Here is a 56455-nt window from a genome sequence, read left to right as displayed (position 1 = left end):
TCCCGGCGGAGGCGGTCGAGCTGTTCGCCCTCTACGACGAGCTCTTCGCGCTGACCGGGGGCGGCGTCACGCCGTTCGTCGGCGACGCCCTCGAGCAGCTCGGCTACGACCCGGCCTACTCTCTGGTGCCGCGCGGCCCCGTCGCGCCGGCTCCGTCCTGGGCCGCGGTCCGCGGCGGCGGGGGAGCGACGCTCCGCACCGCAGCCGGAGTCGTGCTCGACGTCGGCGCGGCCGGCAAGGGTCAGCTCGTCGACCTCGTCCTGCACGAGCTCGCGAGCGCGGGCGTCGAGCGCGCCGTCGTCGACGCGAGCGGCGACCTGCGCGCCCGCGGGGTCGGCGCCTACCGCGTCGGCCTCGAGCACCCCTTCGACGCGAGTCGCGCGATCGGCGTCGCCGAGCCGGGCGAGCGCGCGCTCTGCGCCTCGGCCGGCAACCGCCGGGCCTGGGGCGACGGGCTGCACCACGTCCTCGACGGCCGCACCGGCCGCCCGGTCGACACCGTCATCGCTACCTGGGTCGTCGCCGACAGCACCCTCGTCGCCGACGGTCTCGCGACCGCCCTCTTCGTCTGCCCGCCCGAGGTGCTCGCCGAGCGCTTCGACTTCGAGTTCGTCCGCGTGCTCAGCGCCGGCGGCCTGCACTACTCGCCCCGCTTCCCCGGAGAGGTCTTCTGATGATCGGCACCCTCGATCGCGCCCTCGGTCGCATCACCATGTACCGGCTGGTCTGGCTGACGCTCGCCGCGCTGCTCGTGGTCGCGCTCGGCTACTCCGCCGCCGGGCTGATCTTCTTCACGCCGATCGAGATCGCGGCGACCGCCGTCGTGGCGATCGTCTCGACGACCGGGGCGACCTGGCTGATCGCCCGGCTGGTCGGCTCGCCCGCCCACCTCGAGTCCTCGCTGGTGACCGGACTGCTGATCGCGTTCCTGCTCTTCCCGACCTCGGAGCCGCGCGCCCTGCTGGTCGTCGCGCTGATCGGCGTGATCGCGGCGGCGTCCAAGTACGTGCTGGTCTGGCGCGGACGCCACCTCTTCAACCCGGCCGCCGTCGCGGTGCTGATCGTCGGCATCGCGCAGGGCCTGCTGCAGGACACCCCGTTCGCGGGTTCGCTGACCGCCGCGGCCTGGGCGCTGCCCACCGGCGCGCTCTGGCCGTGGGTGCTGCTCGGCGCGCTCGTCGTCGTCGCACGGGTGCGCCGCTGGGCGATCGTCGTCGTCTTCATCGCGGTCGCCGGAACCGTCTCCGTGCTCAACTCGGTGATGAACGGACAGGAGCCCGGAGCCGCGCTGTCGCTGGTCCTGACCGCGTACCCGTTCGTCTTCGCCGGCGCCTTCATGCTGACCGAGCCGCTGACCCTCGCCCCGCGCCGCTCCCAGCAGCTGATCGTGGCCGTCGTCGCGGCTCTGCTCACGACGGTCCCGTTCTCGCTCGGACCGCTGCACGCCAGCCCGGAGCTCGGCCTCGTCGCGGGCAACGCGATCGCGTTCTTCTTCGGCCAGCGCCGGCGGCTGTCGCTGGAGCTGCGCTCCTCGAGCGTCATCGCTCCGGGCATCACGGAGTACCGCTTCGCTCCGCGGACGCCGGTGCGCTTCGAGGCGGGCCAGTGGCTCGAGCTCGACGTGCCGCACCGCTCCGACGGCCGGGGGAGCCGCCGCACCTTCTCCATCGCCTCCGCTCCCGCCGACGGCGAGATCGCCGTGGCCATGCGGCTGCCCGAGAAGGCGAGCAGCTTCAAGCGGGCGCTCGCCGGTCTCGAGCCCGGCGCCGTGGTCCGCGCCACGAGCGTCGGCGGCGACTTCGTGCTGCCCGCCGACCCGGCGACACCGCTGCTCCTGGTCGCGGGCGGCATCGGCATCACGCCGTTCGCGAGCCAGCTGACGGCGATCGCGGCCGGACCGGAGCGCGACGTGGTCGTCGTCTACGCGGCCGCCCGGCTGGAGGACGTGGCGTACCGCGAGCTCCTCCGCGCCTCCGGGGCCCGCGTCGTGCTGGTCTCGCCCGAGGTGCCGGATCGGCTGCCCGAGGGCTGGTCGCACGTCGCCGGACGGATCACGGCGGAGCGCCTCGCGGACGCCGTGCCCGACGCGCCCCGCCGCGTCGGCTTCGTCTCCGGCTCGCCCGCGTTCGTCGACTCCGTCCGCGGCGCCCTCCGCTCGGCCGGTGCGAAGAAGGTCCGCACCGACGCCTTCGCCGGGTACTGATGCGGCCGGTGGCCGCTCAGGGAGGAGTTCCCAGGGCTGTTCAGGGGTCCGATGAGGGCGCCGTCTACACTGACGCGGTGCCGACCCCTGCCGCCTCAGAGACCGCCGCCACCCGCGCCTCCCTCCGCCCCTCCGCCCGCCCGATCGCGTGGCTGCGCGAGAACCGCGACTCCGCCGCCGTGCTGTGGGGCGGCTTCGCCCTCGTGCACGTCCTGCTCTCCCTGCTGGCGCTCTACGCCCCGGGACTGCCGATGGGGGACGTCAGCATCGTCTACAAGGGCTGGATGCGGACCGCCGTCGAGGGCGGCGGGCTCGTCGGCTTCGACACCGGCTGGGTCTACCCGATCCTCGCCCTGGTGCCGATCAGCGCCGCCTGGCTCTTCGGAGAGGCGGGCTACGACCTGACCTGGCTCGTCGGCGTGATCGCCGTCGATGCGGCGGCCTTCGCCCTGCTCCTGCACCGCGGGATCCCCGCCCGGCTCGCTGCGGCGCGCTGGTGGCTGCTCTTCCTGGTGCTCCTCGGGCCGATCGCCGTCGGCCGGATCGACGCCTTCACCGTTCCGCTCGCCATCGCCGGACTGCTCTGGGCCTCCAGCCGACCGGTCGTCGCCGCGCTCGCGCTGACCGTCGCGACGTGGATCAAGGTCTGGCCCGCCGCCCTGCTCGGTGCCGCCGTCCTGGTGCTGCGCGGCCGCTGGCGGCTCGTCGCCGTCGGCGCCGGGCTCTCGGTCGCGATCATCGCCGGCGTGTATGCGCTCGGCGGCGGCGAGTACGTCTTCAGCTTCGTCACCGACCAGACCTCGCGCGGTCTGCAGATCGAGGCGCCCGTCAGCACGCTCTGGATGTGGCTCTCCATCGGCGGTTGGGCCGGCAGCTACGTCTGGTACGCCGCCGACATCAACACCTTCGAGATGCACGGCCCGTTCACCGATGTCGCCGCGGAGCTGATGAACCCGGCGCTCGCGCTCGCGGTGGTCGGCACGGTGCTGCTCGGTCTCCGGGCGCTGCGCGCGAAGGCGTCGCCGGTGCGGCTGCTGCCGCTACTGAGCCTCGGACTCGTCCTGGTGCTGATCGACATCAACAAGGTGCTCTCGCCGCAGTACATCGTCTGGCTGGCGCCGCCGGTGATCGTCGGGCTCGTCGTGGCCGGTCGCGACTTCGCGACGCCGGCGAAGCTGACCCTCGCGATCGCGGTGTTCACGCAGATCGTCTACCCGTACCTCTACCTCTTCCTGCTGTACTCGAACGCGGGCATGGTGCTGGCGCTGACCGTGCGCAACGTTCTGCTGCTCGTGCTGCTCGGCTGGGTGCTCCGCGAGCTGTGGCGGACGGGGAGCCGCGCTCGCGCTGCCGAGGGCGTGCGCGCCTAGGCTGGACGGCGGGTCCGGTGGTCGGATCCGCTGGGAGGTCCCTCGTGCTGGTCGCATTCTCCGTCGCTCCGTCCGGCGGTGAGGGTCCCGACGCCTCCGTCCACGACGCCGTCGCCGCCGCCGTCCGCATCGTCCGCGACTCCGGCCTGCCGAATCGCACGACCTCGATGTTCACAGAGATCGAGGGCGAGTGGGACGAGGTCTTCGACGTGATCAAGCGCGCGACCGAGGCGGTCGGCGCCTACGGGTCGCGGGTCTCGCTGGTGCTGAAGGCCGACATCCGGCCCGGCTACTCGGGCGAGATCGACGCCAAGATCGAGCGGCTCGGCCGCGCGCTCGAGGAGTGAGGCGCGCGGGAGCGCTCTCCGACTCGAATCGTTTCGATCCGCTTCCGATCCTCGCTATCGTGGTCCGGTGACCCTCTCCCCGGCCCGGACCCGCCTCGCCCTGCTCGCCCTCGCGATGGGGGGCTTCGCCATCGGCTCGACCGAGTTCGTCGCGATGGGGCTGCTGCCGCAGCTCGCCGCCGACCTGCTCCCGGACGTCTACGCCGCGAGCTCCGAGCAGGCGAACTCGCAGGCCGGACTGCTGATCTCCGCCTACGCGCTCGGCGTCGTCGTCGGTGCTCCGACGATCGCCGCGGCCGCCGCGCGCTGGCCGCGCAAGCGCCTGCTGCTGATCCTGCTGGCAGCGTTCACGATCGGGACCGTCGCCTCGGCCCTGCTGCCGACCTTCCCGCTCGTGCTGGCCGCTCGCTTCGTCGCGGCGCTGCCGCACGGCGCGTACTTCGGCATCGCCTCGCTCGTCGCCGCGGACCTGATGGGGCCGGGCAAGCGCGGCAAGGGCGTCGCCTTCGTGCTGTCCGGGCTCACCATCGCGAACGTCGTCGGGGTGCCCGCCATCACCTGGGTGGGGCAGAACGCGGGCTGGCGCAGCGCGTACCTCGTCGTCGCGGCGATCTTCGCGGCGACCGTGGTGGCCGTGTGGCTGCTCGTGCCGTTCCAGCGGGGGAACCCGGGCGCGACCATGCGCAACGAGCTGAAGGCCTTCGGCCGGCTGCAGGTCTGGATGACCCTGCTGATCGGTGCGATCGGCTTCGGCGGACTCTTCGCGATGTACAGCTACATCACGCCGCTGTCGACCGAGGTGACCGGGCTGCCGCTCGGCGCGGTGCCGTGGATCCTGGTGGTGATCGGCCTGGGCATGACGGTCGGCAACCTGGCGGGCGGCTGGGCGGCCGACCGGAACGTGCGGCTCGCACTCGTGGTGCTGTTCCTCGGGGTGCTCGTGTCGCTGACCGGCCTGGCACTGACCGCGACGTCGGTCGTGGGTCTGGTCGTGTTCACGTTCCTCGCGGCGGGCTTCTCCGCGGGGGCCTCGCCGGCCATCCAGACCCGGCTGATGGACGTCGCCCGTGACAGCCAGACCATCGCCGCGGCGCTCAACCACTCCGCGCTCAACATCGGCAACTCCGTCGGCGCCGCGCTCGGCGGGGTGACCATCGCCGCCGGCCTCGGCTACCTGTCGCCGATCTGGGTCGGCGTGGTCCTCACCGCGGCCGGCATCCTGCTCGCCTTCGCCAGCATCGCCATCGACCGCGCCCGCGGCACCGTCGACCCGCCGCGCGACCCCGCTCGCCCCGCCACGGGCAGCGTCCCGGTCAACGCCCTGTAGGGGCGCCGCGGCGGCGGCACATGCTGATCGAGTAGCCCGCGGAGCGGGCGTATCGAGATCCACCAGCACCGGACGGTGGCCTGCAGGCCGCCCTGTTGACGCCGGTGGGTCTCGATACGCCCCCGCGGGGCTACTCGACCAACATGGAAGCGGGCACGCATCTTCTGTGACTGAGGACCGCGCATGCTGATCGAGTAGCCCGCGGAGCGGGCGTATCGAGATCCGCCAGCACCGGACGGTGGCCTGCAGGCCGCCCTGTTGACGCCGGTGGGTCTCGATACGCCCCTGCGGGGCTACTCGACCAACATGGGGTGGGGCACTATTCGGTGGGTCTTGCCTGCAGACCAGCCAGCCACGGAGCGGTGCAGACGGAAATCCGCGTGTCAGCGGATTTCCGCAGCCGCCGCAGGACGCTCTACGGAACGCGCCCACTTCGTGAAGCCGACTGCGGCGGGGGCGGGCGGGGACCGCCCCCGCGAACGGATTGAATTCGTCGCGCCGCGCGGCGCGACGAATTCAATCCGTTTCGATCAAGATCCCGTCGTGGATGGCGCGCTTGCGCAGTGCGACCTTGGTGCCGACGTCGATGCCGACCACGCGGTACTTCTCGCGGATGCGCTTGAGGTAGGACTTCGCGGTCTCCTCGGAGATGCCGAGCTCGAAGGCCACGGACTTGACGGGCTCGCCGCCGCCGTAGAGCGCCATCACGCGGCGCTCCTGCGCGCTGAGCTTGGGGGCGCCGTCGGAGTCGCCGGTGGAGAGCGCCATGTCGAGCTCGTGCGAGATGTAGGAGTGGCCGTCCTTGGCCGCGCGGATCGCCTCGACGATCATGTCGGCGTCCTCCGTTTTGACGAGGTAGCCGAGCGCGCCCGAGGCGAGCGCCTCGCGGACCACGGCCGGCTCGGAGTAGGTGCTCATCAGCACCGTCTTCACGCCGGTGGTCTTCAGGGTGGAGAGCTTGACCGAGATCGGGATGTTGTCCTTGAGGTCCAGGTCGAGCAGCACGACGTCGACAGGGAACTCGGGGTGAGTGAGCAGCTCCGGCCAGGAGGCGACCGCGGCGACCAGCTGGATGTCCGACGCGGCGCCGCGGATCCACTCCGTGAGGGCACCGAGGAGCATCTTGTGATCGTCGACCACGGCGAGCGTGATCTTCGGTTCTGCGGTGGAGGTCATCGGTGTCCTTCGGCTCGGGCGGGAGGGCGGGGCGGTCGTCTCTGCTCAGCGATCGGCCGGATTCTCGACGTAGCAGTCGATCTCGATCCGGAGCGCGTCATCGTGCGACGTGTCGCGGAACGCACCGACCTGTGCGATAGCCTCCCACGTCGCGGGATCGACTCCGCGCACGGGCACGCCCTCGGACTGCAGAGTGAGCGGCACGAGCAGGGAGCGCGGCGGGGCGTCGGCCTCGGGTTCGCGCGGTGCTCCGGCTTCGACGTGCAGCACGACGGTGAGCCCGGAGGCGCCGTCGAGGATGAGCCAGATGGCGGAGAGCAGGCCGTCCCGCTGCTGGTGGCCGAGGAGGCCGGCAGTGCCGTCGGGGTCGTGCAGATCGACGAGCGGGGCCAGCAGCTCGGACTCCTGGATCGCGTGGTGCAGCCAGGTCTCGCGACGCCCCTCGATGAGGTGCAGGCGGAGGCTGGTCGCGAGCGCGGCGGCGTGCGCGGCGCGGTGCGGATCGAGCGGCAGAACGGTCGTGCCGTCGCCGACCTCGGCGAGCAGGCGCTCGGCCGCGAGGTCGAGGCGGGCGAGCTCCTCCGAGGCGAGCATGCCGACCGCGTAGCGCGGCCCGAGGGTGGTGCTCTGGACGAGGGCGCGGTCGATCTCGAGCTGGACCATCCGGCGGAAGCCGCGCATCATCACGACCGCGACGACGGCGGGCGCGAGGGTCACGGCCATCGCGCTGATCCTCACCGAGAACGAGGTCTCGTCGCCCGAGCCCATGGCGCTGTAGGCGACGAGCTCGGCGACCGCGATGGCGAAGGCGACGGCGAGGACCTCGATGCTGCGGCGGTGCACGATCATCGCGGCGTGGGCGACCGCGGCGGCCACCGCGGCGGTCGGGACGGCGGCGGACGGGCCGTGACCGGCGACGGCGATCAGGTCCAGCGCCACGGCCCCGGTGATCCCGACGAGCAGGCCGACGTAGGCGGCGGTGGGCAGCCGCTGTCCGCAGACGTGGATGGCGACCACGGTCGCCGTGAAGGAGGCGACGAGGAGGAGCCAGGCGACGACGACCAGCCCCGGCCGCGCGTAGTCGTCGACGGTGGCGAGGAAGACCAGGAGCTCGTAGGCCATCAGCGCCGCCGCGATGCCGGTGAGGCCGCTGCCGAGGTAGCTGGTGCCCAGGGTCTCCTGCTGTCCCTTCCGCGCGCGGGCGGAGCGGGGCGAGCCGTCGGGCCGGCGAGGAGCGGCGCCGGGTCCGCCGAGGAGGGGGGAGGCCCGCTCGGTGCCGGCGCTCACTTGGGCACCTCCAGCACGACGGTCGTGCCGGAGCCGGGCGAGCTGAAGAGCCGGGTGCGCCCGCCGACGTCCGCGAGCCTCGCGACGACCGACTCCTTGAAGCCGAGCTTCGTCGCGGGCACCGTGGCGATGTCGAAGCCGGCACCGGCGTCCGTCACCATCGCGCGGACGGTCTGCTCGTCCTCGGTGATGGTGACGTCGGCGGACTCGACACCGGAGTGCCGCCGCACGTTCTCGAGGCACTCGGCGAGGGCGAGCAGGAAGGAGTCGAGCGCGGCGCCCTCGAGGACGACCTCCCCGGAGCCGTGCAGGACGACCTCGAGGCCCAGGCGGCCGAACCGGTCCCGGACGTCCTCGAGCGAGGTCGCGGCGGGCGACGCGGTGACGCTGGTCAGCTGGTACGAGCCGGACGCGCTCGGCGTCGGCGTCCCGCCGAGGCGCAGCTGGCGCAGGAGCTGCGCGTCCTGCGCGGCCTGGCGGCGGAGCGCGTCCTCGGAGACGCCGCGGCCGGAGTGGGCGAGCAGGGTGAGCGTCGCGAGCACCGTGTCGTGCAGGAGCCGCGCTCCCTGACGGCGCTGCGCCTCCGTCTCGCTGGCCTGCCGCTCGACGCGGTGCGCGTTGCCGATGCTGTCGATGCGCCGGACGACCCGGGGGACCGCCGTGCTGATCCAGAGCGCGAAGCCGGCGAGCGTGCCCCAGGGCAGCAGGCTCTGCACGAGCGCGTTGGACAGCATCGCCTCCTCGGCGACCAGCACGGAGACGACGACGCTCGGCACCAGGACGGGCAGGAGCAGCAGCAGCCGACGGGCGGAGGTGGTCACCACGACGGCGACGGTGCTGGTGACGGCGTTGGCGGTGCCGACGAGCACGTAGCCCTCGAAGCCGCTGTCGCCGCCGAGGGCGCTCGCGAGGCCGATGCTCAGCACCAGGCCGCCGGCGGCGAGCAGGAGCACCCAGAGCGTTCGTCCGCTGCGGCCGAGCTGCAGGTGGAGGACGGCGAGTGCGAGGAGCAGCGCGACCGCGAACGGCACGGCGTCGGGCGCCACCGCCCCGGGGCCGAGGACCAGGGCGATCGCCGTGGCGTCGATCAGAAGGCCGATGCCGCACGCGGACTGGCGGAGGAGGCGGTCGCGCTCGCGAGCGCTGCGGACCAACGGCACGGGCACGCTCCTTCCGGTGGGCGGCGCGGGGCGGACCCCCCGTCTCACGATAGTCACAGACCGGCGGTCGGCCCGCGGGACGGCCGGGATCGGGTCAGACCGCCAGGAGCCTCGCGAGGTGGCCGCCGACCGCGTCGTCCTCGATGAGGAAGGCGTCGTGCCCGAAGGTCGAGCTGATAACCGCGACCTCGTCGCCGTCGATGGTGCCGCGGGCGTGGGCGGCGATGATCCGCTGCCCGTCCACCGGGAACAGCCGGTCGCTGTCGATCCCGAGCACGAGCGTCGGGCTGGTGATCCGCTCGAGCGCCTCGGCCTCGCCGCCGCGCCCGCGCCCCACGTCGTGCGAGTTCATCGCCTCGACGAGGGTGATGTAGCTGTTGGCGTCGAAGCGCCGGGTGAACTTGTTGCCGTGGAAGTCGAGGTACGACTCGACCGCGAACCGGCCGCCGCCGCCCAGTGGGCTGAGGCCGGACTGCCAGCTCCGCTCGAAGCGGTCGTTGAGCTCGGACGGGCTGCGGTAGTTGAGCAGCGCCATCCGGCGGGCCAGCGCGAGGCCGTGGTACGGGCCCTTGCCGTCACCGGCGTCGTAGTAGGCGCCGCCCGCGAAGGCGGCATCGTTCCGGATCGCCTCGAGCTGGACGAAGTTGAGCGCGATCTGGTCGGAGGTGGCGCGCGGGGGAGCGGCGAGGACCGCGAGCCGGGCGACCCGCTCGGGGTGGTCGATGCCCCATTCCAGCGCCTGCATCCCGCCCATCGAGCCGCCGATGACGGTGTGCCAGCGGTCGATGCCGAGCCGGTCGGTGAAGAGCGCCTGCACGGCGACCTGGTCGCGGATCGTCGTGTACGGGAAGCGCGCGCCCCACTCGTGCCCGTCCGGTGCGAGGGAGGCGGGGCCGGTCGAGCCCTGGCAGCCCCCGAGCATGTTCGGGGCGACCACGAAGTAGCGGTCGGTGTCGATCACGAGACCGGGCCCGACGAGTCCGGACCACCAGCCGTCGGTCGCGTGACCCGGGTCGCCGCGGCCGATCAGGTGCGAGTCGCCGGTCAGCGCGTGCAGGACGAGGATCGCGTTGTCGCGCGCGGGGGAGAGCTCGCCCCAGCTCTCGTAGGCCACCCGGACGTGGGGGAGGCGGCCGCCCGCCTCGAAGGCGAACGGGCCGATCTCGACGAAGCGCCGCCCGCCGGGGTGGTCGCCCTCGCGCCAGGCCCCGGTGGCGGGCGGCTTGCCGATCACCGAGCGGAGCTGGCGCTCGGTGACGAACGCCGAAGGGACGGTGTCCTCGAGTGTCTGCTGCCAGTCCATAGCGGTGTCCATCGTGGCAGAGCGCGGCGGGCACCCGGCCTTTGTTACGCGGGGGTGACGCTCGCCTTGCTGATCGAGTAGGCCGCGGAGCGGACCCCTGCTGATCGAGGAGGCCGCGCAACGGCCGCCCGCCCATGCTGATCGAGTAGGCCGCGCAGCGGCCGCCCGCCCATGCTGATCGAGTAGGCCGCGCAGCGGCCGTATCGAGATCCGCCGTTGTCAGCACGGTGGGTCTCGATACGCCGCTGCGCGGCTACTCGACCAGCATGACGGGGCCGTCAGGCGTTGGCGCGGGAGGCCTCGACGACGCTGCGGGCGGCCTGCAGGGCCTGGGCGAGGTCGGCGCGGAGGTCGTCGATGTTCTCGAGGCCGACGGAGAGGCGGACGAGCCCGGGGGTGACGCCGGCGGTGAGCTGCTGCTCCGGGGTGAGCTGCGAGTGCGTGGTCGACGCCGGGTGGATGACGAGCGAGCGGACGTCGCCGATGTTCGCCAGGTGCGAGAACAGCACGAGCGAGTCGACGAAGGCGCGTCCCGCGTCCACCCCGCCCTTGAGCTCGAAAGAGAGCACGGCGCCCACGCCCTTCGGCGCGTAGTGGTTCGCCGCCGCGTACCAGGGCGAGGTGGGCAGTCCTGAGTAGTTGACCGTCGCGATGTCGGAGTGGTTCTCCAGGTACTCCGCGATCTCCTGCGCGTTCTGCACGTGCCGCTCGATCCGCAGCGACAGCGTCTCGATGCCCTGGATCAGCTGCCAGGCGCTCGCCGGCGCGATCGAGGCACCGAGGTCGCGCAGCAGCTGCACGCGGGCCTTGATGATGTAGGCGAGGGCGTCGCCGACCGCGTCGGTGTAGACCGCGCCGTGGTACGAGTGATCGGGCGTGGTCAGCCCGGGGAACTTCGCCGCGTTCGCGGTCCAGGAGAAGGTGCCGCCGTCGACGATCGCGCCGCCGATCACGGTGCCGTGACCACCGAGGAACTTGGTCGCCGAGTGCACGATGATGTCCGCGCCGTGCTCGAACGGGCGGATCAGGTACGGCGTCGCGATCGTGTTGTCGACGATCAGCGGGACGCCCGCCGCGTGCGCGACATCGGCCACGGCGCGGATGTCGAGGATGTTGATCTTGGGGTTGCCGATGGTCTCGGCGAAGAAGAGCTTGGTGTTCGGGCGGACCGCGCGGCGCCACTCCTCCTGGTCGTCCTGGTTCTCGACGAAAGTCGTCTCGATGCCCAGCTTGGCCAGCGTGTACTTGAAGAGGTTGTAGGTGCCGCCGTAGATCGACGACGACGAGACGAGGTGGTCGCCCGCCTGCGCGATGTTGAGCACCGCCGCGGTCTCGGCCGCCTGGCCGGACGCGAGCAGGAGCGCGCCGGAGCCGCCCTCGAGCGCGGTGAGGCGCTCCTCGACGACCGCCTGGGTCGGGTTCTGGATGCGGGTGTAGATGTTGCCGAACTCGGCGAGCGAGAAGAGGTTCTTCGCATGCTCGGCGTTGTCGAAGACGTAGGAGGTGGTCTGGTAGATCGGGGTCGCGCGCGCCTTGGTGACGGGATCGGGCGCGGCTCCGGAGTGGATCTGCTTGGTCTCGAACTGCCACTTCTCGGAGTCGGTCATGGTGCATCCCATCGCATCGTCGGTTCGGAACGGAAGGCCGTTCCCCGTCGCGACGAGCCTAGGTGCGGGTCCCCGGTGCGGCCAGGGCGCCCGACACACGGGGTAACCGCGACGGATCAGCGGCCGGTGCGGATCCCGGACGTCGGATGCGGGTCGCGCTTGGACCCGGTCGGGTCGGCCCGGTTCGGGCGCTCGGGCCGCTCGTCGACGACCGGCGCGAAGAGCCAGGCCGCCCGCGGCTCGACGATCTTGTGGAAGACGGTGCGCGTCCAGCCCAGCGAGAGCGCGATCGCGACCGCGATGCAGAAGACGATCATCAGGATCAGCGCGACCGTGCTCTCGGTCGCGGACAGCAGCCCGGACTCGCGCAGCGGGTAGAGGACGAAGCTGTGCAGCAGGTAGACGTACATCGTCGACTGCCCCCAGGCCGTCATCGCGGTGCGTCGGCGCGGGATCAGGCTGAACAGCGCGAGCGAGAGCACGACCGCGGTCGCCATCAGCGCCAGGCGGACGAGCCCCGCCCACCAGGCGGTCTCGCCGAGCGCGTCGTACGGCCGGTCGTAGAAGAACCAGTAGCGCAGATCCGCCGCGCGGAAGGCGTCGATGTTGACGGTCATCACGACGACCGTCGCCGCGAAGAGGGCGACGGCGATCACCCGGGAGAGCAGGATCTGCCGCGGCGTCAGGTCGAGCCAGCGGTCCACCAGCAGCCGCGAGCCGGCCTTCCAGCCGCGCAGCCGCCAGCCGAAGACGAAGAACGGCAGGATCCCGATCGCCCGCGCCAGCGAGAAGGTCGAGTCGATGTTGTCGTAGTAGCTGACGCCGACGGCGAGGACCACGCTGATCAGCAGCGGCCAGCGCAGCAGCGCGAGGTAGGGGAGGACCAGCCGGAAGATCCCGAGCGCGAGCAGGAACCACAGCGTCCAGCTCGGCTTGGTCGGGTTGAACTCCTGCTTGCCCTCGACCGCGAACTGCACCAGCGTCCAGATCGTCTCCATGATGAGGTAGGGCAGCAGGATGTCGGTGAGCACCCGGCGCATCGCGCGGGCGTTCGGCGCTCCGCCCTTGGAGAAGTAGCCGGAGATGATCGCGAAGGCCGGCATGTGGAAGGCGTAGATCGTCAGGTAGACGACGAGCGACGTGTCCGAGTTCGCGGTCAGCCGCTGGATGCCGTGGCCGATCACCACGAGCGCGACGCAGACGAAGCGGGCGTTGTCCCAGAGGGGCACGCGGCGCTTGGGGGGAGTGGGCGACCCGGCGGTGGCGGGAGCCGGGTCGGCGGGCTGCATGCGGCCAGGCTAGCGTTGGCTCCGACGACGGAGTCGATGGTGTCCGAGGCTTGACGGAAAGAGGACGAGCGTGGTTCGACGCGTCGTGGTGACAGGAGCGAGTTCGGGGATCGGTGCGGCGACGGTCCGCCTGTTCCGCGAGCACGGCTGGGACGTGGTGGCGGTCGCCCGCCGCCGGGAGCAGCTGGAGGCGCTCGCCGCGGAGACCGGGGCGAGCCTGTTCGTCGCCGATCTCACCGACGCGGCGCAGGTCGACGCGCTGCGCGACCACCTCGCGGAGACCGGCCCCGTGCACGCCCTCGTCAACAACGCCGGCGGCGCGCTCGGCCTCGACTCGGTCGAGGCGTCCGACCCCGCCGACTGGACCCGGATGTTCGAGATCAACGTGCTCTCGGTCAAGCTCGTCACGAGCGCGCTGCTCCCGCTGCTGCGTTCGGGCATCGCCGACGAGGGCTCCGAGGGCTCGGCCGACATCGTCACCGTCACCTCGATCGCCGGCCACGTCGCCTACGAGGGCGGTGGCGGCTACAACGCCGCGAAGTTCGCCGCGCACGCGCTCGTCGCGGTCCTCCGCCTCGAGCTCGCCGGTGAGCCGATCCGCGTGATCGAGATCGCGCCCGGGATGGTGCACACCGAGGAGTTCTCCCTGGTCCGCTTCGGCGGCGACAAGGAGCGCGCCGACAAGGTCTACGCCGAGGTCCCCGCCCCGCTGGTGGCCGAGGACGTCGCCGCGGCGATCGTCTCCTCCGTCGAGCTGCCGCCGCACGTCAACCTCGATCTGGTGACGATCAAGCCGGTGGCGCAGGCCGCCCCGCACAAGGTGATCAAGGGCGCGCTCACCCCGAAGGCGTGACAGGCGCCCGTCGCGGGGCCCCGTGATGTGACGCGGGGCCTGGCGACGCTCTAGCCTGTCCCTCATGGTTTCCGACGCCGACGACTCCGCCGCCCTCCTCGCCGCCACGGAGAAGGAGGTCCTCGGCTGGCTCGAGTTCGGTGACGCCGCTCGCCACCTCGCCGACGACGTCGTCGCCTCCGGCTACCGCCCGGAGCTGGTCGTGGCCATCGCGCGCGGCGGTCTGCTGCTCGCGGGCGCGGTCGCCTACGCGCTGGGCATCAAGAGCTGCGGTGCGCTGAACGTCGAGTTCTACACCGGCGTCGAGGCGCGACTGGCCGCTCCCGTCGTCCTGCCGCCCCTGCTGGACGAGGCGTCCGTGCGCGGGAAGCGCATCCTCCTGGTCGACGACGTCTCCGACTCCGGCCACACCCTCGCCCTCTCGGTCGACCTGATCCGCGCGATGGGCGCCGAGGTGCAGACCGTCACGCTCTACACGAAGCCCCGCACGGTGCTCGAGCCCGACTTCTTCTGGCGGCGCACGCCGCGCTGGATCGTCTTCCCCTGGTCGGCGCTGCCCCCGGTGGCGGGCGCCCTCGCGGAGGACGACGAGTGAGCGTCCACCTGATCGGCGGCGGCGGCGGCGCCGAGCACGACCCGCAGCTCTACGGAGCCTTCCTGGCGGAGGCGCACGACCGCGCCGTCGACGCCGGCCGCATCGAGGGTCCGCGGATCGCGATCGTCGTCGTGCACGACGGCCTCGGCCCCGAGGTCTACGCGGGCTGGGCCGCGACGCTCGCGACGGTCGGCAAGCTCCTCCCGTTCGCGGTCATGAAGCCCGAGGGCGGCCGGATCGACCCCGCGGTCTTCGACGACGTCGACGGGATCTTCGTCGGCGGCGGCCTCACACCCGCCTACCGCGACGCGCTCGAGGCGTCCTTCCCGCGCCTGCGCGACCTCGTCTCCTCCGGAGTGCCGTACGCCGGCTACTCCGCGGGCGCCGCGGTCGCCGCCGACCGCGCGATCGTCGGCGGCGACCGCATCGGCGGCGTCGCCGTCGCGCCCGAGCACGCGGCCGAGGAGCTGGACGAGGTGACGGTGCTCGAGGGCATCGGCCTGGTCGACGTCTCGATCGACGTGCACGCCGCGCAGTGGGGCACGCTCGGCCGCCTGGTCGCGGCCGTCGAGGCCGGACTGGTCGACGGCGGCGTCGCGATCGACGAGTCGACCGTCCTCACCGTCGGCACGGGCGCGCTGCGCGTCCGCGGCGCCGGCTCGGTCTGGCGCGCGAGCGCGGGCGAGGCCGGAGTGTCGGTCGCCACCCTCGCCGCGAGCTGAGCGTGGATCTGCAGGAGCTGGCCGGTGCCGGCCTGATCGACCGCGGCTGGGCCGAGGCGCTCGCCCCGGTCGCCGGCGACATCGCGGCGATGGGCGACTTCCTCCGCGCGGAGACCGCGGCCGGGCGCCCCTACCTCCCGGCAGGCGCGCAGGTGCTCCGCGCGTTCGCCGCGCCGCTGGAGGACGTCCGCGTCCTGATCGTCGGGCAGGACCCGTATCCGACGCCCGGGCATCCGATCGGGCTGTCCTTCGCCGTGGACCGGCACGTCCGGCCGCTGCCGCGCAGTCTGCAGAACATCTACCGGGAGCTGCGGGACGACCTCGGCGTCGCGCCGCCCGAGCACGGCGATCTCAGCGGCTGGACGCGCAGCGGCGTGCTGCTGCTCAACCGCGTCCTCACCGTCGCACCCGGCGCGCCCGCCTCGCACCGCGGCAAGGGCTGGGAGCGGGTCACCGAGCACGCGATCCGCACGCTCGTCGCCCGCGAGCAGCCGCTCGTCGCGATCCTCTGGGGGCGCGACGCGGCGAACCTCCGGCCGCTGCTGGGCGACTCCGGGATCGTCGAGAGCGTCCACCCCAGCCCGCTGTCCGCCTCCCGCGGCTTCTTCGGCTCGCGCCCGTTCAGCCGCGCGAACGAGCTGCTCGCCGAGCGCGGGGCCGAGCCCGTCGACTGGGCGCTCCTGCCCTGAGCCTCGGGGCCCGACAGCGCGGCCCGCCGCGCGTGCGGTGCTCCGCCACCCCGGCTACGCTGGCCCGGATCGCGGCCGCCGCCCGGGATCAGCGACGCCGACCACCACCGCCGAGAAGGAGCGAGATGCTCGAGGAAGAGTACGAGCAGCGCCGGGTCCTCCCGCCGCACCTGCGCCGGGCGCCCGCCCCCGAGCCGGAGTTCTCCTTCGAGATCCGCGAGGCGCGCAGCGCGGACCTGCCGGACATCCAGGAGATCTACAACCACTACGTCCGGAACACCGTGGTGACCTTCGACGAGGACGACTCGACGCTGAAGGAGTGGCGCTCGAAGTTCGCGCGCAACCAGAAGCTGGGGCTGCCGTTCATCGTGGCCGTGTCGCCGTCAGGGCAGATCCTGGGCTACGCGATGGTGTCGCCGTGGTCGTCCAAGCGCGCCTACCGCTTCACCGTCGAGAACTCGATCTACCTGCGCGCCGCCTCGACCGGCAAGGGCCTCGGCAAGGCGCTGATGACCGAGCTGCTCGAGCGCGCGAAGGCCGTCGGCATCCGCCAGGTCATGGCCGTCATCGCGGACAAGGGGGCCGAGGCGTCGCTGACGATGCACGCGAAGTACGGCTTCGTCGAGGTCGGCCGGATGGGCCGCGTCGGCTTCAAGTTCGAGCGCTGGCTGAGCACCGTGCTGATGCAGAAGACGCTGAAGTAGCGCCACCCGCGTCTCTGCGAATGCGCCGGACTGCGGGGAACGGCGCGGGGTCCTTCCCTACACTTGTCGGCATGGAATGGCTCGTCCCGCTCATCGTCGTCGTCGTGCTCGTCGTGATCCTCGGGATCTACCTCTGGGCCACCTACAACTCCCTCGTCACGCTGAACGTCCGCGTGGACGAGGCCTGGAGCGACATCACCGTCCAGCTGAAGCGGCGGGCGGATCTGATCCCGAACGTCATCGACTCCGTGAAGGGCTACGCCTCGCACGAGCGGCAGGTGTTCGACTCGGTGACCCGTGCCCGCGCCGAGACGCTCTCCGCGCAGGGGCCGGCCGAGGCGTCGGCCGCCGAGGACCACATGCAGAAGGCGCTGAAGTCGATCTTCGCCGTCGCGGAGGCGTACCCGCAGCTGCAGGCGAGCCAGAACTTCCTGCAGCTGCAGGGCGAGCTGGTCGACTCGGAGGACAAGATCCAGTCGGCCCGCCGCTTCTACAACGGCGGCGTCCGCGAGATGAACACCAAGGTCACCGTATTCCCCAACACGCTCTTCTCCCGCCGCCTCGGCTTCTCCGAGCGCGAGTTCTTCGAGGTCGGCGACCTCGCCGCCATCTCGGAGCCGCCCCGCGTCCAGTTCTGACGCCACGGAGGAAGCGGCCCCGGCGGCGCCCCCCTCATGCCGGTCGAGTAGCCCCGCAGCGGCGCCCCTCATGCCGGTCGAGTAGCCCCGCAGCGGCGCCCCTCATGCCGGTCGAGTAGCCCCGCAGGGGCGTATCGAGACCCACCGTCATCGACACGCCGGGTCTGCAGACTCGACTTCCGACGGTGGTGGATCTCGATACGCCCGCTGCGCGGGCTACTCGATCAGCATGTGCCTTTCGACCCGCCGTCAGCGCGCTGCCGGGGCTGCCGCCGCGAGCGGGCCGCCGTCGAGCGTCGTGAGGTACTCGTCGAAGACGGGGGCCGGGTCGGTGCCCGTCGCGACGGCGTCCACGAGGGCCCGCCGCACCAGCGCCAGCACGACCGTGGCGAGCACGGCCGCGCGCGGCTCGTCCGCCGCGGGCAGGCCCATCCGCTGAGCGATGCTCGGGGTGAGCGCACCCTCGCCGTCGTGCAGCGACTGCACCCAGACCGCGCGCATGCCGGGCGTCTCGGTGAGCAGCGGCATCAGCCGCAGCGTCCGCTCGAGCTGCGGGCCGGACGCGGCCGCGGCGAACGCGGCGCCCAGCGCGGTGTTCAGCGACTCCGACTCCGGCCGCGCGACGAGCTCCCGCGCCATCGCCGCGATGGCAGCGTAGAGCACGGGCCGCACGCAGTCCTCCTTGCCGCCGAGGTAGCGGTGGAAGGTGCGCAGCGAGATGCCGGCGGCGTGCGCCAGATCGATCGAGCTGACGCCCTTGGTGGTCCCGCGCTCGAGCAGCAGGGCGACGCACTTCTCGGACAGGGCGAGCGCGATGGTGCCCTGCCGCTCCTGCGGACCGCTCATGCGAGGACCTCCCGGTGGCCGGTGGTGAGGGCGACGAGGAGCTCGGGCGCGAGGGTGCCCCGCCCGACGACGTCGACCGTGTCGAGCCCCTGCCAGTGCGCGGCGGTGACGAGCAGCGCGGCGAGGCGCTCGGCCGTGTCCGGCGGCGCTCCGGGCTCGCGCCAGGCCGCCTGCACCCGCAGCACGCCGTTCTGCCGGTCGCTCTTGAGGTCGACGCGCGCCGCGATCACGTCGTCGAGCAGCACGGGCAGCACGTAGTAGCCGTGCACGCGCTGGGCCGCCGGGGTGTAGATCTCGATCCGGTAGTGGAAGTCGAAGAACAGCTCGGCGCGCGGGCGGTGCCAGACCACGGGGTCGAAGGGGGAGAGCAGTGCGTCGGCCCGCAGCTCGCGCGGCCGCCGCGCCGCCGTGTGCCGCCAGAGCGGCAGCGGGCGTCCCGAGCGCTCCCAGCCGCGGACCTCGACCGGCACCAGCTCGCCCGCGTCGACCAGGTCGTGCACGGCCGCGAGCGTCGGCGCCTTCAGCAGCCGGTGGTAGTCGGCCAGATCGCCGAGCGTCCCGACGCCGAGCGCGAGGGCGGAGCGGCGCACCAGCTCGCGGACCGCGTCCTCGGTGGAGACCTCCGCCTCGAGCACCCCGCGGGGCAGCACCTGCTCGGCGAGCGCGTAGGAGCGCTCGAAGCGCGTGCGCCCGGCGGTCACCACCTCGCCCCAGCGGAAGAGCACCTCGAGCCCGCGCTTCATGTCGGACCAGCCCCACCACGGTCCGGTCCGGATGTTGGCCTCGTGCTCGATCTCCGACGCGCGCAGCGGGCCGTCGGCGAGGGCCACCCGCAGCCAGTCGAGCGTCGACCGGTTCTCGGCCGCCCAGCCCTCGTGCTCCGGCAGGCGGACGCGGCGGTAGTGCTCCATCCGCCAGCGGTAGAGCGGGAGGTCGGCGCGACGGATCAGCGCCGCCTCGTGTGCCCAGTACTCGAGGTAGTGGCCCTTCGGCGAGAACGCGACCGCGTCGAGGAGGGCGCGGTCGTAGGGGCCGAGCCGGGCGAGGACGGGGAGGTAGTGGCTCCGCTCGAAGACGTTGACCGAGTCGAGCTGCAGCGGCCGGATCCGGTCGATCACGCCGAGGATCTGCCGCGTGCCGACCCGCGGCGGCGGCGCGGCACCGAAGCCCTGGGCGGCCAGGGCGATGCGGCGCGCGAGCGCGGGGCTGAGCTGCTCGGTCATGGTGTCCCCACGCTAGCGAAGGCCGCCGACATCGGCCGATCGGAGGCGATCCGGCTTCGGCGCCGAGTGTTCCCGTCCGGTTCATCCGGGCGGCCCCGGGATGTCGGGAGCCGCCCCTACGTTTCCCGAGGCGCCCGCAGGGGCCCACCCACCCGACTCCTGGAGGACTCTTGACGACCCAGCGCTTCCCCCGCGCCGGCGTGCTCGCCGCCGCGGCCGCCGCTCTCGCTCTCACCCTGACCGCCTGCTCCGGCGACGCCGGCGCCTCGTCCGGCGACGCGTCGGTCGACGCCTCGACCGCGACCTCCGCCGCCGACCTCGGCGGGCTCGACGCCCTGGTCGAGGCCGCGAAGGCCGAGGGCGAGCTCAACGTGATCGCGCTGCCCGACAACTGGGCCAACTACGGCGAGCTCATCTCGGGCTTCGAGGACGAGTACGGCATCACCGTCAACTCGGCCGACCCCGACGTCTCCTCCGCCGAGGAGATCAGCACCGCGCAGAACCTGGCCGGCCAGGACACCGCTCCGGACGTCTTCGACCTCGGTGCCGCCGTGGCGCTCGCGAACACCGACCTGTTCGCGCCGTACAAGGTCGAGACCTGGGACGACATCCCGGAGGGCAACCGCGAGGAGACCGGCCTCTGGGTGAACGACTACACCGGCCTGATGTCGATCGGCTACGACGCCGACGCCGTGCCCGCGCCCGAGTCGCTCGACGACCTGCTCGGCGCCGACTACCGCGGCTCCGTCGCGATCAACGGCGACCCGACCCAGGCCGGCGCCGCGGCGGCCGCCGTGCAGCTCGCCGCCCTGCAGTCGGGCGGCTCGGCCGACGACGTCCAGTCCGGCATCGACTTCTTCGAGAAGCTCAACGACGCGGGCAACTTCCTGCCGCTGGACCCGACCGACGCGACCATCGCCTCCGGCGAGACCCCGGTCGTCTTCGACTGGAGCTACAACAACCTCGCCGCCGCGAAGGCGAACGAGGGCACCCGCGAGTGGACGACGACGGTGCTGCCCGGCACCGCGGTCGGCAGCTACTACAACCAGGCGATCAACGCCGACGCGCCGCACCCGGCCGCCGCGCGCCTCTGGCAGGAGTACCTCTACTCCGACGCCGCGCAGAACCTCTACCTCGCGGCCGGCGCCTACCCCGTGCGCCTGGCGGCCATGGTCGACGCCGGCACGGTGGACACGGAGGCCCTCGACGCCGTCGGCGCCGCTCCCGAGGACCTCGTCCAGTTCACCTCCGAGCAGACCGAGGCCGCCTCGGCCCTGCTGGCCGAGAAGTGGGGCGCGGCGATCCAGTGACGACCGCCGCCGTCCGCGCCGTCCCCGGGGCCCGCGTGCCCCGGGGACGGCGCGGTCTCCCCGCAGCGCTGGGCGTCGCTCCGTTCGCGGTGTACGTCCTGCTCTTCCTCGCCGTGCCGACCGTCCTCTCGGTCGGGACGGGCTTCGTGGACGGCGACGGGCGGCCGACGCTCGCGAACGTCGCGGCGCTGGGCGACCCGGTCGTCCTGTCCGCCTTCGGCGCCTCGCTCGGACTGTCGGCGCTCACCGCCGTCGTCGGCGCGGTCCTCGGCGGCATCGTCTGCCTCGCCCTGCTCGGTGCCGATCCGCGCGGACCGCTGCGCACGATCGTCGACGCCGCGGCGAGCGTCCTCGCCCAGTTCGGCGGCGTGATGCTCGCGTTCGCCTTCATCGCCACGATCGGCGTCCAGGGCCTGGTCACGACCCTCCTGGCCGGCGCCGGTGTCGACCTCTACGCCGACGGCGTCTGGCTCTACCAGCTGCCCGGGCTGATCCTGCCCTACCTCTACTTCCAGGTTCCGCTGATGGTGCTGACCTTCCTGCCCGCGCTCGAGGGACTGCGCCCCGAGTGGGCCGAGGCGAACGCCGTGCTCGGCGGGGGAGCGGTGAGCTACTGGTGGCGCGTCGCGGTCCCCGTCCTCGCGCCCTCCTTCCTCGGCTCGGTGCTGCTGCTGTTCGCCAACGCGTTCTCCTCGTTCGCCACGGCTGCCGCGCTGATCAGCCAGGGCGCCCAGATCGTGCCGCTGCAGATCCGCGCGGCGCTCGTCAGCGAGACGGTCCTCGGCCGGGAGAACCTGGCCGGCGCGCTCGCGCTGGGGATGCTCCTCGTGATGATCGTCCTGATGTCCGGCTACGCGCTGCTGCAGCGCCGGGCCCGTCGGTGGCAGCGGTGACCCGCGCTCTCTCCCGCATCGTCCTGGTCGTCACCGGCCTCGCCTTCGCGGTGCCGCTGATCGCGATGGCGGAGTTCACCCTCCGCGGCGCCGGCGGCTACGACCTCTCGCACTGGACCGCGATCCTCGACTCGGAGAACGAGCGCGGCTACCGCGCGCTCTTCCAGGGCATCGGCAACTCGCTGATCCTCGCGGTCGTCACCGCCCTGATCGTGCTCGTGCTGCTGGTGCCGACGATGCTCCTCGTCGAGATCCGCCTGCCGCGCCTGCGCCGGGCGCTCGAGCTGGTCTGCCTGCTGCCGCTGACCGTCCCCGCGATCGTGCTGGTCGTCGGGCTCGCGCCGGTCTACTCGGTGATCACCCGCCTCGTCGGCTCGGCGCCCTGGACGCTCGCGCTCGCCTACGGCGTGCTCGTGCTGCCCTACGCCTACCGCGCGATCGCCGCGGACCTCGCAGGGCTCGACGTGATCACGCTCTCGGAGGCCGCCCGCTCGCTGGGCGCCGGCCCGTTCGGCGTGCTCGTCCGGGTGCTGCTGCCGAACCTGCGCCGCGGCCTCGTCGCCGCCGCGCTGATCACCGTCGCCGTGGTCCTCGGCGAGTACACCATCGCCTCGCTGCTCAGCCGCACGACGCTGCAGACCGGTCTCGTGCAGGTGTCGAAGCAGGACGCCTACGTGGCCGTGATCTTCTCCCTCCTCTCCCTCCTGTTCGCCTTCGCCCTGCTGCTCGGGATCGGCCGCCTCGCGCGGATCGGCCTCGTCGCCACCGGGCGCCGCGCCTCGAAAGGCACCTCGTGACCGCGCCCCTCTCCCCGGGCGCCCGCGTCCGCTTCCTCGACGTCGCCCGGCACTTCGGCGCGGCCAGAGCCCTCGACGGCGTCTCGTTCGACGTGGCGCCCGGGGAGTTCATCGCCCTGCTCGGCCCCTCGGGCTGCGGCAAGACCACCGCCCTCCGCGCCCTCAGCGGGCTCGAGCGGATCGACTCCGGCCGCATCCTGGTCGACGAGCGCGACGTCGCCGGCCTGCCGGTCGCCCGCCGCGACATGGGCATGGTCTTCCAGTCCTACTCGCTCTTCCCGCACCTGCGCGCCCGCGAGAACGTGGAGTTCGGTCTGCGCACCCGCGGTGTCGCGGCGAAGGAGCGGCGGACGGCAGCCCAGGACGCGCTCGACCTCGTCGGCCTCGGTGCCCTGGGCGACCGCTACGCGCACCAGCTCTCCGGCGGGCAGCAGCAGCGGGTGGCGCTGGCGCGGGCGCTCGTCACCCGCCCCCGGGTGCTGCTCCTGGACGAGCCGCTCTCCGCGCTGGACGCGAAGGTCCGCGTGCAGCTGCGCGACGAGATCAAGCGGCTGCAGTCCGAGATCGGCATCACCACCTTCTTCGTCACCCACGACCAGGAGGAGGCGCTCGCCGTCGCCGACCGGGTCGCGGTGATGAACGCGGGGCGGATCGAGCAGCTCGGCGCGCCGGAGGACCTCTACGCCCGGCCGTCGTCGCCGTTCGTCGCCCACTTCGTCGGGCTCTCCAACGTCGTGCCGGGGGTCGTCTCGGGCGGGGCCGTCTCCGTGCTCGGCGCGCGCCTGCCCCTGGTGGACGGCGCGGCCGTCGACGGCGCCGTCTCGGCGTTCCTCCGGCCCGAGGACATCGAGATCGTGCCGGGCGGTGCTCCGGGCGATCTGCCTGCCGTGGTCCTCGCGACCAGCTTCCTCGGACCGGTGCGCCGCTCCACGGTCCGCACCGAGCAGGGGGACGAGCTCGTCGTCCAGCACGCGGCCGGGATCCGGCTCGAGCCGGGGGAGCGGGTCGGCCTCGCGCTCGCGCGGCGGCCGGTGGCCGTCCGCGCGGCCTCGTGAGCTGTCGCGGATTCCGCCCGCGGAATGCGGCGGGGATTAGTCTGGGCGGATGAGACTCGGCCGGTCCCGCCGCACGTCCGGCGCCCGCGACGCCGTCCGCGCCGCCGCGGCTCCCGAGCGGGCTCCGCAGCCCCGCCCGCTCGACCCGGACGCCGCCTTCGTCAGCACCGGGATGCGCATCGCCGGGGCCTGGGCCTGGCGGATCCTCGTGGTCGCCGGCGCCCTCGCCGTGATCGGCCTGCTGGTGATCGAGCTGCGGCTGATCGTCATCCCGCTGCTGCTCGCGATCGTCATCGCGGCGCTCCTCGTGCCGTTCTCGATGTTCCTGCAGCGGCACCACTGGCCCAAGTGGCTCGCGATCGTGGTGGCCGAGCTCGGCATCGTCCTCGTGATCGGCGGCCTGCTCTTCCTCGTCGTCACCCAGGTCACCTCCGGCTTCGACGACCTCAGCCGCCAGACCGTGCAGTCCTACGACGCCCTGAAGTCGTGGCTGCTCGAGGGGCCGCTGCACCTGACCGAGACCGACATCAACCAGTACGCGCAGCAGGCGCTCGCCGCCGTGCAGCAGGACTCGGGGATGCTCGTCAGCGGCGCGCTGAGCGTCGGCTCGACGGTCGGGCACGTGCTCACCGGCGTGCTGCTGACGTTGTTCTCGACCCTCTTCATCCTGATCGACGGTCCGAACATCTGGCGCTGGGTCGTGCGCCTCTTCCCGCACCGCGCCCGGAGGGCCGTCGACGGGGCCGGCCGCGCGGGCTGGATCACGCTGACCAACTTCGTGAAGGTGCAGATCCTGGTCGCCTTCGTCGACGCAGTGGGCATCGGGCTCGGCTCGTTCCTGCTCGGCGTCCCGCTCGCGATCCCGATCGGCGTGCTGGTCTTCCTCGGCTCCTTCGTGCCCGTGATCGGCGCGGTCGTCACCGGCGCGCTGGCCGTCTTCATCGCCCTGGTCTACAACGGACCGGTCATCGCGCTGATCCTGCTGATCGTCGTCCTCGGCGTGCAGCAGCTCGAGGGGCACATCCTCCAGCCCCTGATCATGGGCTCCGCCGTCAAGGTGCACCCGCTCGCCGTCGTCCTCGCGGTCGCCGGCGGCTCGATCGTCGCGGGCATCGCGGGCGCGTTCTTCGCGGTCCCGGTCGTCGCGACCCTCAACGTCATGGTCAACTACGTCGCGAGCGGAGCCTGGCGCTCGCCGACCCGAACCCCCGAGAGAGTTGCCGAAGAGCATGCAGACTAGCCGCGTCGTCGGACCGACCCTGAGCGAGTTCGAGGCGGCCCGAACCGTCCTCGCCCCCGTCATCGCGAACACCCCGATGGAGACGAGCACGTTCCTCGCCGAGGTGCTCGGCTCGCCCGTCTTCCTCAAGTGCGAGAACCTGCAGCGCACCGGCTCGTACAAGATCCGCGGCGCCGTGTTCCGGCTCTCGCACCTCACGCCCGAGGAGCGGGAGCGCGGCGTCGTCGCCGCCTCGGCCGGCAACCACGCCCAGGGCGTCGCCTTCGCCGCGCGCGAGCTCGGCATCAAGGCGACCATCTTCATGCCGATCGGCGTCGCGCTGCCCAAGCTCGCGGCGACCCGCGACTACGGCGCGGAGGTGGTGCTCAGCGGGCACATCTTCAACGAGGCGCTCGCCGCGGCGGCCGAGTTCGCCGAGAGCACCGGCGCGGTCTTCATCCCGCCCTACGACCACCCCGACGTGATCACGGGCCAGGGCACCATCGGCCTGGAGATCCTCGAGCAGGCTCCGGGCGTCGAGACGCTCGTCGTGCCCATCGGCGGCGGCGGGCTCATCGCCGGCGTCGCGTCGGCCGCGAAGCAGAAGGCCGCCCAGGAGGGCCGCACGCTGCGCGTCATCGGCGTCCAGGCCGCGAACGCCGCGCCCTACCCGCTCTCGCTCGCGGCCGGCGAGCCGATCGCCATCACGATCTCGCCCACCATCGCCGACGGCATCGCGGTCGCGAAGCCCGGCCAGCTGAACTTCGAGATCATCCGCGAGGTCGTCGACGAGGTCGTCACCGTCGAGGACGACGACACCGCCCGGGCGCTGCTGGTGCTGCTCGAGCGCGCGAAGCTCGTCGTCGAGCCGGCCGGAGCCGTCGGCATCGCCGCGATCCTCACCGGCAAGATCCGGAACGCGGGCCGCACCGCCGTCATCCTCTCCGGCGGCAACATCGATCCGCTGATGATGGAGCGGGTGATCAGCCGGGGCCTCGCCGCCTCCGAGCGCTACCTGAAGATGAGCATCGGCCTGCCGGACCGGCCGGGTCAGCTCGCGCGGATCGCCGACCTGATCTCGGAGGCCAACGCCAACGTCGTCGAGGTGCTGCACACCCGGCACGGCCGCGGCCTGCAGATCAGCGAGGTCGAGCTCGAGATCAGCGTCGAGACCCGCGGCCCCGAGCACGCCGACCGCGTCCTCCAGGTCCTCCGCGACGCCGGCTACAGCCCGCGCCTGTCACGCGGCTAGCCCTGCAGATACGCGAGATGCCACTTGTGACGGCCCGACACGGCGTGTCGAGCGCACAAGTGGCATCTCGCGGAGTGCGTCAGCGCTGAGGGTCAGTGGCCGTTCCAGGTCTCGACGTTCACGATCTTGACGGTGATGTTGCGGCCGTTGGGGGCCTCGAAGGTGGTGGAGTCGCCGACCTTCAGGCCCATGATCGCGCCGCCGAGCGGGCTCTGCGGGCTGTAGACGTCGAGGTCGCTCTCGCCCGCCATCTCGCGGTTGCCGAGGAGGAAGCGCGACTCGTCGCCGGCGATCTCGGCGGTGATGATCGTGCCGGCCTCGACGACCCCGTGGCTCTCGGGCGGTGTGCCGATCTCGGCCTCGCGCAGCAGCGCGGTCAGCTGGCGGATGCGCGCCTCGATCTTGCCCTGCTCGTCCTTGGCGGCGTGGTAGCCGCCGTTCTCCTTGAGGTCGCCCTCCTCGCGCGCGACCTCGATGCGCTTGGCGATCTCGAGGCGTCCGTTGGTGGACAGCTCGGTGTGCTCCGCCTGGAGGCGGTCGTACGACTCCTGGGTCATCCAGGTGACCTGAGGCTGGTCGGCCATGGTGGGCTCCTCACATGACGGCCGCGCGCGACCGACGGTGCTGTCGGGCGCCTGGCCCGTCGAGCGGATCGACCGAGGGCGTGCGGCGGGGGAAAAGACAAGGCCCCGACGAGTCCGTCAGGGCACCCCGACACCCTACGGGAGCCAGCAGGAGGAGATCAAACCTGTCGTGGCGAGCTCCGTGGTGCGCACCGTCTCGGTGTAGGAGCGGAAGCGATCGGTGGACGCGGGGTACTCGACGACGAGCCAGCCGACCACGGCGGACTGCTCGTTGAGCGCCTGGACAGCGCAGGCCGCGTCGCGCCCGGTCGGGACGGTGAGGTCGAAGGACACCTCGACGGTGCGGTCGTCCACGACCACGTGCGCGGTGTCCTGCACGTCGACGCCGTCGCGGGCGCCGTCGAGGCCGGCCCAGATCACCCAGGCGGCGAACACCGCGACGAAGGCGACGGCGACGAGGGCGAAGAGCCGGCGGTCGCCGCGGCGGCTGCGCGGCGTTCTCCCGTAACGGGAGGCGAGGGGTCCGGCGGCGCGGACGGCGTCCGGGTCGAGGGCGGGGTCGCTCGCGCGCTCGTCGCTCTCGGACGTTCGGGCGGCCACGGAACTCCCTGGGTGAAGCGACTATTCTGGCGGATGACGTGCGCGGGTGAGAACCGAGCGACGCCCCCCATTAAACCCCGAGGAATCGAGCGATCGTGTCCCAGGCCGTCCAGGTCTCCGCAGATTCAGAGGCGCGTGCGGACGCCGCGCCGCGCGAGGTCCCGCGCCTGCTCGCCGTGCACGCCCACCCGGACGACGAGTCCAGCAAGGGCGCCGCGACTCTCGCCTCCTACGCCGATCGCGGCGCCGAGGTCATGGTCGTCTCCTGCACCGGCGGCGAGGCCGGCTCCGTTCTGAACGAGGCGCTCGGCGCCCGCGCGCACGCCGAGCGCGACATGGGCGGCCTGCGCCGCTACGAGATGGCCGCCGCGCAGCGGGCGCTCGGCATCGAGCACGCCTGGCTGGGCTTCGTCGACTCCGGGATGCCCGAGGACGGCGCCGTCGCCGCGGACTCCTTCGCCGGCCTGCCGCTGCCGACCGCTTCGGCACCGCTGGTGCGCCTCGTCCGCCGGTTCCGCCCGCACGTGATCATCAGCTACGACGAGAACGGCGGCTACCCGCACCCCGACCACATCCGCGCGCACCAGGTCGCGGTCGAGGCGTTCCGCGCCGCGGGCGAGGCCGACGAGTACCCCGGCACCGGCGCCGCCTGGTCCGTCTCGAAGCTCTACTACGACCGCGTGTTCTCCTCGCAGAAGCTGCGGGCCATCGCCGAGCACATCCGCTCGATCGACCCGGAGGACCCGCTGCTCGCCTCCTTCGAGGAGATGAAGCGCTGGAACGAGGAGACGCCCTACCTCGCCACCACGAAGATCGTCGTCTCCGGCTTCCACGACCGCCGCGACGCGGCCCTGCTCGCGCACGCGAGCCAGGTCGCTCCCGACAACAAGTTCTTCTTCCTCCCGCACTCGGCGATCGACGCCGCGTGGCCGACCGACGACTTCCAGCTCGTGCAGAGCCGGGTCGACGCGCCGACGCCGGAGACCGACCTCTTCGCCGGGATCGACGTCGCGCTGCCGGGTGACGCCGCCCTCGCCGCCCCCGCCTCCGAGGAGCAGTCCGCATGATCGCCGCGACCGTGCTCGAGGCCGCCCACGTCGCCCTGATCCGCGCCGCCGAGGCCACGCCGGTGCCGACGACCGCGCCGGAGTTCAACGAGGACACGGTGACGCCCGGCCTGTTCGGCTTCATCACGATGTTCGTGATCGCGCTCGCCGCCGTGTTCCTCGCGCTCGACATGGTCCGCCGGGTCCGCCGGACGACCTACCGCGCCCAGGTCAACGAGCAGCTCGACTCCGAGGAGCGCGAGCGCGCGGAGGACGCCCCGTCCGGACGCTGACGCCCGGACGCCGAGCGCGGTGCGCCGACGCGCCCGGCGCTCAGCCGACGTTGTAGGTCGGGTGCAGGCAGACGATCAGCGCCGCCGTCCAGTGGCAGAGGAACGCCACCGCGGTCAGCGCGTGGAAGATCTCGTGGAAGCCGAAGACCCCGGGCACCGGGTTCGGCCGCTTGATCCCGTAGACGACCGCGCCGACGGAGTAGCAGAGGCCGCCGACCAGCACGAGCACCATCATCGCCGCGCTCGCCTCGAACAGCGGGCCGAGGTACATCACCGCCGCCCAGCCCAGCAGCAGGTAGAGCGGCACGTAGAGCCAGCGCGGCGCGGAGATCCAGAACACCCGGAAGCCGATCCCGAGCAGCGCCCCCGCCCAGACCAGCACGAGCAGCAGCGAGCCCTGCGCGGGCGGCAGGGCGAGCGCGGCGAGCGGCGTGTAGGTGCCGGCGATCAGCAGGAAGATGTTCGCGTGGTCGATCCGCTTGAGGATCATCTTGGTCCGCGGCGACCAGTCGAAGCGGTGGTAGAGCGCCGAGTTGCCGAAGAGCAGCAGCGACGAGACGGCGAACACGGTCGCCGCCCACTTCGCCGGTGCGCCGTCGGCGACGCTGACCAGGACGATGCCCGCGACGATCGCGACCGGGAACAGTCCGGCGTGGATCCAGCCGCGCCAGGTCGGCCGCGCCTCCGTCGCCGCACCGTGCTCGATCTCGTCCTCGACGAGCGGCAGGGCGGGGAGCGAGGGGCCGGTCGCGTCGTCCTCCGGCACGGCGCGCGCATCCGGATCGGGCGTGGGGGAGGTCGGCCGGTGGCTCATACCGACGAGGATACGACCCGCCGCGGCAGGGCGACCGGGAGAGCCTGCTCGAACGGGGGAACAGCCGTGGTCCGGTACCGGGCCGCGGTTTCGACTACCGTGGCACCGTGCCGAAGCCGAGACTGCCCGTGGGGAGCGACCTGCTCTACGGCGTCTACAAGAAGCGGCTGCGCTCGAGTCTCGAGGGCGCCGCGCTGCCGAACCACGTCGCGATGATCATCGACGGCAACCGCCGCTGGGCCCGCCAGCGCGCGCTGGAGACGGCCGCGCACGGCCACCGCGCGGGCGCGGCGAAGGTGCACGAGTTCCTGCAGTGGTGCGACGAGCTCGGCATCCGGCACGTCACCCTCTACCTGCTCTCGCAGGACAACCTGGTCGGCCGGGAGAGCTCCGAGCTCACCGAGCTGATCGCGATCATCGCCGACCTCGCCGAGGAGGTCTCGCAGCAGCCCGAGTGGCGCGTGCAGCACGTGGGCTCGGACGACGGGCTGCCGGAGTCGCTCGTCTCGGCGCTCGACCGCGCGGAGGAGCGCACCGCCGCGCACACCGGCCTGCACATCAACCTCGCGGTCGGCTACGGCGGCCGCCACGAGATCGCGCAGGCGGTCCGCAGCATCCTCGACGAGCACGGCAAGCGCGGCTCCTCGATCGAGGACGTCGCGGGCCTGCTCACGCCCGAGCTGATCGGCGAGCACCTCTACACGAGCGGTCAGCCCGACCCGGACCTCGTCATCCGCACCTCGGGCGAGCAGCGCCTCTCCGACTTCATGCTCTGGCAGAGCGCGCACAGCGAGTTCTACTTCATGGAGGCGCTCGGCCCCGACATCCGCGAGGTCGACTTCCTCCGGGCGCTGCGCGACTACGCCGGCCGGCACCGCCGCTTCGGCAGCTGAGCTGCCCTCCCGCGCGCGCTGTTCACATAGCTGTTACACGTTCGTCTCGGCAAGAACCACACGGCTGTCATTTCCGGGATTAGGTTCGGATCATCAGGTGACGCACCTGGTCGAGTCGGCCACACAAGTACGACTCGATGACTGCCAGTGAAGGAACTGCGCGGTGCCGAGACGCACCACCGGCCGACTCGAATCCTCTGAAGTGAGTCGGGGGCTCCGGCCCCCGGAATGTGGAGAGTCGACGTGACAGTTCCCCAGGGTACGGATCCGCAGAACGGCACGCAGGGCGCGGTCCACCGCCGCGCGCAGCACGGCTCCTCGGATCGCACCGAGCAGCTCCAGCGCACCTACGTCCTCGACACCTCGGTGCTGCTGTCGGATCCCTCCTCGATGTTCCGCTTCGCGGAGCACGCCGTCGTCCTGCCGATCGTCGTGATCAGCGAGCTCGAGGGCAAGCGCAACGACCCCGAGATCGGCTACTTCGCCCGCCAGGCGCTGCGGCACCTCGACGAGCTGCGGGTCAAGCACGAGCGGCTGGACTTCCCGATCCGGGTCGGCCGGGGCGGGACCCTCCGCGTCGAGCTGAACCACTCGAACATGTCGGTGCTGCCCAGCGGGCTGCAGCTCGGCGACAACGACTCGCGGATCCTCGCCGTGGCGATGAACCTGCAGAGCGAGGGCGCCCTCGTCACCGTCGTGTCGAAGGACATGCCGATGCGCGTGAAGGCCGCCTCGATCGGCCTCGCCGCCGAGGAGTACCTCGCCGAGCTCGCCCCGGAGTCGGGCTGGACGGGCATGGACGACGTCACCCTGAGCGGCGACCAGATGAGCGAGCTCTACGACCGCGAGCGGCTCTTCACGGACGAGGTCGCCGACATCCCGATCAACACCGGGCTCGTCGTGCACTCGGACCGTGGCTCCGCACTCGCCCGGGTGACCGGCAAGCGCCAGATCGCGCTGGTGCGCGGCGACAAGGACGTCTTCGGGCTGCACGGCCGCTCGGCCGAGCAGCGGCTGGCGATCGACCTGCTGCTCGACCAGGAGGTGGGCATCGTCTCGCTCGGCGGCCGGGCCGGCACCGGCAAGTCGGCGCTCGCGCTCTGCGCGGGGCTCGAGGCGGTGCTGGAGAAGCGCCAGCACAAGAAGATCATGGTGTTCCGGCCGCTCTACGCGGTCGGCGGCCAGGACCTCGGCTTCCTGCCCGGCGACGCCGCCGAGAAGATGAACCCCTGGGCGCAGGCGGTCTTCGACACCCTCGGCGCGCTGGTCTCGCAGAACGTGCTCGACGAGGTGATCGAGCGCGGGATGCTCGAGGTGCTGCCGCTGACGCACATCCGCGGGCGCTCACTGCACGACGCCTTCGTGATCGTCGACGAGGCGCAGTCGCTCGAGCGCAACGTGCTGCTGACGGTGCTGTCCAGGGTCGGCCAGAACTCGCGGGTGGTGCTCACCCACGACGTCGCCCAGCGGGACAACCTTCGGGTCGGCCGCTACGACGGCGTCGCCTCGGTGATCGAGACGCTGAAGGGGCACCCGCTGTTCGCGCACGTGACGCTGACCCGCTCCGAGCGCTCGGCGATCGCGGCGCTCGTGACCGAGATGCTGGAGTCGAACGAGTCGGCCTAGGTCCTGAGCGACCTTCGGTCATCTCCGGCTCGCAGAATCACGTCCGGCTCGCCGGAATCACTGGTTCTCGCGAGCCGGAGGTCGTTCCGCGTGCCGGAGGTGCTCCGCGACTGGAGTGATCCGGGGCCGCGGCGCGTAGCGTGGGGCGGGTGAGCATCCTCGACGACGCGCTCCTCGAGCGCTTCCGCCTCCGCGCGGCCGACTACGACGCGCGCAACGCCTTCTTCACCGAGGACCTCGAGGAGCTGAAGGCCGCCGGGTATCTGACAATGCTCGTCCCGGCGGAGCTCGGCGGCGGCGGCCTCGGTCTCGAGCAGGCGACGGCCGAGCACGCCCGGCTGGCGACGGCCGCTCCCGCGACCGCGCTCGCGACCACGATGCACCTGGTCTGGACCGGGATCGCGAAGGCCCTGCGCGCCCGCGGCGACGCCTCGCTCGAGCACGTGCTGGTCGACGCGGCGGCCGGGCACGTCTTCGCCTTCGGCAACAGCGAGCCCGGCAACGACCTCGTGCTCTCCGACTCGCTCACCCGCGCGGAGCCGCTCGGCGACGGCGGCTACCGCTTCACCGGAACCAAGATCTTCACCTCGCTCTCGCCGGCCTGGACCCGGCTCGGCGTCTTCGGCCGCGACGACAGCGGGCCGGAGCCGCGGCTCGTGCACGGCTTCGTCGACCGGTCTTCGCCGGACGCGTCGGTGCCGGGGCTCACCGTGCACGACGACTGGGACACCCTCGGCATGCGCGCCACCCAGAGCCGGACCACGGTCCTCGACGGCGTCGAGGTGCCGGCCGCGCGGATGTTCCGCTCGCTGCCCGTCGGCCCGACGGCGGATCCGCTGGTCTTCGCGATCTTCGCCGACTTCGAGCTGCTGATCGCCTCGGTCTACCTCGGGGTCGCCCAGCGCGCCCTGGAGCTCGGCGTGGCGTCGGCGCGGAAGCGGACGTCGCTCCGGGCCGGCGGACGGCCGCTGTCCGAGGACCCGGACATCCGCTGGCGCCTCGCCGACGCCGCGATCCTGCTCGACGGGCTCCGGGCACCACTCGCGAGCGCGGCGGCCGACGTGGACGCGCTCGTGGACCGCGGGGCGGGCTGGTTCCCGTCGCTCGTCGGTGTGAAAATCCGCACCACCGAGGCGGCGCTGCGCATCGTCGAGAGCGCGGTCCGCGTCTCGGGCGGCTCGTCCTACCGCCGCGACTCCGAGCTCTCCCGGCTCTACCGCGACGTGCTGGCCGGGCTCTTCCACCCCTCCGACGACGAGTCCGCGCACGGGCTCTTCGCGAACGCGCTGCTCGGGCCGGTGCCGCCGCGGGAGTGAAGGGTGGACGTCCGGCATCGCCTGTGGACAACTCCGGCGGGCGCGGGGCGATCGGCTCTACAGTCTCCGGATGAACCGGCTTCTGGACCTCTCGGCAGCGCTCGTCGGCGCGGTCCTGCTCGGCGCGATCGGGCTCGCGAGGGTCGAGGGGCGGGCGGCGATCGTCGTCCTCGTCGTCGCCGCGGCGACCGTGCCGCTCGTGCTCGCGGACGTGCGCGAGCGGTGGCTGCCGAACGCGCTGACGGTGCCGATCCTCCTGGCGGGGCTCGCGTCGATGGCCGGCGGGTCGCTCTCGGGGCGGGTGCCGGGGGAGCTGCCCGCCGTGCTCGCGACGGCTCTCGTGCTCGGACTGCTGCACCTCGCGGGCGGGCTCGGCCGGGGCGACGTGAAGCTCGGGACGGGGCTGGCGCTCCCGCTCGCGGCGGTCGATCCGGCACTCGCCCTCCTGGCGCCGGTGCTCGCGTTCGTCCTGGCCGGCGCGTGGAGTCTGCCGTCGGCGCTCCGCGGCGGGGGCGAGCGGATCCCGTTCGGACCCTTCCAGCTCGCCGCGTTCTGGCTCGTCATCGCCTGGACGTGACGTGCGAGCGTCCGACGCTGGTCCGCACGGCCGCGGAGGTGTAGACCGGGTGCCGAGCGAGGAGGCCGACGTGGCGGACGGCGACGGAGACGACGGGATGGACGGCGGGAGCGCGGCCCTGCAGCAGGGGACGACCTGCGCGATCGTGGGCGGCGGGCCGGCGGGCCTGGTGCTCGGTCTGCTGCTGGCGCGGGCCGGCGTCGCGGTGACGGTGCTGGAGAAGCACGCCGACTTCCTTCGCGACTTCCGCGGCGACACGGTGCATCCGACGACGCTGGGGCTGCTCGAGGACCTCGGGCTCCTCGACCGGTTCGAGGCGATCCGGCACTCGCGGGTGGAGCGGGTGACGATCCCCGGCCGCGACGGGCGCGACGTGGTGATCGCGGACTTCGCGCGGCTGCCGGTGCGCCACCCGTACGTCGCGATGGTGCCGCAGTGGGACCTGCTGGCCCTGGTCGCCGAGGCGGCGCAGGCCGAGCGCTGCTTCACCCTGCTCACCGAGCACGAGGTGACCGGCGTCGTCCGCGAGGGCGGGCGGGTCGTCGGTGTCGAGTACCGGTCGCCGGCCGGGGAGGGGCGCCTGCTCGCCGATCTGACGGTCGCCTGCGACGGGCGCTGGTCGGCCGTGCGCCGCTCGGCCGGGCTGCCCGTGCGGTCGCTGCCGGTCGGCTTCGACGTCTGGTGGTACCGCCTGCCGACTGCGCGGGCCGTGGGCGAGTCGCTCCTGCCGCGGATCGGGCGCGGGCGGGTGTCGATCGCGATCCCGCGCGACGGCTACCTGCAGATCGCGCGGCTGGGGCTCAAGGGCACCGACGCGGCGGTGCGGGAGCGGGGGATCGAGGCGTTCCGGGCGGAGGCGGCCGAGCTGCTCCCCGAGGTCGCCGAGGACGTGGCGGGGATCGCGTCGATGGACGACGTGAAGCACCTCGACGTCCGGCTCGAGCGGCTGCCGCGCTGGCACGCTCCGGGGGTGCTCTGCCTCGGCGACGCGGCACACGCGATGTCGCCGGTAGGTGGCGTCGGCATCAACCTGGCCGTGCAGGACGCGGTGGCGGCGGCGCGGCTGCTGGCGGGGCCGCTGCGCCGCGGTGTGCTGCGGACGGCGGCGGGCGACCGCGTGCTCGCCCGGGTGCAGCGCCGGCGCGCGCTGCCCGCCGTGCTGATCCAGTCGCTGCAGCGGGTCCTGCACGCGCGCCTGATCCTGCCGGCGCTGGCCGGGCGGCTCTCGGGGCCGCCGCGCGCGCTGGCGGCGCTGCTCCGGCTGCTGCCCGGGCTCGCGGTCGTGCCGGCGGCGCTGGTCGGCATCGGTCCCCGACCCGAGCGCGCGCCGTCGTGGTCGCGGCGGCCGGCCGCGCGCTGACGGCCGACGTCCTGGCCGCGGTAGGTCTCGATACGCGCCTGCGGCGCTACTCGACCAGCATGCAGGGGCGCCGATCGCGCGGCGGCCGACCGCCCCCTGCTGCAGGGTGGGCATGCTGTGCATGCCGATCGAGCAGTCTGCGGAGCGGGCGTCTTCCATGCTGATCGAGTAGCCCGCGGAGCGGGCGTCTCGAGATCCACCAGCGTCAGGACATGAGTCTGCAGACCCGCCCTGCTGAGCACGGTGGGTCTCGATACGCGCCTGCGGCGCTACTCGACCAGCATGTGGAGGCGGGCCTCAGCCCGGGTGGGTCATCGACATGACGTCGAGGGCGCTGTCGAGCTGCGCCTCCGTCACCTCGCCGCGCTCGACGAAGCCGAGGTCGACGACGGACTCGCGGACGGTGATGCCCTTCGCGACCGAGTTCTTCGCGACCTTGGCGGCGGCCTCGTAGCCGATCACCTTGTTCAGCGGCGTGACGATCGAGGGCGAGGACTCGGCGAGGGCGCGCGCGTGCTCGACGTTCGCCTCGAGGCCGTCGACGGTCTTGTCGGCGAGCAGCGTGGCCGAGGCGGTGAGCAGGCGGATCGACTCCAGCAGCGCCGTGCCCATCACCGGGATGGCGACGTTCAGCTCGAAGGCTCCGGAGGCTCCGGCCCAGGCGATCGTCGCGTCGTTGCCGATCACGCGGGCGCAGACCATCAGGACCGCCTCCGGGATCACCGGGTTCACCTTGCCGGGCATGATCGACGAGCCGGGCTGGAGGTCCGGGATGCTGAGCTCGCCGAGACCGGTGTTCGGGCCGGACCCCATCCAGCGCAGGTCGTTGTTGATCTTGGTGAGGCTGACGGCGAGCACGCGGAGCGCGCCGGACGCCTCGACGAGCGAGTCGCGGGCGCCCTGCGCCTCGAAGTGGTTGCGCGCCTCGGTGACGGGCAGGCCGGTCTCCTCCGCGAGGCGGGCGATGACCTTCGCCGGGAAGCCGGCGGGCGTGTTGATGCCGGTGCCGACGGCGGTGCCGCCGAGCGGGACCTCCGCGACCCGGGGGAGGGCGGACTGCACGCGCTCGATGCCGAGGCGGATCTGCGCCGCGTAGCCGCCGAACTCCTGACCGAGGGTGACGGGCGTCGCGTCCATCAGGTGGGTGCGGCCGGCCTTGACGACCTCGGCCCACAGCTCGGCCTTGGTCTCGAGGGCCTCGGCCAGGTGCTCGAGGGAGGGCACCAGGTCCTGGATCAGCGCGCCGGTCACGGCGACGTGCACCGAGGTCGGGAAGACGTCGTTCGAGGACTGCGAGGCGTTGACGTGGTCGTTCGGGTGCACCGGGCGGCCGAGCGCGGTCGTCGCGAGGGTGGCGAGCACCTCGTTCATGTTCATGTTCGACGACGTGCCGGAGCCGGTCTGGTAGACGTCGATCGGGAAGTGCTCGCCGTAGCCGCCGCCGACCACGAGGTCCGCCGCGTCGGCGATGGAGCGGGCGATCTCGCCGTCGAGCACGCCGAGATCGGCGTTGACGAGGGCCGCGGCCTTCTTGATCCGGGCGAGGGCCGCGATCTGGGCGGGCTCGAGGCCGGCGCCGGAGATCGGGAAGTTCTCGACCGCGCGCTGCGTCTGCGCGGCGTAGAGCGCGTCGCGCGGGACGCGGACCTCGCCCATCGTGTCGTGCTCGATGCGGAAGGCGTCGTCGGCGCCGGAGTCGGTCGGGGAGGTGTCCACCACGCTGTGTTCGTCCTGTTCTGTTCGGTTCATCGGTTCGGTGAGAGGAGGTCGGTGGTCGGCTGCTCGGCGGCCGGAGCGGTCGCGTCGGGGCCCGACACGCTCTGCAGGGGGCTGGAGGTGCGCTCCTGCTCCGAGCGGTACGGGCTCATCTGCGGCGGGTCGATGCCGAGGACCACGTCGGAGTCGACGGTGCCGTCGGCGAGGCGGTAGTTGGCGCCGACGACCGCGAGCTCTCCCGCGGCGACCGCGTCGGCGATGAGCGGGGAGCGCTGCAGCAGCTCGGCGACGGTGTCGCGGAGGTGCTCGCGGCCGACCGCGAGGGCGTCGGTCGTCGACGGGTCGACGAGGACGCGGCCGTCGGGCTGCGGACCGACGATGCGGCGGACGGCCGGGATGATCGGCTCGATCAGGTGCTCGATGTGCGGCGGGAGGCGCTCGGCGTCGGGCGCCTGCGACTGGATCGCGGCCTTGACCGCTCCGCACTCGTCGTGGCCGAGGACGAGGATCAGCTTCACGCCGAGCACGGCCACGCCGTACTCGAGGGAGCCGATGATCGAATCGGCGATGACCTGGCCGGCGTTGCGGACGACGAAGAGGTCGCCCAGGCCGAGGTCGAAGATGATCTCCGCCGCGAGGCGCGAGTCGCTGCAGCCGAACAGCGCGGCGAGCGGCTTCTGCTCGGCGGCGAGCTCGTTGCGGCGCTCGACGTCCTGGCGGGGGTGGCGGGGCTCACCGGCGACGAAGCGCTGGTTGCCGCGCAGCATCTCCTTCCAGACCCACGACGGCGGGCGCGATTCGCGCGCGACGGCGATGCTCTGCGGGACCTCGTGCTGGGGACTCGACGGATCGAAGCTCAACGGGACTCCTCCTGGCCGATCTGCGGGGTGATGGCGTCGACGACCTGGCGGATCTCGTCCGTCGGCGCCGTGCCGTAGACGAGGTAGGTGCTGCCACCGGCCGTCGTCTCGAGAGCGTAGGGGCTGTTGCCGGTCTCGCCGGCACCGTCGCGGTGGTCGTAGACCGTCCACTCGCGGCCGTCGATCTGCTCGACGCCGGTCGCGGCGGCGCTGTCGAGCTGGCCGGAGACCCAGCGCTCGTCGGCGTCGAAGCCCTGGCTGACGCCGATGTAGCCGCTCTTGGGCGTGATCAGGCCGACGTACCAGTACTCGATCCCGCCGTCCTCGCGCAGCTCGGCCGCGTTCGAGGACCAGGAGTCGGGCATGTCGGGCGCGGCGAGGGTCTCGCTCTCGCCGAGCTGGAACTGGGCGGCGACCGCCGGCACGTCCACCGGGTCGCGGACGGTGCCCTCGCCGCGCGGGACGATCAGCACGATCAGCGCCACGGCGCCGACGGTCGCGAGCAGCGAGAAGACGAGGTTGTTGACGGTCTTGCGCTGGCGGTAGAGCCGGGAGTTCTCGGCCTTGCGGGCCGCGGTCTCGGCGGCCGTCTCGGGCCGGCCGAGCTCGGCGACGACGCGCGGCGGCTTCTCGCGACTCATCCGGCGCTCGATCCGCCGGCGGCCGATCCGCCCGAGCGGGCGGCGTCGAGCCGCGCGCGGGCGCCGATCAGCCACTCCTCGCAGCGGGCCGCGAGCGCCTCGCCGCGCTCCCACAGAGCGAGCGAGCGCTCGAGGGTGGAGCTGCCCTGCTCGAGCTCGGAGACGACGCGGACGAGCTCGTCGCGCGCCTGCTCGTAGCTGAAGCCGGAGACGTCGGACTCGCGGGTCGGGACGGGGTCGCTCGACGGCACGGCGGGGGAGTCGGTGCGGGCGTCGGCCATGGGGGTGATCCTATCGATCGGGGCTGCGAGGAGGGCGCGGGCGGGTGGGAGCGGGACGGGTCAGCCGCGGCCGGCGGGATCGGCCGCGGGCCCGGTCGAGCGGGCGGCGACGGCGCCCTCGGCGAGGGTGAGCACGAGCGCCTCGCCCTCGGCCGCGTCCTGCGGCGTGCGGACCACGTGACCGCTGCCGTTCTGCACGATCGCGTAGCCGCGGTCGAGGGTGTGCTGCGGCGACAGCGCGCGGAGATGGCCGTGCAGGCGCTCGACCTCGAGGTGGGCGCGCTCGATCCGCCGCTCGACCAGCTCCGCGCCGCGGGCGACCCAGCGGGTCAGCTCCTCCGAGCGCTGGTCGACGAGGACCCGGGGCTGTGCGAGGACCGGCCGGGAGCGCAGCTGCGACAGGCGGTCGATCTCGTGCGAGACGAGCCCGCTGACGCGGGTGGTCATCCGCAGCCGCGCCTGCTGCACCCGGAGCAGCTCGTCGGAGACGTCCGGGACGACCCGCTTCGCCGCGTCGGTCGGGGTGGACGCGCGGAGGTCCGCGACGTCGTCGAGCAGCGGGCGGTCCGCCTCGTGCCCGATCGCGCTGACCACGGGGGTGGTGCAGGCCGCGACCGCCCGCACGAGGGACTCGTCGCTGAAGCCGAGCAGGTTCTGGAAGTCGCCGCCGCCGCGGGCGATCACGATCACGTCGATGCTCGGGTCGGCGTCGAGGGTGCGCAGGGCGGAGGTCACCTCGGACACCGTGCGCTCGCCCTGCACGGCGGCGTGCACGACGCGGAAGCGGACGGCCGGCCAGCGCAGCTGGGCGTTGCGGAGGACGTCCTTCTCGGCGTCGGAGTCCTTGCCGGTGATCAGGCCGATCCCGTGCGGGAGGAAGGGCAGCCGCTGCTTGCGCGCCGGCTCGAACAGCCCCTCCGAGGCGAGCTGCCGGCGCAGCCGCTCGAGCTTCTCGAGCAGATCGCCGAGCCCGACGTGCCGCATCTCGAACACCTGCATCGAGAGCGTGCCGCCCTTGACCCAGTAGTTCGGCTTGACCAGCGCGATCACGCGGTCGCCCTGCTTGAGGTCCGCCGGGAGGCGGGCCCGGACGGAGGACCAGACCGTGAAGCCGACGGTGGCGTCGCCGGAGAGGTCCTTCAGCTTGCCGTAGACGTTGCCGCCGGAGACGCCCCACTGCGTGATCTCACCCTCGACCCACGCGGTGCCGAGGCGCTCGATCCAGCCCTTGATCTTGCTCGCGAGCAGACCGACCGGCCAGGGAGCATCGGCGGTGGGAGGGGCGTCTGTCATCGGTGCCTTCGCTGGAGCGGGCGGGCGGGGGAGCGGGCGGCGGACCCGCGACGACCACGGTACGGGATGCCTCCGACACCTCGGCGGCCGCGGCGCCGGGCCGGGCGCGAGGCCGCTCGTCCGGCCGCCGGTCAGCGGATCCGGCCCTTCCGCGGGGAGCACAGGATGCACCGCGTAGAATCGCGGGGTGAGTGAAGCCCCGATCAGCCTGCCCATGCCGCGCATGCCCCGCGCAACCGGGCGCCTGCGCGACGAGCCCGTCGACGGTGCCAAGCGAGTGCTCCTCGCCGCCCCGCGCGGCTACTGCGCCGGCGTCGACCGCGCGGTCGTCGCCGTCGAGAAGGCCATCGAGCACTACGGCGCCCCCGTCTACGTGCGCAAGCAGATCGTGCACAACGTGCACGTCGTCTCCACGCTCGAGAGCCAGGGCGCGATCTTCGTCGAGGAGGTCGACGAGGTCCCCGAGGGCTCGCACATTGTCTTCAGCGCGCACGGCGTCTCGCCGGCGGTCGTGCAGGGTGCGGCCGACCGCAACCTCCAGGCGATCGACGCGACCTGCCCGCTCGTCACGAAGGTGCACCGCGAGGCCGTCCGCTTCGCGCGCGACGACTTCGAGATCCTCCTGATCGGCCACGAGGGGCACGAGGAGGTCGAGGGCACCGCGGGCGAGGCTCCCGATCACGTGACCCTGGTCGGCAGCCCCGACGACGTCCCGAACATCGTGGTGAAGGACCCGGACAAGGTCGTCTGGCTCTCGCAGACCACGCTCTCGGTCGACGAGACGATGGAGACGGTGCGCCGCCTCCGCGAGCGCTTCCCGAACCTGCAGAACCCGCCGAGCGACGACATCTGCTACGCCACCCAGAACCGCCAGGTCGCGATCAAGAAGGTCGCCGAGCACGCCGAGCTGGTCATCGTGGTCGGCTCCGCCAACTCCTCGAACTCGGTCCGCCTCGTCGAGGTCGCGCTCGAGTACGGCGCGAAGGCCGCCTACCGGATCGACTACGCCAGCGAGATCAAGCAGGAGTGGCTCGACGGCATCCGCACCGTCGGCGTCACCAGCGGCGCCTCGGTGCCCGAGGTCCTCGTCCGCGAGGTGCTCGACGACCTCGCCGCCGCCGGCTACGGCGACGTCGAGGAGGTCAAGACGGCCGAGGAGGACCTGATGTTCTCGCTCCCCAAGGAGCTGCGCAAGGACGTCGCCGGCAAGCGCGACGCCCGCGGGGCCGGCGGACGCGTGAGCGCCTCCGTCAGCGCCTGACGCTCCGCACGCAGAACGAGGAGAAGGCCGCCGCTCCCGAGGGAGGGCGGCCTTCTTCGCGTCAGCCGGTCGGGCGCTAGACGTCCGTGCCGGTCCCGGCGGACATCCGCGAGACGTAGTCGGCGAAGGTCGGATCGCCGAGGATCGCGATGGCGGCGACCGTCAGCGAGAGCACGACCGTCGCGACGATCCCCAGGATCGGCACCAGCACGGCGCGATTGCCGGCCCGCAGCCGGCGGATCGAGATCCAGACCGCGAACGCGACGATCAGCGCCTGCGCGAGCGCGACGACCAGCCCGAGGGTGCGGGCGAGATCGGGGGAGGCGTAGGTGCCGATGCCCTGGCTCGTGTAGAGCTCGGAGAGCGTGGTGGCGAAGCTCGACGGGTCGAGCAGCGTCGGCACCGCGAAGAAGACGCCGAGCGCGAGCAGGATGATCGTGATCAGCCGGTCGACGGGGTGCGCGACGGTCTTCGCGGAGGGCGCGGTCGCGGGCCGCGGATCGGTTTCGGACCCTCGCGGGTCGGGGACGACGACGGCGTCCTCCGGAGGTGTCCACGACCAGCCGGGCGGCGCGTACTCGCCGTACTGCGGTTCCGGGCGCTCTGTGCGGCCCGGCTGGTCGTGTGCGTTCGTCACGGAGCGGTGCCCTACTTGCCGGAGTGGCCGGCGGAGCCGAGCTGGCGGGTCGCCTCGGCGACGCGGACGGCCATGGCGGACTCGGCGATCTTGCCCCACGAGCGCGGGTCGTAGACCTTCTTGTTGCCGACCTCGCCGTCGACCTTGAGGAAGCCGTCGTAGTTCTTCAGCACGGTGTCGGCGACCGAGCGGCTGAAGGCGTACTGGGTGTCGGTGTCGATGTTCATCTTCACGACGCCGTTGCGGACCGCCTCGGCGATCTCGTCGTCGGTGGAGCCGGAGCCGCCGTGGAAGACGAGGTCGAGCGGGAGCGCCTCGGTGCCGTACTTCTTCTGCAGGCCGTCCTGGATCTCGCGGAGCAGCTCGGGACGCAGGCGCACGTTGCCGGGCTTGTAGACGCCGTGGACGTTGCCGAAGGTCAGCGCGGCCATGTAGCGGCCCTGCTCGCCGAAGCCGAGGGCCTCGACGGTCGCGATCGCGTCGTCGAGCGTGGTGTAGAGGTGCTCGTTGATGTCGTGGGAGACGCCGTCCTCCTCGCCGCCGACGACGCCGATCTCGACCTCGAGGATCGCGTTGATCGCCTTCACGCGCGGCAGGATCTCCTGGGCGATCTTCAGGTTCTCGTCGAGGGGCACGGCCGAGCCGTCCCACATGTGCGACTGGAAGAGCGGCTCGCGACCGGCCTTGACCTCCTCCTCGGAGGCGGCGATCAGCGGGTAGACGAAGCCCTCGAGCGCGTTCTGCGGGCAGTGGTCGGTGTGCAGCGCGACCGTGACCGGGTAGTTCTTGGCGACCTCGGTGGCGAACTTCGCGAAGGCGATCGCTCCGGCGGCGCGGTTCTTGACCGTGTGGCCGGCGAAGTAGTCGGCGCCTCCGGTCGTGACCTGGATGATGCCGTCCGAGCCGGCCTCGGACAGGCCCTGCAGCACCGAGTTGATGGTCTGCGAGGAGGAGACGTTGAACGCGGGGTACGCGAAGCCGCCCTTCTTCGCCTTGTCGAGCATCTCTGCGTACTGGTCCGGGGTAGCGACGGGCATGGCATCTCCTTTGACGGATGAACGGGAGGGGGTCGGGCGAGGCCCGCGTCGGCGTCGAGTCTAGCGAGGCGGCTGCGGGGCGTCCCCCGGGCGCGGGGCGGGCCTCGGATAGACTCCGCTCCGGGATGGGGATCCGCTCCGCGGGTCCTGCGACGACGCCGTCTGCACGAACTCGAACGCGAAGGACTCCGCGCTGTGACCGATATCGACCACGACTCGCTCTACCTCCACCCGGACCGCAACCTCGGCATGGAGCTCGTCCGAGCCACCGAGGCGGCGGCGATCCGCGCCGTCCCCTTCATCGGCAAGGGCGACAAGAACGCCGCCGACGGCGCCGCCGTCGACGCGATGCGCACCTTCCTCGGCACCGTCAACTTCGACGGGGTCGTCGTCATCGGCGAGGGCGAGAAGGACAACGCCCCGATGCTCTACAACGGCGAGCACGTCGGCAACGGCTCCGGGCCGGCCGCCGACATCGCCGTCGACCCGATCGACGGCACCTCGCTGACCGCGGCGGGCCGGCAGAACGCGCTGTCGATGATCGCCGTCGCCGACCGCGGGGCGATGTTCGACCCCTCCGCGGTCTTCTACATGGAGAAGATCGTCACCGGGCCCGAGGGCGTGGGGATCATCGACATCGAGCGCCCGATCGGCGAGAACATCCGCGCGCTGGCGCGGGCCAAGCGCAAGCCCGTCGACGAGATGCGCATCGCGGTGCTCGACCGCCCGCGGCACGCGCAGCTGATCGACGACATCCGCGCGGCGGGCGCCGGAACGCGGCTGCTGCTCGACGGCGACGTCGCGGGCGGCATCAACGCCGCTCGGCACGACTCGCGCGTCGACATGTGCGTGGGTACCGGAGGGACGCCCGAGGGCATCATCACCGCGTGCGCCATCCGCGCGCTCGGCGGCGTGATCCAGGGCATCCTCCGCCCCAAGGACGACGACGAGCGCCAGCGCGCGATCGACGCCGGCCACGACCTCGACCGCGTCCTGCACGCGAACGACCTGGTCCGCAGCGACAACACCTACTTCGTCGCCACCGGCGTGACCAACGGCGGGCTGGTGAAGGGCGTCCGCAAGGAGGGCCACATCATCACCACCGAGTCGATCGTCCTGCGCTCGCGCTCGGGCACGATCCGTCGCGTGACGGCCCAGCACCTCGCGGAGAAGTGGGTCTAGGCCGCCGCTGCATGCTGGTCGAGCAGCCGCGGAGCGGCGTATCGAGACCCCGCCTCCGTCGGACGGTGGATCTCGATACGCGCCCTGCGGGCGCTACTCGATCAGCATGAATCTGACCAGGCGCACATCCGTGCTGGTCGAGTAGCCGCGGAGCGGCGTATCGAGACCCCGCGGCTCAGGCCGTGCGCTCGTCCGGGGCGAGGAGCTCGACGGCCGTCAGGCGGCGCGGTGACACCGTGACGCCGCCGGCGGGCGCGATCACGCGGGACTCGTCGAGGGTGTCGAACTGGCGCGCGGTGACGAGGACGCGGGTCTCGAGCGAGCCGGCGAAGGCGTTGTAGGAGTCGACCGTCTTCTCGATCGAGCGGCGCAGCCCCTCCGCGTGGTCGGCGAGGGTCGCCAGCCGCGCGTAAAGCGTCTTGCCGAGATCGAGCAGCCGCTTCGCGTCGTCGGTCAGCACGTCCTGCTGCCAGGTGTAGGCGACGGTCTTCAGCACGGACCAGAGCGTCACCGGCGAGGCGAGGGCGACCCGCTTGCGGAACGCGTACTCCAGCAGCGTCGGGTCGGCGTCGAGCGCGCTCGCCAGCAGCGGCTCGCTGGGGATGAAGGCGATGACGAACTCCGGGCTCGCCGGCAGCCCGGTCCAGTAGGCGCGGCCGGCGAGGGCGTCGATGTGCCCGCGGAGGGCCCGCACGTGCGCTCGCAGCAGACCGGCGCGCCGGGCCTCCTCCTCGGCCCCCGCGCCGGCGGGGATCGCGCTCGCCTCGAGGTAGGCGTCGAACGGCACCTTCGCGTCGACGGCGATCGCCTTGCCGCCGGGGAGGCGGACGACCATGTCGGCGCGGCCCTTCCCGCCCTCGCCCTCCAGGCCGAACTGCACGTCGAAGTCGACCCGCTGCGTCAGCCCGGCCGCCTCGACGACGTTGCGCAGCTGCGTCTCGCCCCACGCACCCCGGCTGGCGCTCGAGCGCAGCGCGGAGGCGAGCGTCTCGGTGGTCGAGCGGAGCCTCTCCCCGGCGAGCCGCTGCCCCTCCAGCTGCTCGGTGATGGCGCCGAACTGCGCGGCGCGCTCGCTCTCGAGACGGCGCACCGACTCCTGCATCCCGCGCAGGCTCTCGGCGACGGGGGAGAGCGTCTGCAGGATCCGCGCGTCGTGCCGCTCGCGCTCGGCGACGACCCGCAGCTGCTCCTGCAGCTCGCGGATCTGGTCGCGGGCGGAGCCGAGGTGCTCGCGGTGCTGCTCCACGACCGACTCGTGCCGCTCCTCGAGCCCCTCGGCCCGCGCCTGCGCCGTGGCCAGCTCGAGCGCGAGCGCGGTGTCGGGAGTGCGGGCACGGGCGAGCAGCACGGCGACGACGGCGGCGAGGAGCGCGCCGACCGCGAGGCCGAGGACGAAGCTGAGTTCCATGCGCCGAGGAGACCACGGACCTCCGACATCCGCGCTGCGGCGCTCCGACGATGTCCGTCTGACCCTCGGACGGGTGTCCGGAGCGGGAGGAGGCGGAGTCGGAGGTTGCCCCTAGGCTTCGGGACCATGGGGAATCACCGCCGTCCTTCGCGCCTGCTCACCGCCGCACTCGCCCTCGCCGTCGGACTCGGGACCGCTCTCGTCCCGGTCGCCGCCGCCTCCGCCGCCGACGAGACGCTGCCGCCCGCGTCCGTCCTGGTCGATCCGGGAGCGGGGGAGGCGCAGGTCACCGCCGCCGACGGCTCCGTCCTGCCCGACGTGAAGGTCCAGTACGAGGCGGAGAGCACCAAGAGCTTCCGCGCCGGCTACATCTTCAGCGACGCGAACTTCTTCGACAGCGACGCCCGCTCGGCGCAGCAGATGCAGGCGCTCCTGGACGACAAGGGCCGCAACTGCTCCGGCACGCCCAACGGCGTGCCCTGCCTCAAGGCCTTCAGCCAGGTCACGCCGTCGAAGGCGGCCGATGCGATGTGCAAGGCGTACCGCGGCGGCGTCCTCGAGTCCGCGGCGTCGATCTTCGCCGGCGTCGGCGAGGCCTGCGGCATCAGCCCGCTCGTGCTCGCCGTCCTCGTGCAGAAGGAGACGAGCCTCGTCTCGACGACGAGCCCCACCGAGCGCCTCTACAACCGCGCGACCGGCTTCAACTGCCCCGACAGCACCGGCTGCGACAACGGCTCCGCCGGCTTCTTCACCCAGGTCTACGGCGCGGCCCGGCAGTTTAAGAAGTACGCGAACCCGCCCGGCTCCGGCTCGAACTTCACCGCCTACGCCGCGGGCACGACGCCGAGCATCCTCTTCAACCCGGACACGTCCTGCGGCTCGTCGCCGGTCGCGATCCGCAACCAGGCCACGGCGAACCTGTACTACTACACGCCGTACCAGCCCAACAGCTACGCGCTGACGAACACCGGCAACCAGGCCTGCGCCACCTACGGCAACATCAACTTCTGGTACATCTTCAGCGACTGGAACGGCTCGCTCGCCAACGCCGGCGTCGCCCCGGCCGGCCGCGTCGACGCCCCGAGGATCTCGGGCGGCACGCTGACCGCCTCCGGCTGGGCCGTCGACCCGACGACGCAGCGCGCGCAGCTCGCCACCACCGTCACCATCACCGCGCCCGACGGCTCCAAGACCGTCCGCACCCAGACCGCGAACGCCTCGCGCGGCGACATCCCGGGGGAGTACCCGGCCGCCGGCGGCAACCACGGCTTCGCCGCGACCGCCCCCGCCTCGGCCGCCGGCACCTACACGGTCTGCGCCAGCGCCGCCTCGGTGGACTGGAACCTCTGGACCGGCTCGGGCGACGCGAAGGCGCCCGGCACCAAGGACCTCGGCTGCACGAGCGTGTCCAACGGAACGACCGTTCCCGTCGAGCGGATCGCCGGCACCGACCGCCAGGACACGGCCGTCCGCGTCTCGAAGGCGACCTTCACGGCGAACGTTCCCGTCGTCTACGTCGCGACCGGCTCCGCCTTCCCCGACGCGCTGAGCGCCGCTCCCGCCGCGGCCAAGCAGGGCGGCCCGCTCCTGCTCGTCGACCGCGACTCGATGTCGCAGCCGGTCCGCACCGAGCTGACCCGCCTCAAGCCCGCGAAGATCGTCGTGGTCGGCTCCACGCTGAGCGTCAGCGACGCCGTGCTGCAGGACCTCAAGCAGTACGTCCGCGGCGGAGCGACCCCCACCCGCCTCGGCGGCGTCGACCGCTACGACACCGCGAAGAAGGTCGTCCAGTACGCCTTCTCCGACGGGTCGAGCCGGGCGTGGCTCGCGACGGGCGAGAAGTTCCCCGACGCCCTGGGCGCCAGCGCGGCGGCCGGCTCGGTGGACGCTCCGGTGCTCCTGGTCAACGGGACGCTGGCGACCGCGGACGCCACGACGAAGAGCCTCGTCTCGCAGCTCGGAGTCCGCTCGCTCACCATCGCGGGCAACGCCCTCTCGGTGAGCGACGGCATCGAGCGCTCGCTCGCCGTCGCCTCGAAGACGCGGATCGCGGGCTCGGACCGCTACGACACCTCGGAGAAGCTGAACAGGGCCGCCTTCCAGCGGGCGAACACGGTCTACCTCGCGACCGGGGAGAACTTCCCGGACGCGCTCGCCGGAGCGACCGCCGCGGGCTACACCTCGAGCCCGCTCTTCGCGGTCCCGCGGGACTGCGTGCCGCAGGCGGTGCTGAACGACATCACCGCGTTCGGTGCCAAGAAGGTCGTCCTGCTCGGCGGCCCGAACACGCTGTCGGACGCGGTCGCGCGGCTCACGCCCTGCGGCTGATGCTCCAGCGCACGGCCGCTAGCGTGGAGGGATGAGCTCGGCCGATCCCTCCCCGGCCGTCCCCTCCCCGTCCGTCATCCGACGTCGACGGGGAGGGGCGGCGGCTCTCGCCGCCCTCGCGGTGGTGCTGCTGCTCCCCGGAGCGACGGACCTCGGCGCGGCGGCCGCTCCCGCGACCGAGGTGCCGAGCATCCGGATGTGGACCGACCTGGCCGGCGGCGTCGACGGCTCGGGCTTCGACCCGGGCGACATCGTGTCGGACGAGGTCTTCTTCGACGGCGACGCCCTCGGCCCGCTGACGATCCAGGCCTTCCTCAACGCGCGGGTGCCCTCCTGCGCGGGGACCGATGTCCCGTGCCTGCGGGACTACGCCGAGGACACCGGCGACGTCGCCGCCGACGAGCAGTGCGCCGCCGTCGCGGGTGGGCAGGACGTCTCGGCCGCCGAGATCATCGCCTTCGTCGCCGGCGCCTGCGACGTCAGCCCCGCCGTGCTGCTGACGCTGCTGCAGAAGGAGCAGTCACTGGTGACCGACAGCGCGCCGAGCGAGCGCCAGTTCCGCAGCGCCACCGGCTACGGCTGCCCGGACACGGCGGACTGCGACAGCGACTACTTCGGCTTCTTCGGCCAGGTCTACGGCGCGGCCTGGCAGTTCCAGCGCTACCGCAACCCGGAGAGCAGCTTCGACTGGTACCCGGTCGGCGAGACCAGCGAGATCCAGTACTCGCCCGACGCCGCCTGCGGGACGGCCCCGGTGCGGATCGAGAACGCGGCGACCGCGGGGCTCTACTACTACACGCCGTACCAGCCGAACGCGGCCGCGATGGACGACCTCTACGGCTCGGGCGACGCGTGCTCGGCCTACGGCAACCGCAACTTCTGGCGCATCTTCAGCAACTGGTTCGGCGACCCGCGCGCGGGGGAGTGAGAGCGCCGGCTCTCGGATCGCCGCCCCGGGCGTCAGGCGGCGACCGGCGCCTTCGGACGCAGCCGCTTGACCGACACTCCGGCCAGCTCGCCGAGCTCGGCCAGGCTCCCGGCCCCGTGCCGGCGGGCCGCGTGCACCACGATCGCGGCGCAGGCCTCGGCGTCGGCCGACGCGTCGTGGTGGCGGAAGTCGTCGTAGCCGGCGGCGAACGCGACGGACGGCAGGCGGTAGGACTCGAGCTGGTAGGTCCTGCGGGCGAGCTGGAGCGAGCAGAGGTAGTCGTAGGCGGGGAGCTCGAGCGCCGTCGCGGCGCAGGCGGCGCGGATGACGCTCATGTCGAAGCCGGCGTTGTGGGCGACGAAGACGTCCTCGCCGGCGAAGGCGACGAGGTCGGCGAACTGCTCGACCCAGGAGGCGGCCGCGTGCACGTCGTGCTTGCGGATGCCGTGGATGCGGGTGTTCCACTCGAGGAAGTCGTCGTAGCCGTAGGGCGGGCGGATGAGCCAGCCGGCACGGTCGACGACGCGGCCGTCGCGGACCTTGACGAGCCCGACGGAGCAGGCGGACGCTCCGTGCGAGTTGGCGGTCTCGAAGTCGATGGCGGTGAAGTCGATGGGCACGACTTCACCCTCTCACGCACCTCCGACGCCGCCGGGACCGGCACGCGGCACCCCCGCGACCACGCCGTAGGATGGATGCCCGTGGCTCTCACTATCGCAATCGTCGGACTCCCCAACGTCGGCAAGTCGACGCTCTTCAACGCGCTGACCAAGAACACGGTGCTCGCCGCGAACTACCCGTTCGCGACGATCGAGCCCAACGTCGGAGTCGTGAACCTGCCCGACTCCCGCCTCGAGGTGCTCGCCGGCATCTTCGGCTCCGAGCGCATCCTGCCCGCGCCCGTGTCCTTCGTCGACATCGCCGGCATCGTCCGCGGCGCCTCGGAGGGCGAGGGCCTGGGCAACAAGTTCCTCGCCAACATCCGCGAGGCCGACGCGATCGCGCAGGTCATCCGCGGCTTCGAGGACGCCGATGTCGTGCACGTCGACGGCAAGGTCGACGCCGCGAGCGACATGGAGACGATCAACACCGAGCTCGTCCTCGCCGATCTGCAGACCCTCGAGAAGGCCGAGGCGCGCTACGAGAAGGAGCTCAAGGGGAAGAAGATCGAGCCGATCGTGCTCGAGACCGCGAAGAAGGCGCGCGAGTTCCTCGACTCCGGCAAGCCGCTCTCGGCGTCGTCGATCGAGCTCGAGCCGATCCGCGAGCTGGGCCTGCTCACCGCGAAGCCCTTCATCTACGTCTTCAACGTGGACGAGGCCGTGCTGACCGACGACGCGCGCAAGGCCGAGCTGGCCGCGCTGGTCGCCCCGGCGCACGCGATCTTCCTCGACGCCAAGATCGAGTCCGAGCTGATCGACCTCGACGAGGCCGACGCGGCCGAGATGCTCGAGTCCACCGGCCAGACCGAGTCGGGCCTCAACCAGCTCGCGTCCATCGGCTTCGACACCCTCGGCCTGCAGACCTACCTCACGGCGGGCCCGAAGGAGACGCGCGCCTGGACGATCGGCAAGGGCTGGACCGCCCCGCAGGCGGCCGGCGTGATCCACACCGACTTCCAGAAGGGCTTCATCAAGGCCGAGATCATCTCGTTCGAGGACCTCGTCGAGACCGGCTCGATCGCCGAGGCCCGCGCCAAGGGCAAGGCCCGCATCGAGGGCAAGGACTACGTGATGCAGGACGGCGACGTGGTGGAGTTCCGCTTCAACGTGTAGCTCGGTTCGGCTCTGCGAGCCGGGCGGCGGGGGAGACCGCGCAGCGCAGGTGCCTGGAAGTACGGGTCTGCTCGGCGCGGCTCGCTGCTCGTCGCAGGTGACGAGGTCGGATGCCGCGCCAGCGTCCGTGCCCGACATTTCTCCGCGAGCCGGCTCCGACAGACTTGGTCAACGCCGTGCGACACGAGGGGAAGACGTGCCGGGGAGACCACCGCATCCGGATGCCCGTGCCGAGCAGTTCCTTCAGTGGTTGGAGAGCATCGGGTGGTCGGTCGTACTCGGCGACGCTCACTTCCTCGGTCGGTGCGGTGGGACCTGCGGGCACCGTGAACTCGTGCAGAACGTGGCCGAGATCCGACCGATGATTGAGATCCGACGACGGTCGGTGGAAAAGTACTCGTGTACGACCGAGGAGGAAGACCGATGATGCAGGGCTACGTGGAAGTGAGCTGCATCGTCATCGGAGCAGCTGAGGAGTCTCAGTTCGATGACGCGATCTGCGGCGTGGCCACCGAGATGTCCCGCCTTGAAGGCGGCCTCGGAGTCGCGATCTCGGGCTCGGCGTCGACACGCTCCCTCGTCTTCGAGATCCCTGTCGATGACGAGGACGACACGAATGATCCGCTCACCTGGGCCCTGGCTCTCGTCCGCGCCGCATCGCACGCCGCGTCGCTGGGGACGCCGGGCTGGCCGACAGTGCGTGTCGAGGAGATGCGCCGTGACAGCGTCGAAGCGCCCGCGGTGGTTTGAGGCCTCCGCCGAGTTCTCCTGAACACGGCGACCACTCGTCGTCCGAGACGCGCAACCGCCCGCGCGCACCTGCCGGGGTGGAAACGGTCTGTCGTCGTCGGTGCGGGGTGGTTCTGACGCGACGGGCATCCGAAGCTGCGATTCAGGGGGACGCGTGCGATGAGCAGCCGTGAAGAACGACAGCGGATCCTGCGTTTCTGGTGGCTCCTCGAGCTGTTCAGTCCGCAGAGCGTGCCGCGGCCGACACCTCGTGCAGCGGGGGCCGGCGACAGGCAGGTGATCGAGTGGCGGCCGGGAGATCCGCTGCCGTGGAAGGTACTGCCGACTCCGCGGCGAGTGGGCGGGTCCGAGCGAGCGTGGCGACACACGGTGTACCTGGGTGTCTACGACCTCGAATCGACCTACGACAGCCTTCAGCGCGCGTTCGGGGAGGACACGGACGCGTACGACGAACGGTCGGCGGGCCGTAGCGCTGCGGCCGGCCTTCTCGTGGGTGCCGACGGCGTTCTGGCGGTCGACTCCGCGGTCCTCTCGTCCGCGCTGTGGGCGGTCGGGCGGATCGGGACGCACGGCATCGATGATCCGGAGTGGTCGGCGGGCTTCCCGGAGGCGGTGAAGGCGTTCCGAGAGGCGGTGGACGAGCACGAGGGCAGGCGCCCGGGCGGTCGGGGCGACGCCGCCCCCGCACAGGACTCCGAATCGCTGACCGCGCTGACACGGCTCGCTCATGAGGTGCAGGGGGTGAGCGGAAGGCCGGAGCTCGCCACGCCCGTCGCGGTCATCCAGTCCGTCGCCGTCTCCGTCCGGCGCCAGGACGAGCCGGCTGACATCGACTTCCTCAACAGCCTCTTCCTCGACGACCTCGCGGCCGTCCGCGCCGCGGTCGCGAAGGGGCACGGCGGCGAGGCGCTGACCGGATATCTGACCAGCGGGGGCCGGCTCGACGAGAGCTCCCGCGTCGATGTCATGCTCGACGACGCGGCGACCGAGGACGGCGTCGTCGTCGAACGGCTTCCGCTCGGGCGCTGGCCGTCCACGCCCGAGCACGGTCTCTCCCTGCGTCAGCAGTTCGCGGTGAACCGGGCACTGGTCGACCTCGGGCCCGGGCGCGGACTGATGGGCGTGAACGGACCGCCCGGCACGGGCAAGACGACGATGCTCCGCGACATACTCGCGGGCAACGTCGTCGAGCGGGCCCGCCGCCTCGCCGCCCTGGAGCGAGCGGAGGACGCGTTCGGCCCGAAGACCCACGGCTGGAAGGCGGGTGACGGCCGCACGCACACCGTGCGGGAGGTGCGGCCGGAGTTGACCGGCTACGAGATGGTCGTCGCCTCCGCGAACAACGCGGCCGTGGAGAACGTGACGGCGGAGATCCCGGCGCGAACGGCGATCGACCCATTGTGGAGCGAAGAGGCGGACTACTTCGCCGACATCGCTCGAGAGGTGCTCGCTGCTTCCGCGTCCCGGAGCGCCGGTGATGAGGCTGTCGATGCGTGGGGCCTGGTGGCGGCGCGACTCGGCAACAAGCGCAATCGCAGCGCGTTCCAGTCGGCCTTCTGGTTCGGCGGACGGGGCTCGGCGAGCGGTGCCTCCGAACCGGACCCGGCCGGCGGCATGCTGGCGTTGCTCAAGGAGTGGCGCGACGGTGCCGGCCCGCCTCGCTCGTGGAAGGCTGCGCGGGACGCTTTCGCGGAGGCGGAGCGGCGCGTCGAGGCGCTGCTCGGACAACGGCGGGAGCAGCAGGCACGCCACTCGACGCTTCCCCGAGCGGTGGAGGAGCAGAACCGGATCGCGGAGGTCGTCACGTCGCTCCGGTCCCGCCTCGACGCTGCGAAAGAGGAGCGGATCGCCTGCGAAGCCGCTGTCGACGGTGCGAGCGCTCTCCTCGCGAGCATCGAGGTCGCCCGGGAGCGCATCCGATCCCGGAGGCCCGGCGTGCTCGCGACGATCATGTCCCTCGGTCGGTCACGACGCGACTGGCGTCGAGAACTGACGCCGGTCGAGGCCTCGGCCCGTGCGGCGAGCGCCGCCCGCGACGAGGAACGATCCCGGCTCGCCGGGATCGACAACCGCGGAGAGCGGCTCGACCGCGACCTCGCGAGTGCTCGGCGTGAGCGAGCGCAGGCGACGGAGTCCCTCGCCCGGCTGAGGCAGCAGCTCGCCGCCGACGAGGAGCAGGTCGGTGCCGGATACCCGGGCGAGGCGTGGACCGGGAACGCCCGCGAGATGCGCGCCCCTTGGCTCGACCCGGCGCTGGACAAAGCCCGATCCGATCTCTTCCTCGCTGCACTGGACCTCCACAGGGATCTCCTCGCGAACACGGCGGCCGAGATGATTCCTGGGCTGCGGGCGGCGCTCGACATCGTCGTGGGCGGAGGGCCGCGCGGGCTCGAGCCGGCCAAGCGGCGGGCGGCCTGGCAGCTCTTCTTCCTCGTCGTCCCGCTGGTCTCGACGACGTTCGCCTCGCTCGGGCGGATGTTCGGCGACGTCGGTCAGGAGAGCATCGGCTGGCTCCTCATCGATGAGGCAGGCCAGGCCTGCCCGCAGTACGCCGCAGGAGCGATCTGGCGGGCGCGCCGAGTCGTCGCGGTCGGTGATCCCCTCCAGCTCCAGCCCGTCGTGACGATGCCGCGGAGGGCTCAGCGCGACATCGCCTCCGCGTTCGGCTTGGACGACACCTGGATTCCCCCGCAGGCGTCGGTGCAGACCCTGGCCGACAGGGTCTCCTTGTACGGCACGACGCTCACGCAGGCGGATCGTCAGGTGTGGGTGAGTGCACCGCTCACCGTGCACCGCCGCTGCGACGACCCGATGTTCAGCCTCTGCAACGCGATCGCCTACGACGGCATCATGGTGAACGGCGTGAAGCGCGACCTCACTCATCCTGAAGCGCCCGATCTCTTCGACAGTGAAGCCGGCCCGCGCGTCGTCACGAGCCGGTGGATCGACGAAGCGGCTCCGACACCGGGAACGCATCTCCAGGAGAACCAGATCGCGCGCCTCGAGAGCGGTCTGTCGTATCTCAAGGGGCTCGGGATCCCTCCGAGCCAGGTGATCGCGATCTCGCCGTTCCGCGCTGTCGCCGATCGGCTCTCTGCGCTGTCCACGCAGTATCCGGGTCTCACGGCGGGCACGATCCACACGGCGCAGGGGAAGGAGGCGCCCGTGGTGTTCCTGGTCCTGGGTGGGGATCCGAGCTCACCGGGGGCTCGCGCGTGGGCCGCCTCCTCCGTCAACCTCGTGAACGTCGCGGCCAGTCGAGCCAGCCGTCGACTGTTCGTCATCGGCGACCTCGACGCGTGGCGAGGGCACGACTACTTCCGCGAGGTCGCTGGATATCTGTCTGTCGACACCAAGCCCCAGAGCTGACGTCTCTTCTTCTCGGGTTCGGGTGATCTCGGATCCTCGCGGATCGCGCACTTCCCTGCGCGCGCGATCCCACCTCGGTATGATCAGGTCATGGCCAGGACTCCTCGGCCGACCGACGCGCAGGACAGTTCGCCGACCGGGCCGACGGAGGCGCAGGGGATCGGCAAGCAGGAGGCGGCGGTGCGCGCCACCCTCGAGGCAGCTGATCGACGCGCGCACCGCGACAACGTCGCTGCGCTGTCCGCCCGTGGGCGAGCGCGGTATGCGGCTCTGCTCGATCGGCTCGCTGAGTAGTTCGGTGAGGGACTCGCGACAGGTGCGATGTCTGCGGCTCGAAGACCTGCTCGCCCCGGCCCTGCGATCCGGGGTGCCGCCCACCCGCGATCGTGGTCTCCTCGGCTCGACCGGATGTCCGTCGTCGTCTTCCTCGGGCTCGACGGACTCGAACTGGACGCCCCTGAGGACGACGCATACGACCTCGTCATCTGCGTCGCCACCGGTTCCGACACTGCGGAGGGCACGGCGAGGCTGCTCGAATCGTGGACGCGGGCCGTCGAGTAGCCCGTGTTCCGTCGGGTCAGTTGAGGACGTCGCCGATGATCCAGCTGGAGAGGCCGACAAGCGTGCAGACGCCGACGACCACCCAGGCGACGGTCTTCCGGACCGAGCGGGCCCTCGCCTCCGAGGTGAGCGGGGTCGGGCGCAGCGGCGCGACGTAGGCGGGCGGGGCCTCCGAGGCGCCGGGGATCAGGCGGGGGAGGATCGCCGGGCGGCCGTCGACCCAGTCCGCGGGCAGCTCTGCGGCGCGGGCCGCCTGCAGCGTCAACTCGGCTTTCAGCGGCGAGCCCTTCAGAGAGCAGTAGGCGACGGCGGTGAGGCCGAGGCCGGCGAGGTGGCGGAGGGTGGGCGCGAACTGCTCGGACATCGCCGCGGTCAGCTCGCCCACGCGGTCGCCGTCGAGGCGGATCTCCACGAGGCCGCCGACGGGGTGGAGCGTCACGAGGAGGAGCCCGCGGCCGCCCCCGGGGACCACGCCGGTCAGACGGACGAAGTGCTCGTCCTCGCGCTGCACCTGCAGGGCGCGGCCCCAGGGCAGGATCGAGTAGCGCTCCTGGGGCGGCGCGTTGAGCGGCACGAGGAGCTCGGGGGCGACAAGGGCGACCTTCACCGAGGCGCGCAGGCCCTCCTCCGTCCGCTCGGCGCGGAGCCGGGCGGTGGTGGTGGGGGCGGCGCGACTCGCGACCACGCGGGAGAGCCCGGGAAGCGCGGGAGCGCGGCGGTAGGCGTCGGGGAGGTAGCCGATCACGCGTCCGCCGGCGCGGACCGAGACGGCGGGAGTGCCGGTGGGGTGGTCCGGCTCGGGCACGAGGACGACGTCGAGGATCTGATTCGAGATCTCGCCCACGCGCAGCGGGCGGCCGATGACGGACGCGATCTCCTCGATCCGCTCCGCCTCGTCGACGGCGTCGACGGTGGGGATGCCTGCGGAGTGGGGGAGGCGGTACTCGACGTGCTCGGAGGCGGTCTCCGGCAGCCTGCGCTGCTCGTGCTCGTCCGGGTCGCCGGGTGCCGAGTCCTCCGCGGAGCGGCGGGCGTCGGTCCAGGCGGTGCCGTCCCACCAGCGCATCGACCCCGGGTGGGCGTCATCGCGGTACCAGCCCGCAGGTGCGGCGCGTTCGTCATCCACCGGGTCCCCGTTCTCTCGGCCTGTCGAGTCTACGAGGGGCCCGCGGCGTCCCTCCGCTCGGCGGGGGAGGCCCCGACTCCGCGGAAGTCGCGGTAGTCGCGCTCGACTACCGCGACTCTCGGGGAGTGGAGCGAGGCCGGGAGGCAGAGGCACCTCCGAGTCCGCGGAAGTCGCGGTACTCGCGCTCGACTACCGCGACTTCGGAGGAGTGGGGCGAAGCGGCGACGTGCCGGGTGTCGCGGTGGCGGTCGGTGTGCTCAGAGGGCCGGGTTCTCGTCCGCCGGGTCCTCCGTCGCGAAGGCGACGAGCTGCGCCGGGGCGCCGGCGC

54 protein-coding genes and 1 pseudogene (2 of these 55 running past the window's edge) are annotated in these 56455 nt (G+C 72.3%); 33 read left to right on the top strand and 22 right to left on the bottom strand.

Annotated features, from left to right (window positions below):
• The 5 genes from EDF43_RS04810 to EDF43_RS04790 all read left to right on the top strand — a co-directional run.
• A protein-coding gene (locus tag EDF43_RS04810) for an FAD:protein FMN transferase (RefSeq protein WP_132435821.1) crosses the window boundary here: on the top strand, positions 1–674 show its 3' portion. Its footprint begins 241 nt before the window's first position; the window shows 674 of its 915 coding nt (coding positions 242–915); its start codon lies off the left edge, out of view; it ends in the stop codon at positions 672–674.
• The gene (locus tag EDF43_RS04805; RefSeq protein ID WP_132435820.1) at positions 674–2203 is read left to right on the top strand and encodes an RnfABCDGE type electron transport complex subunit D; all 1530 of its coding nucleotides are present in this window, start codon (positions 674–676) and stop codon (positions 2201–2203) included. The genes EDF43_RS04810 and EDF43_RS04805 overlap by 1 nt, the downstream gene beginning before the upstream one ends.
• Positions 2204–2280: 77 nt before the next feature.
• A complete protein-coding gene (locus tag EDF43_RS04800) occupies positions 2281–3573 on the top strand; it encodes a glycosyltransferase family 87 protein (RefSeq protein WP_165909019.1) in 1293 nt (430 codons plus the stop codon).
• Positions 3574–3617: 44 nt separating this feature from the next.
• Complete coding sequence (locus tag EDF43_RS04795; protein ID WP_123702710.1) at positions 3618–3920, top strand: thiamine-binding protein; 303 nt, start codon at positions 3618–3620, stop codon at positions 3918–3920.
• Positions 3921–4035: 115 nt separating this feature from the next.
• The gene (locus EDF43_RS04790; RefSeq protein ID WP_132436077.1) at positions 4036–5247 is read left to right on the top strand and encodes an MFS transporter; all 1212 of its coding nucleotides are present in this window, start codon (positions 4036–4038) and stop codon (positions 5245–5247) included.
• A 516-nt stretch (positions 5248–5763) separates the two neighbouring features.
• Here the strand turns inward: EDF43_RS04790 and EDF43_RS04785 are convergent.
• From EDF43_RS04785 to EDF43_RS04760, 6 genes are all read right to left on the bottom strand, one after another.
• Positions 5764–6423, bottom strand: a complete 660-nt coding sequence (locus EDF43_RS04785; RefSeq protein ID WP_123445394.1) for a response regulator — start codon at positions 6421–6423, stop codon at positions 5764–5766.
• Between the two features lie 45 nt (positions 6424–6468).
• Positions 6469–7710, bottom strand: coding sequence for a hypothetical protein (locus EDF43_RS04780; protein ID WP_132435818.1), 1242 nt, complete (start codon positions 7708–7710; stop codon positions 6469–6471).
• On the bottom strand, positions 7707–8870 hold the full coding sequence (locus EDF43_RS04775) for an ATP-binding protein (protein ID WP_243582422.1): 1164 nt from the start codon (positions 8868–8870) through the stop codon (positions 7707–7709). Before EDF43_RS04775 ends, EDF43_RS04780 begins: the two co-directional genes overlap by 4 nt.
• A gap of 94 nt (positions 8871–8964) precedes the next feature.
• Entirely contained in the window at positions 8965–10173 is a 1209-nt protein-coding gene (locus tag EDF43_RS04770) for a homoserine O-acetyltransferase (protein ID WP_123735270.1), read from the bottom strand.
• Positions 10174–10451: 278 nt separating this feature from the next.
• On the bottom strand, positions 10452–11780 hold the full coding sequence (locus EDF43_RS04765; RefSeq protein ID WP_123702717.1) for a bifunctional o-acetylhomoserine/o-acetylserine sulfhydrylase: 1329 nt from the start codon (positions 11778–11780) through the stop codon (positions 10452–10454).
• A gap of 116 nt (positions 11781–11896) precedes the next feature.
• Positions 11897–13069: an acyltransferase family protein gene (locus EDF43_RS04760; RefSeq protein WP_132435817.1), complete on the bottom strand. Its 1173-nt coding sequence runs from the start codon at positions 13067–13069 to the stop codon at positions 11897–11899.
• A gap of 70 nt (positions 13070–13139) precedes the next feature.
• On the opposite strand from EDF43_RS04760, the gene EDF43_RS04755 reads away from it, so the two are divergent.
• The 6 genes from EDF43_RS04755 to EDF43_RS04730 all read left to right on the top strand — a co-directional run bounded on the left by EDF43_RS04755 (position 13140) and on the right by EDF43_RS04730 (position 17270).
• Positions 13140–13922, top strand: coding sequence for an SDR family NAD(P)-dependent oxidoreductase (locus tag EDF43_RS04755; RefSeq protein WP_243646233.1), 783 nt, complete (start codon positions 13140–13142; stop codon positions 13920–13922).
• Positions 13923–13986: 64 nt separating this feature from the next.
• Positions 13987–14517, top strand: a complete 531-nt coding sequence (locus EDF43_RS04750) for a phosphoribosyltransferase (protein ID WP_123445400.1) — start codon at positions 13987–13989, stop codon at positions 14515–14517.
• A complete protein-coding gene (locus EDF43_RS04745) occupies positions 14514–15239 on the top strand; it encodes a Type 1 glutamine amidotransferase-like domain-containing protein (protein WP_123445401.1) in 726 nt (241 codons plus the stop codon). Before EDF43_RS04750 ends, EDF43_RS04745 begins: the two co-directional genes overlap by 4 nt.
• On the top strand, positions 15236–15928 hold the full coding sequence (locus EDF43_RS04740) for a uracil-DNA glycosylase (protein WP_132436074.1): 693 nt from the start codon (positions 15236–15238) through the stop codon (positions 15926–15928). The genes EDF43_RS04745 and EDF43_RS04740 overlap by 4 nt, the downstream gene beginning before the upstream one ends.
• Before the next feature lie 125 nt (positions 15929–16053).
• Positions 16054–16632, top strand: a complete 579-nt coding sequence (locus EDF43_RS04735) for a GNAT family N-acetyltransferase (protein ID WP_123702722.1) — start codon at positions 16054–16056, stop codon at positions 16630–16632.
• A 71-nt stretch (positions 16633–16703) separates the two neighbouring features.
• Positions 16704–17270, top strand: a complete 567-nt coding sequence (locus tag EDF43_RS04730) for a LemA family protein (protein ID WP_123702724.1) — start codon at positions 16704–16706, stop codon at positions 17268–17270.
• Between the two features lie 249 nt (positions 17271–17519).
• Here the strand turns inward: EDF43_RS04730 and EDF43_RS04725 are convergent, their stop codons facing one another.
• Together EDF43_RS04725 and EDF43_RS04720 are read right to left on the bottom strand one after the other, a co-directional pair.
• A complete protein-coding gene (locus tag EDF43_RS04725) occupies positions 17520–18116 on the bottom strand; it encodes a TetR/AcrR family transcriptional regulator (RefSeq protein ID WP_123735274.1) in 597 nt (198 codons plus the stop codon).
• Positions 18113–19339, bottom strand: coding sequence for a crosslink repair DNA glycosylase YcaQ family protein (locus EDF43_RS04720; protein ID WP_132435816.1), 1227 nt, complete (start codon positions 19337–19339; stop codon positions 18113–18115). The genes EDF43_RS04725 and EDF43_RS04720 overlap by 4 nt, the downstream gene beginning before the upstream one ends.
• Positions 19340–19509: 170 nt before the next feature.
• On the opposite strand from EDF43_RS04720, the gene EDF43_RS04715 reads away from it, so the two are divergent.
• The 6 genes from EDF43_RS04715 to ilvA are packed head-to-tail and all read left to right on the top strand — an operon-like array spanning position 19510 to position 25865.
• Positions 19510–20649 (top strand): extracellular solute-binding protein, encoded by a 1140-nt coding sequence (locus tag EDF43_RS04715; protein ID WP_185020089.1) that lies wholly within the window; start codon positions 19510–19512, stop codon positions 20647–20649.
• On the top strand, positions 20646–21542 hold the full coding sequence (locus tag EDF43_RS04710) for an ABC transporter permease (protein WP_132435815.1): 897 nt from the start codon (positions 20646–20648) through the stop codon (positions 21540–21542). The genes EDF43_RS04715 and EDF43_RS04710 overlap by 4 nt, the downstream gene beginning before the upstream one ends.
• The gene (locus EDF43_RS04705; protein ID WP_243646232.1) at positions 21539–22339 is read left to right on the top strand and encodes an ABC transporter permease subunit; all 801 of its coding nucleotides are present in this window, start codon (positions 21539–21541) and stop codon (positions 22337–22339) included. The genes EDF43_RS04710 and EDF43_RS04705 overlap by 4 nt, the downstream gene beginning before the upstream one ends.
• The gene (locus EDF43_RS04700) at positions 22336–23394 is read left to right on the top strand and encodes an ABC transporter ATP-binding protein (RefSeq protein WP_132435814.1); all 1059 of its coding nucleotides are present in this window, start codon (positions 22336–22338) and stop codon (positions 23392–23394) included. The genes EDF43_RS04705 and EDF43_RS04700 overlap by 4 nt, the downstream gene beginning before the upstream one ends.
• Positions 23395–23443: 49 nt before the next feature.
• Complete coding sequence (locus EDF43_RS04695) at positions 23444–24634, top strand: AI-2E family transporter (RefSeq protein ID WP_132435813.1); 1191 nt, start codon at positions 23444–23446, stop codon at positions 24632–24634.
• A complete protein-coding gene (ilvA, locus tag EDF43_RS04690; RefSeq protein ID WP_123445410.1) occupies positions 24624–25865 on the top strand; it encodes a threonine ammonia-lyase in 1242 nt (413 codons plus the stop codon). The genes EDF43_RS04695 and ilvA overlap by 11 nt, the downstream gene beginning before the upstream one ends.
• Positions 25866–25957: 92 nt before the next feature.
• Here ilvA and greA read toward each other — a convergent pair whose 3' ends face one another.
• Both greA and EDF43_RS04680 read right to left on the bottom strand, forming a co-directional pair.
• Positions 25958–26449 carry a transcription elongation factor GreA gene (gene greA, locus EDF43_RS04685; RefSeq protein WP_123731966.1) on the bottom strand — a complete coding sequence of 164 codons (492 nt, stop codon included), beginning with the start codon at positions 26447–26449 and terminating at the stop codon, positions 25958–25960.
• Positions 26450–26584: 135 nt separating this feature from the next.
• The gene (locus EDF43_RS04680) at positions 26585–27049 is read right to left on the bottom strand and encodes a DUF4307 domain-containing protein (protein WP_132435812.1); all 465 of its coding nucleotides are present in this window, start codon (positions 27047–27049) and stop codon (positions 26585–26587) included.
• Between the two features lie 95 nt (positions 27050–27144).
• Between EDF43_RS04680 and mca the strand changes: the two genes are divergently transcribed.
• Both mca and EDF43_RS04670 read left to right on the top strand, forming a co-directional pair.
• On the top strand, positions 27145–28116 hold the full coding sequence (gene mca, locus EDF43_RS04675; protein ID WP_207901629.1) for a mycothiol conjugate amidase Mca: 972 nt from the start codon (positions 27145–27147) through the stop codon (positions 28114–28116).
• The gene (locus tag EDF43_RS04670; RefSeq protein WP_123735280.1) at positions 28113–28388 is read left to right on the top strand and encodes a hypothetical protein; all 276 of its coding nucleotides are present in this window, start codon (positions 28113–28115) and stop codon (positions 28386–28388) included. The genes mca and EDF43_RS04670 overlap by 4 nt, the downstream gene beginning before the upstream one ends.
• A gap of 40 nt (positions 28389–28428) precedes the next feature.
• Here EDF43_RS04670 and EDF43_RS04665 read toward each other — a convergent pair whose 3' ends face one another.
• Complete coding sequence (locus EDF43_RS04665; protein ID WP_132435811.1) at positions 28429–29202, bottom strand: hemolysin III family protein; 774 nt, start codon at positions 29200–29202, stop codon at positions 28429–28431.
• A gap of 107 nt (positions 29203–29309) precedes the next feature.
• Here EDF43_RS04665 and EDF43_RS04660 point away from each other — a divergent pair, with 107 nt between their 5' ends.
• The 5 genes from EDF43_RS04660 (at position 29310) to EDF43_RS04640 (ending at position 34974) form a co-directional block, all read left to right on the top strand.
• The gene (locus tag EDF43_RS04660) at positions 29310–30095 is read left to right on the top strand and encodes an isoprenyl transferase (protein ID WP_123445415.1); all 786 of its coding nucleotides are present in this window, start codon (positions 29310–29312) and stop codon (positions 30093–30095) included.
• A gap of 243 nt (positions 30096–30338) precedes the next feature.
• On the top strand, positions 30339–31721 hold the full coding sequence (locus EDF43_RS04655) for a PhoH family protein (protein ID WP_243582427.1): 1383 nt from the start codon (positions 30339–30341) through the stop codon (positions 31719–31721).
• Between the two features lie 140 nt (positions 31722–31861).
• Complete coding sequence (locus tag EDF43_RS04650) at positions 31862–33037, top strand: acyl-CoA dehydrogenase (protein ID WP_132435809.1); 1176 nt, start codon at positions 31862–31864, stop codon at positions 33035–33037.
• A 70-nt stretch (positions 33038–33107) separates the two neighbouring features.
• Positions 33108–33614 (top strand): prepilin peptidase, encoded by a 507-nt coding sequence (locus tag EDF43_RS04645; protein ID WP_132435808.1) that lies wholly within the window; start codon positions 33108–33110, stop codon positions 33612–33614.
• A 70-nt stretch (positions 33615–33684) separates the two neighbouring features.
• A complete protein-coding gene (locus tag EDF43_RS04640; RefSeq protein ID WP_279388997.1) occupies positions 33685–34974 on the top strand; it encodes an FAD-dependent oxidoreductase in 1290 nt (429 codons plus the stop codon).
• Between the two features lie 297 nt (positions 34975–35271).
• Here the strand turns inward: EDF43_RS04640 and EDF43_RS04635 are convergent, their stop codons facing one another.
• The 5 genes and pseudogenes from EDF43_RS04635 to xseA all read right to left on the bottom strand — a co-directional run bounded on the left by EDF43_RS04635 (position 35272) and on the right by xseA (position 39765).
• Complete coding sequence (locus tag EDF43_RS04635) at positions 35272–36693, bottom strand: class II fumarate hydratase (protein WP_243582431.1); 1422 nt, start codon at positions 36691–36693, stop codon at positions 35272–35274.
• Between the two features lie 158 nt (positions 36694–36851).
• A pseudogene (locus tag EDF43_RS04630) lies at positions 36852–37457 on the bottom strand (carbonic anhydrase); the annotation flags it as partial.
• Between the two features lie 89 nt (positions 37458–37546).
• On the bottom strand, positions 37547–38191 hold the full coding sequence (locus EDF43_RS04625; protein ID WP_132435806.1) for a DUF4245 domain-containing protein: 645 nt from the start codon (positions 38189–38191) through the stop codon (positions 37547–37549).
• Positions 38188–38472, bottom strand: coding sequence for an exodeoxyribonuclease VII small subunit (locus EDF43_RS04620; RefSeq protein ID WP_243582433.1), 285 nt, complete (start codon positions 38470–38472; stop codon positions 38188–38190). Before EDF43_RS04620 ends, EDF43_RS04625 begins: the two co-directional genes overlap by 4 nt.
• A gap of 60 nt (positions 38473–38532) precedes the next feature.
• Positions 38533–39765 carry an exodeoxyribonuclease VII large subunit gene (gene xseA / locus EDF43_RS04615; RefSeq protein WP_132435805.1) on the bottom strand — a complete coding sequence of 411 codons (1233 nt, stop codon included), beginning with the start codon at positions 39763–39765 and terminating at the stop codon, positions 38533–38535.
• 214 nt (positions 39766–39979) lie between these two features.
• On the opposite strand from xseA, the gene EDF43_RS04610 reads away from it, so the two are divergent.
• The gene (locus EDF43_RS04610) at positions 39980–41026 is read left to right on the top strand and encodes a 4-hydroxy-3-methylbut-2-enyl diphosphate reductase (protein WP_123735289.1); all 1047 of its coding nucleotides are present in this window, start codon (positions 39980–39982) and stop codon (positions 41024–41026) included.
• A 76-nt stretch (positions 41027–41102) separates the two neighbouring features.
• Here EDF43_RS04610 and EDF43_RS04605 read toward each other — a convergent pair whose 3' ends face one another.
• Both EDF43_RS04605 and fbaA read right to left on the bottom strand, forming a co-directional pair.
• On the bottom strand, positions 41103–41663 hold the full coding sequence (locus EDF43_RS04605; protein WP_132435804.1) for a DUF6264 family protein: 561 nt from the start codon (positions 41661–41663) through the stop codon (positions 41103–41105).
• Positions 41664–41674: 11 nt separating this feature from the next.
• Positions 41675–42700, bottom strand: coding sequence for a class II fructose-bisphosphate aldolase (fbaA, locus tag EDF43_RS04600; protein ID WP_132435803.1), 1026 nt, complete (start codon positions 42698–42700; stop codon positions 41675–41677).
• A 249-nt stretch (positions 42701–42949) separates the two neighbouring features.
• On the opposite strand from fbaA, the gene glpX reads away from it, so the two are divergent.
• A complete protein-coding gene (glpX, locus tag EDF43_RS04595; protein WP_123445977.1) occupies positions 42950–43882 on the top strand; it encodes a class II fructose-bisphosphatase in 933 nt (310 codons plus the stop codon).
• 175 nt (positions 43883–44057) lie between these two features.
• Here glpX and EDF43_RS04590 read toward each other — a convergent pair whose 3' ends face one another.
• The gene (locus EDF43_RS04590; protein WP_132435802.1) at positions 44058–45290 is read right to left on the bottom strand and encodes a DNA recombination protein RmuC; all 1233 of its coding nucleotides are present in this window, start codon (positions 45288–45290) and stop codon (positions 44058–44060) included.
• Between the two features lie 126 nt (positions 45291–45416).
• Between EDF43_RS04590 and EDF43_RS04585 the strand changes: the two genes are divergently transcribed.
• Both EDF43_RS04585 and EDF43_RS04580 read left to right on the top strand, forming a co-directional pair.
• On the top strand, positions 45417–47618 hold the full coding sequence (locus tag EDF43_RS04585; protein ID WP_132435801.1) for a cell wall-binding repeat-containing protein: 2202 nt from the start codon (positions 45417–45419) through the stop codon (positions 47616–47618).
• Between the two features lie 31 nt (positions 47619–47649).
• Positions 47650–48546: a hemagglutinin gene (locus EDF43_RS04580; RefSeq protein WP_132435800.1), complete on the top strand. Its 897-nt coding sequence runs from the start codon at positions 47650–47652 to the stop codon at positions 48544–48546.
• Between the two features lie 32 nt (positions 48547–48578).
• Here the strand turns inward: EDF43_RS04580 and EDF43_RS04575 are convergent, their stop codons facing one another.
• The gene (locus EDF43_RS04575; RefSeq protein ID WP_132435799.1) at positions 48579–49166 is read right to left on the bottom strand and encodes an exonuclease domain-containing protein; all 588 of its coding nucleotides are present in this window, start codon (positions 49164–49166) and stop codon (positions 48579–48581) included.
• An 81-nt stretch (positions 49167–49247) separates the two neighbouring features.
• Here EDF43_RS04575 and ychF point away from each other — a divergent pair, with 81 nt between their 5' ends.
• From ychF to EDF43_RS04550, 5 genes are all read left to right on the top strand, one after another.
• The gene (gene ychF, locus EDF43_RS04570) at positions 49248–50321 is read left to right on the top strand and encodes a redox-regulated ATPase YchF (protein ID WP_123735295.1); all 1074 of its coding nucleotides are present in this window, start codon (positions 49248–49250) and stop codon (positions 50319–50321) included.
• Between the two features lie 423 nt (positions 50322–50744).
• Positions 50745–51071, top strand: coding sequence for a hypothetical protein (locus EDF43_RS04565; RefSeq protein ID WP_123735296.1), 327 nt, complete (start codon positions 50745–50747; stop codon positions 51069–51071).
• A 369-nt stretch (positions 51072–51440) separates the two neighbouring features.
• Positions 51441–54440, top strand: coding sequence for an AAA domain-containing protein (locus tag EDF43_RS04560; protein WP_243646231.1), 3000 nt, complete (start codon positions 51441–51443; stop codon positions 54438–54440).
• A gap of 90 nt (positions 54441–54530) precedes the next feature.
• Positions 54531–54734 (top strand): CopG family transcriptional regulator, encoded by a 204-nt coding sequence (locus EDF43_RS04555; RefSeq protein ID WP_132435797.1) that lies wholly within the window; start codon positions 54531–54533, stop codon positions 54732–54734.
• 114 nt (positions 54735–54848) lie between these two features.
• Positions 54849–55001: a hypothetical protein gene (locus tag EDF43_RS04550; protein WP_207901628.1), complete on the top strand. Its 153-nt coding sequence runs from the start codon at positions 54849–54851 to the stop codon at positions 54999–55001.
• Positions 55002–55017: 16 nt separating this feature from the next.
• Here EDF43_RS04550 and EDF43_RS22100 read toward each other — a convergent pair whose 3' ends face one another.
• Positions 55018–56127, bottom strand: a complete 1110-nt coding sequence (locus EDF43_RS22100) for a DUF2510 domain-containing protein (RefSeq protein WP_243646230.1) — start codon at positions 56125–56127, stop codon at positions 55018–55020.
• A gap of 257 nt (positions 56128–56384) precedes the next feature.
• Positions 56385–56455 carry the 3' portion of a hypothetical protein gene (locus tag EDF43_RS04540; RefSeq protein WP_123445428.1) on the bottom strand. Its footprint extends 142 nt past the window's final position, so 71 of the gene's 213 nt are visible here — the last part of the coding sequence; the start codon falls outside the window, past its right edge — the gene reads right to left on this strand; it ends in the stop codon at positions 56385–56387.

It is taken from the genome of Rathayibacter sp. PhB179 (genome assembly GCF_004345345.1).
Taxonomy (GTDB): Bacteria; Actinomycetota; Actinomycetes; order Actinomycetales; family Microbacteriaceae; genus Rathayibacter; species Rathayibacter festucae.
This window is presented reverse-complemented; position numbering and strand designations above follow the sequence as displayed.

Coding starts and splice junctions, on each gene's coding strand:
- EDF43_RS04805 (WP_132435820.1), top strand. CDS start 674: ATGATCGGCACCCTCGATCGCGCCCTCGGTCGCATCACCATGTACCGG.
- EDF43_RS04790 (WP_132436077.1), top strand. CDS start 4,036: ATGGGGGGCTTCGCCATCGGCTCGACCGAGTTCGTCGCGATGGGGCTG.
- EDF43_RS04785 (WP_123445394.1), bottom strand. CDS start 6,423: ATGACCTCCACCGCAGAACCGAAGATCACGCTCGCCGTGGTCGACGAT.
- EDF43_RS04770 (WP_123735270.1), bottom strand. CDS start 10,173: ATGGACTGGCAGCAGACACTCGAGGACACCGTCCCTTCGGCGTTCGTC.
- EDF43_RS04765 (WP_123702717.1), bottom strand. CDS start 11,780: ATGACCGACTCCGAGAAGTGGCAGTTCGAGACCAAGCAGATCCACTCC.
- EDF43_RS04760 (WP_132435817.1), bottom strand. CDS start 13,069: ATGCAGCCCGCCGACCCGGCTCCCGCCACCGCCGGGTCGCCCACTCCC.
- EDF43_RS04750 (WP_123445400.1), top strand. CDS start 13,987: ATGGTTTCCGACGCCGACGACTCCGCCGCCCTCCTCGCCGCCACGGAG.
- EDF43_RS04735 (WP_123702722.1), top strand. CDS start 16,054: ATGCTCGAGGAAGAGTACGAGCAGCGCCGGGTCCTCCCGCCGCACCTG.
- EDF43_RS04730 (WP_123702724.1), top strand. CDS start 16,704: ATGGAATGGCTCGTCCCGCTCATCGTCGTCGTCGTGCTCGTCGTGATC.
- EDF43_RS04725 (WP_123735274.1), bottom strand. CDS start 18,116: ATGAGCGGTCCGCAGGAGCGGCAGGGCACCATCGCGCTCGCCCTGTCC.
- EDF43_RS04720 (WP_132435816.1), bottom strand. CDS start 19,339: ATGACCGAGCAGCTCAGCCCCGCGCTCGCGCGCCGCATCGCCCTGGCC.
- EDF43_RS04695 (WP_132435813.1), top strand. CDS start 23,444: ATGAGACTCGGCCGGTCCCGCCGCACGTCCGGCGCCCGCGACGCCGTC.
- ilvA (WP_123445410.1), top strand. CDS start 24,624: ATGCAGACTAGCCGCGTCGTCGGACCGACCCTGAGCGAGTTCGAGGCG.
- greA (WP_123731966.1), bottom strand. CDS start 26,449: ATGGCCGACCAGCCTCAGGTCACCTGGATGACCCAGGAGTCGTACGAC.
- EDF43_RS04670 (WP_123735280.1), top strand. CDS start 28,113: ATGATCGCCGCGACCGTGCTCGAGGCCGCCCACGTCGCCCTGATCCGC.
- EDF43_RS04665 (WP_132435811.1), bottom strand. CDS start 29,202: ATGAGCCACCGGCCGACCTCCCCCACGCCCGATCCGGATGCGCGCGCC.
- EDF43_RS04645 (WP_132435808.1), top strand. CDS start 33,108: ATGAACCGGCTTCTGGACCTCTCGGCAGCGCTCGTCGGCGCGGTCCTG.
- EDF43_RS04625 (WP_132435806.1), bottom strand. CDS start 38,191: ATGAGTCGCGAGAAGCCGCCGCGCGTCGTCGCCGAGCTCGGCCGGCCC.
- EDF43_RS04620 (WP_243582433.1), bottom strand. CDS start 38,472: ATGGCCGACGCCCGCACCGACTCCCCCGCCGTGCCGTCGAGCGACCCC.
- xseA (WP_132435805.1), bottom strand. CDS start 39,765: ATGACAGACGCCCCTCCCACCGCCGATGCTCCCTGGCCGGTCGGTCTG.
- EDF43_RS04610 (WP_123735289.1), top strand. CDS start 39,980: ATGCCGCGCATGCCCCGCGCAACCGGGCGCCTGCGCGACGAGCCCGTC.
- fbaA (WP_132435803.1), bottom strand. CDS start 42,700: ATGCCCGTCGCTACCCCGGACCAGTACGCAGAGATGCTCGACAAGGCG.
- glpX (WP_123445977.1), top strand. CDS start 42,950: ATGGAGCTCGTCCGAGCCACCGAGGCGGCGGCGATCCGCGCCGTCCCC.
- EDF43_RS04590 (WP_132435802.1), bottom strand. CDS start 45,290: ATGGAACTCAGCTTCGTCCTCGGCCTCGCGGTCGGCGCGCTCCTCGCC.
- EDF43_RS04585 (WP_132435801.1), top strand. CDS start 45,417: ATGGGGAATCACCGCCGTCCTTCGCGCCTGCTCACCGCCGCACTCGCC.
- EDF43_RS04580 (WP_132435800.1), top strand. CDS start 47,650: ATGAGCTCGGCCGATCCCTCCCCGGCCGTCCCCTCCCCGTCCGTCATC.
- EDF43_RS04565 (WP_123735296.1), top strand. CDS start 50,745: ATGATGCAGGGCTACGTGGAAGTGAGCTGCATCGTCATCGGAGCAGCT.
- EDF43_RS04555 (WP_132435797.1), top strand. CDS start 54,531: ATGGCCAGGACTCCTCGGCCGACCGACGCGCAGGACAGTTCGCCGACC.
- EDF43_RS04550 (WP_207901628.1), top strand. CDS start 54,849: ATGTCCGTCGTCGTCTTCCTCGGGCTCGACGGACTCGAACTGGACGCC.